Origin of the sequence: Natronincola peptidivorans, from assembly GCF_900111615.1 — a bacterium.
Taxonomy (GTDB): Bacteria; Bacillota; Clostridia; order Peptostreptococcales; family Natronincolaceae; genus Natronincola_A; species Natronincola_A peptidivorans.
In genome coordinates this window covers 115343-173013 of sequence record NZ_FOHU01000002.1, presented here as the reverse complement: position 1 = coordinate 173013, position 57671 = coordinate 115343, and the positions used below count along the sequence as shown (strand labels likewise).

Annotated in this window: 51 protein-coding genes and 1 riboswitch (2 of these 52 running past the window's edge); of the genes, 1 reads left to right on the top strand and 50 read right to left on the bottom strand. The window is 35.4% G+C overall.

The features are described 5' to 3' along the window. The 36 genes from BMX10_RS03530 to BMX10_RS03355 form a co-directional block, all read right to left on the bottom strand. Positions 1–451, bottom strand: the 5' portion of a protein-coding gene (locus BMX10_RS03530) for a phosphocholine cytidylyltransferase family protein (protein WP_090439435.1). It extends 317 nt beyond the left edge of the window; the window shows 451 of its 768 coding nt (coding positions 1–451); the start codon lies at positions 449–451; the stop codon falls past the left edge of the window. A gap of 99 nt (positions 452–550) precedes the next feature. Further along, entirely contained in the window at positions 551–814 is a 264-nt protein-coding gene (locus BMX10_RS03525; RefSeq protein WP_090439431.1) for a hypothetical protein, read from the bottom strand. A 102-nt stretch (positions 815–916) separates the two neighbouring features. After that, positions 917–1774: a glucose-1-phosphate thymidylyltransferase RfbA gene (gene rfbA / locus BMX10_RS03520; RefSeq protein WP_090439428.1), complete on the bottom strand. Its 858-nt coding sequence runs from the start codon at positions 1772–1774 to the stop codon at positions 917–919. A 67-nt stretch (positions 1775–1841) separates the two neighbouring features. Then, positions 1842–2918, bottom strand: coding sequence for a dTDP-glucose 4,6-dehydratase (gene rfbB / locus BMX10_RS03515; protein WP_090439425.1), 1077 nt, complete (start codon positions 2916–2918; stop codon positions 1842–1844). 153 nt (positions 2919–3071) lie between these two features. Then, entirely contained in the window at positions 3072–3797 is a 726-nt protein-coding gene (locus BMX10_RS03510) for an SDR family NAD(P)-dependent oxidoreductase (RefSeq protein WP_090439423.1), read from the bottom strand. Further along, the gene (locus BMX10_RS03505; protein WP_090439420.1) at positions 3794–5038 is read right to left on the bottom strand and encodes an ANL family adenylate-forming protein; all 1245 of its coding nucleotides are present in this window, start codon (positions 5036–5038) and stop codon (positions 3794–3796) included. Before BMX10_RS03505 ends, BMX10_RS03510 begins: the two co-directional genes overlap by 4 nt. Positions 5039–5041: 3 nt before the next feature. Continuing rightward, the gene (locus BMX10_RS03500) at positions 5042–5272 is read right to left on the bottom strand and encodes an acyl carrier protein (RefSeq protein ID WP_090439417.1); all 231 of its coding nucleotides are present in this window, start codon (positions 5270–5272) and stop codon (positions 5042–5044) included. A gap of 213 nt (positions 5273–5485) precedes the next feature. Continuing rightward, on the bottom strand, positions 5486–7261 hold the full coding sequence (locus BMX10_RS03495; protein ID WP_090439413.1) for a sulfatase-like hydrolase/transferase: 1776 nt from the start codon (positions 7259–7261) through the stop codon (positions 5486–5488). Positions 7262–7340: 79 nt separating this feature from the next. Beyond that, a complete protein-coding gene (locus BMX10_RS03490; RefSeq protein WP_170834664.1) occupies positions 7341–8441 on the bottom strand; it encodes a glycosyltransferase family 2 protein in 1101 nt (366 codons plus the stop codon). 9 nt (positions 8442–8450) lie between these two features. After that, positions 8451–10121, bottom strand: coding sequence for a nucleoside-diphosphate sugar epimerase/dehydratase (locus BMX10_RS03485; protein ID WP_090439409.1), 1671 nt, complete (start codon positions 10119–10121; stop codon positions 8451–8453). Between the two features lie 32 nt (positions 10122–10153). Continuing rightward, on the bottom strand, positions 10154–11248 hold the full coding sequence (locus BMX10_RS03480) for a DegT/DnrJ/EryC1/StrS family aminotransferase (protein ID WP_090439405.1): 1095 nt from the start codon (positions 11246–11248) through the stop codon (positions 10154–10156). A 64-nt stretch (positions 11249–11312) separates the two neighbouring features. Beyond that, positions 11313–11993 carry a DapH/DapD/GlmU-related protein gene (locus BMX10_RS03475; protein ID WP_090439402.1) on the bottom strand — a complete coding sequence of 227 codons (681 nt, stop codon included), beginning with the start codon at positions 11991–11993 and terminating at the stop codon, positions 11313–11315. Positions 11994–12044: 51 nt separating this feature from the next. Next, a complete protein-coding gene (locus BMX10_RS03470; RefSeq protein WP_090439399.1) occupies positions 12045–12482 on the bottom strand; it encodes a sugar 3,4-ketoisomerase in 438 nt (145 codons plus the stop codon). Between the two features lie 32 nt (positions 12483–12514). Further along, complete coding sequence (locus BMX10_RS03465) at positions 12515–13687, bottom strand: glycosyltransferase (RefSeq protein WP_170834663.1); 1173 nt, start codon at positions 13685–13687, stop codon at positions 12515–12517. Between the two features lie 27 nt (positions 13688–13714). After that, positions 13715–14428 carry an acylneuraminate cytidylyltransferase family protein gene (locus BMX10_RS03460; protein WP_090439390.1) on the bottom strand — a complete coding sequence of 238 codons (714 nt, stop codon included), beginning with the start codon at positions 14426–14428 and terminating at the stop codon, positions 13715–13717. Between the two features lie 12 nt (positions 14429–14440). Next, positions 14441–15460 carry an N-acetylneuraminate synthase gene (gene neuB / locus BMX10_RS03455; RefSeq protein WP_090439386.1) on the bottom strand — a complete coding sequence of 340 codons (1020 nt, stop codon included), beginning with the start codon at positions 15458–15460 and terminating at the stop codon, positions 14441–14443. Positions 15461–15462: 2 nt separating this feature from the next. Further along, a complete protein-coding gene (neuC, locus tag BMX10_RS03450; RefSeq protein ID WP_090439383.1) occupies positions 15463–16647 on the bottom strand; it encodes a UDP-N-acetylglucosamine 2-epimerase in 1185 nt (394 codons plus the stop codon). Positions 16648–16665: 18 nt separating this feature from the next. Further along, positions 16666–17388 (bottom strand): LbetaH domain-containing protein, encoded by a 723-nt coding sequence (locus BMX10_RS03445; protein WP_090439380.1) that lies wholly within the window; start codon positions 17386–17388, stop codon positions 16666–16668. Beyond that, entirely contained in the window at positions 17385–18539 is a 1155-nt protein-coding gene (locus BMX10_RS03440; RefSeq protein WP_090439377.1) for an aminotransferase class I/II-fold pyridoxal phosphate-dependent enzyme, read from the bottom strand. Before BMX10_RS03440 ends, BMX10_RS03445 begins: the two co-directional genes overlap by 4 nt. Before the next feature lie 24 nt (positions 18540–18563). Beyond that, the gene (locus BMX10_RS03435) at positions 18564–19556 is read right to left on the bottom strand and encodes an NAD-dependent 4,6-dehydratase LegB (protein ID WP_090439374.1); all 993 of its coding nucleotides are present in this window, start codon (positions 19554–19556) and stop codon (positions 18564–18566) included. After that, entirely contained in the window at positions 19540–22641 is a 3102-nt protein-coding gene (locus tag BMX10_RS03430) for a sugar phosphate nucleotidyltransferase (protein ID WP_170834662.1), read from the bottom strand. Before BMX10_RS03430 ends, BMX10_RS03435 begins: the two co-directional genes overlap by 17 nt. Next, positions 22631–23257 (bottom strand): hypothetical protein, encoded by a 627-nt coding sequence (locus tag BMX10_RS03425; RefSeq protein WP_090439369.1) that lies wholly within the window; start codon positions 23255–23257, stop codon positions 22631–22633. The genes BMX10_RS03430 and BMX10_RS03425 overlap by 11 nt, the downstream gene beginning before the upstream one ends. 158 nt (positions 23258–23415) lie before the next feature. Beyond that, the gene (locus tag BMX10_RS03420; protein WP_090439366.1) at positions 23416–24639 is read right to left on the bottom strand and encodes a flagellin N-terminal helical domain-containing protein; all 1224 of its coding nucleotides are present in this window, start codon (positions 24637–24639) and stop codon (positions 23416–23418) included. Between the two features lie 269 nt (positions 24640–24908). Next, the gene (gene csrA / locus BMX10_RS03415; protein ID WP_090439363.1) at positions 24909–25133 is read right to left on the bottom strand and encodes a carbon storage regulator CsrA; all 225 of its coding nucleotides are present in this window, start codon (positions 25131–25133) and stop codon (positions 24909–24911) included. Then, positions 25134–25604, bottom strand: coding sequence for a flagellar assembly protein FliW (fliW, locus tag BMX10_RS03410; protein ID WP_090439360.1), 471 nt, complete (start codon positions 25602–25604; stop codon positions 25134–25136). Positions 25605–25649: 45 nt separating this feature from the next. Further along, on the bottom strand, positions 25650–26213 hold the full coding sequence (locus BMX10_RS03405) for a DUF6470 family protein (protein WP_090439357.1): 564 nt from the start codon (positions 26211–26213) through the stop codon (positions 25650–25652). A 52-nt stretch (positions 26214–26265) separates the two neighbouring features. Then, positions 26266–28059 carry a flagellar hook-associated protein FlgL gene (flgL, locus tag BMX10_RS03400; RefSeq protein WP_090439355.1) on the bottom strand — a complete coding sequence of 598 codons (1794 nt, stop codon included), beginning with the start codon at positions 28057–28059 and terminating at the stop codon, positions 26266–26268. A 12-nt stretch (positions 28060–28071) separates the two neighbouring features. Next, positions 28072–29601, bottom strand: a complete 1530-nt coding sequence (flgK, locus tag BMX10_RS03395; RefSeq protein WP_090439352.1) for a flagellar hook-associated protein FlgK — start codon at positions 29599–29601, stop codon at positions 28072–28074. Between the two features lie 39 nt (positions 29602–29640). After that, on the bottom strand, positions 29641–30135 hold the full coding sequence (locus BMX10_RS03390) for a flagellar protein FlgN (RefSeq protein WP_090439349.1): 495 nt from the start codon (positions 30133–30135) through the stop codon (positions 29641–29643). Positions 30136–30168: 33 nt separating this feature from the next. Further along, positions 30169–30459 carry a flagellar biosynthesis anti-sigma factor FlgM gene (gene flgM / locus BMX10_RS03385; protein WP_090439346.1) on the bottom strand — a complete coding sequence of 97 codons (291 nt, stop codon included), beginning with the start codon at positions 30457–30459 and terminating at the stop codon, positions 30169–30171. A 75-nt stretch (positions 30460–30534) separates the two neighbouring features. Beyond that, positions 30535–30951 carry a TIGR03826 family flagellar region protein gene (locus BMX10_RS03380; protein ID WP_090439344.1) on the bottom strand — a complete coding sequence of 139 codons (417 nt, stop codon included), beginning with the start codon at positions 30949–30951 and terminating at the stop codon, positions 30535–30537. 59 nt (positions 30952–31010) lie between these two features. Continuing rightward, positions 31011–31754 carry a ComF family protein gene (locus BMX10_RS03375; protein ID WP_090439342.1) on the bottom strand — a complete coding sequence of 248 codons (744 nt, stop codon included), beginning with the start codon at positions 31752–31754 and terminating at the stop codon, positions 31011–31013. Between the two features lie 52 nt (positions 31755–31806). Next, positions 31807–31971, bottom strand: coding sequence for an aspartyl-phosphate phosphatase Spo0E family protein (locus BMX10_RS03370; protein WP_090439339.1), 165 nt, complete (start codon positions 31969–31971; stop codon positions 31807–31809). A gap of 34 nt (positions 31972–32005) precedes the next feature. Next, a complete protein-coding gene (gene recD2 / locus BMX10_RS03365) occupies positions 32006–34228 on the bottom strand; it encodes an SF1B family DNA helicase RecD2 (protein WP_330387805.1) in 2223 nt (740 codons plus the stop codon). Positions 34229–34500: 272 nt separating this feature from the next. Next, positions 34501–35694 carry a methionine adenosyltransferase gene (gene metK / locus BMX10_RS03360; protein ID WP_090439332.1) on the bottom strand — a complete coding sequence of 398 codons (1194 nt, stop codon included), beginning with the start codon at positions 35692–35694 and terminating at the stop codon, positions 34501–34503. Positions 35695–35879: 185 nt separating this feature from the next. Next, positions 35880–35979: riboswitch (SAM riboswitch) on the bottom strand. A 165-nt stretch (positions 35980–36144) separates the two neighbouring features. Continuing rightward, complete coding sequence (locus tag BMX10_RS03355) at positions 36145–36612, bottom strand: COG2426 family protein (RefSeq protein ID WP_090439329.1); 468 nt, start codon at positions 36610–36612, stop codon at positions 36145–36147. Between the two features lie 303 nt (positions 36613–36915). Between BMX10_RS03355 and BMX10_RS17715 the strand changes: the two genes are divergently transcribed. Continuing rightward, positions 36916–37083 (top strand): aspartyl-phosphate phosphatase Spo0E family protein, encoded by a 168-nt coding sequence (locus BMX10_RS17715; protein ID WP_139176370.1) that lies wholly within the window; start codon positions 36916–36918, stop codon positions 37081–37083. Between the two features lie 42 nt (positions 37084–37125). Here BMX10_RS17715 and BMX10_RS03350 read toward each other — a convergent pair whose 3' ends face one another. The 14 genes from BMX10_RS03350 to spoIIID all read right to left on the bottom strand — a co-directional run. Continuing rightward, positions 37126–38052 (bottom strand): AEC family transporter, encoded by a 927-nt coding sequence (locus tag BMX10_RS03350; protein WP_090439326.1) that lies wholly within the window; start codon positions 38050–38052, stop codon positions 37126–37128. A gap of 128 nt (positions 38053–38180) precedes the next feature. Further along, positions 38181–38768 (bottom strand): GerMN domain-containing protein, encoded by a 588-nt coding sequence (locus tag BMX10_RS03345; protein WP_170834661.1) that lies wholly within the window; start codon positions 38766–38768, stop codon positions 38181–38183. Positions 38769–38855: 87 nt separating this feature from the next. Beyond that, positions 38856–40271, bottom strand: coding sequence for a sensor histidine kinase (locus BMX10_RS03340; RefSeq protein WP_090439320.1), 1416 nt, complete (start codon positions 40269–40271; stop codon positions 38856–38858). After that, positions 40271–40954, bottom strand: a complete 684-nt coding sequence (locus BMX10_RS03335) for a response regulator transcription factor (protein WP_090439318.1) — start codon at positions 40952–40954, stop codon at positions 40271–40273. The genes BMX10_RS03340 and BMX10_RS03335 overlap by 1 nt, the downstream gene beginning before the upstream one ends. Before the next feature lie 93 nt (positions 40955–41047). Next, the gene (locus BMX10_RS03330; protein WP_090439316.1) at positions 41048–42742 is read right to left on the bottom strand and encodes a phospho-sugar mutase; all 1695 of its coding nucleotides are present in this window, start codon (positions 42740–42742) and stop codon (positions 41048–41050) included. Between the two features lie 286 nt (positions 42743–43028). Beyond that, complete coding sequence (locus tag BMX10_RS03325; RefSeq protein WP_090439314.1) at positions 43029–50810, bottom strand: S-layer homology domain-containing protein; 7782 nt, start codon at positions 50808–50810, stop codon at positions 43029–43031. A gap of 152 nt (positions 50811–50962) precedes the next feature. Then, a complete protein-coding gene (locus tag BMX10_RS03320; RefSeq protein WP_090439311.1) occupies positions 50963–51400 on the bottom strand; it encodes a hypothetical protein in 438 nt (145 codons plus the stop codon). Positions 51401–51614: 214 nt separating this feature from the next. Then, positions 51615–53096 carry an S-layer homology domain-containing protein gene (locus BMX10_RS03315; RefSeq protein WP_090439308.1) on the bottom strand — a complete coding sequence of 494 codons (1482 nt, stop codon included), beginning with the start codon at positions 53094–53096 and terminating at the stop codon, positions 51615–51617. A 162-nt stretch (positions 53097–53258) separates the two neighbouring features. Further along, complete coding sequence (gene fabZ / locus BMX10_RS03310) at positions 53259–53693, bottom strand: 3-hydroxyacyl-ACP dehydratase FabZ (protein WP_090439305.1); 435 nt, start codon at positions 53691–53693, stop codon at positions 53259–53261. A gap of 14 nt (positions 53694–53707) precedes the next feature. Continuing rightward, positions 53708–54031 carry a rod-binding protein gene (locus BMX10_RS03305; RefSeq protein ID WP_090439302.1) on the bottom strand — a complete coding sequence of 108 codons (324 nt, stop codon included), beginning with the start codon at positions 54029–54031 and terminating at the stop codon, positions 53708–53710. 186 nt (positions 54032–54217) lie between these two features. Beyond that, positions 54218–55012, bottom strand: coding sequence for a flagellar basal-body rod protein FlgG (flgG, locus tag BMX10_RS03300; protein ID WP_090439299.1), 795 nt, complete (start codon positions 55010–55012; stop codon positions 54218–54220). 48 nt (positions 55013–55060) lie between these two features. Then, positions 55061–56149, bottom strand: coding sequence for a flagellar hook-basal body protein (locus tag BMX10_RS03295; protein ID WP_090439296.1), 1089 nt, complete (start codon positions 56147–56149; stop codon positions 55061–55063). Between the two features lie 179 nt (positions 56150–56328). Then, entirely contained in the window at positions 56329–57351 is a 1023-nt protein-coding gene (mreB, locus tag BMX10_RS03290; protein ID WP_090439293.1) for a rod shape-determining protein, read from the bottom strand. A gap of 181 nt (positions 57352–57532) precedes the next feature. Further along, positions 57533–57671 carry the 3' portion of a sporulation transcriptional regulator SpoIIID gene (gene spoIIID / locus BMX10_RS03285; protein WP_090439290.1) on the bottom strand. 131 nt of this gene lie beyond the right edge of the window, so the window shows 139 of its 270 coding nt (coding positions 132–270); its start codon lies off the right edge, out of view; the stop codon is at positions 57533–57535.

Here is a 57671-nt window from a genome sequence, read left to right as displayed (position 1 = left end):
CAGCATCATCTAGAGGATTGTCCATTCTTAATTGCCATAATTTTTCCCAATCTTTATCTACTACTATAGCTATATTATCTTCTGCTTTCATTAATTGATTTAGTATCTCTTTATTGTAAATAATATCTGCATAGGAAATAATGACGTCACTCGTTCCATCTAGTAAATCCTCAGCACAAAATAAAGTGTACACCATGTTTGTGTTTTTATAATGAGAATTATGATGTAGCGATATTTTTTTGTCTTCATGCTTTTCTTTTATATATTTTCTAAGCACATCTTCTTTGTATCCAGAGATTATGCTTATATCCCTTAAGTCATTATCATCCGTAGTATTTATTATATAGTCTATAATTGGTTTTTCTTGGAATAAAACCATACACTTTGGTTTGTTCTCTGTAAATGGTCGAAGACGTCTGCCTTCTCCTGCTGCTAAAATGATTGTTTTCATTTTAAAAATCCTTTCTACACTATAATCTTTTTAAAACCTTGCATTGTAACTTCTAGTACAAAATCTAGTTAGATATACCCTATCATTTTCTCATTATAGTCATTGTCTTCTTATGATGTTCTTCTTAGTGAACTTACCATATTGGTTTGTTGCTCTTAACATATCTACTTGTTTTCCTATTGCCTTTACTTGTTTATTTATTAATGAGATTTCTTTTTGTTCTAAATCATTTTCTATTACTCTGTTTATCAATCTCTTCATTTTTATTAGTTTTTCTTCTTTCATGTTAAGAACTTCTATTTCCCTTTTTATTTTTAGTAGCTGTTGTTCTAACTGCTTTCTAACCATTATGTCTTCCAACATTTTATCAACCCATTTTTGATATATAATTTTGAATCTATTTTAGCTGACATTGACATTTTCTTGTGAAGAACTTGATAAAATTTTAAGTTTACCATATTCTTGTTATATTCTCATTAGATATTGACCATACTCTGTCTTTAATAATGGCTCTGCCAATGCATGCAATTGCTCTTTTGTAATATATCCATTTCTATAAGCAATCTCTTCAATGCATGAAATATAGAGCCCTTGCCTTTTTTGTACAGCTTGCACAAAATTACTTGCCTCCAATAAAGCTTCGTGGGTTCCTGTGTCTAGCCAAGCAAATCCCCTTCCTAATATCTTTACCTTTAATTCTTTGTTCTTTAAATAGACCCGGTTGACATCCGTAATCTCTAGTTCACCTCTTGCAGATGGCTGTAATTCTTTAGCAATTTTTACTGCTTTATTGTCATAAAAATATAGTCCAGGTACTGCATAGTTGGATTTCGGTTGTTGGGGTTTTTCCTCTAAAGACTTTACAAGATTGTCCTCTCCTATTTCTATAATGCCATAGTCTTTAGGGTTGTTCACATAATAGGCAAAAATACATGCACCTTTTTTGATGTCTTTTGCTTTTTGTAGGATAGGAGAAAACCCTTGTCCATAAAAAACATTATCCCCCAAAACTAAAGAAACACTATCATCACCAATGAAATCCTCTGCAATAATAAAGGCCTCAGCAATTCCTTTTGGTTCTTGTTGAACGCAATACTGAAAAGATACCCCTATCTGCGACCCATTTCCTAATAATTCTTGATACATTGGTAAATCTCTCTCCGTAGAAATGATCATAATCTCTCTTATCCCTGCTAAAAGCAATACTGATAATGGATAATAGATCATAGGTTTATCATAAATAGGTATGATTTGCTTGCTGATAGCCTTTGTACAGGGATAAAGCCTAGTTCCGCTTCCTCCTGCTAATATGATTCCCTTCATTGAGATTCCCCCTTTAATATGAGTGCATTCTTACATTTGTTCTTTATCATTAATTGATAGATAGATTTTATGCCTCTTTATACATTTTTTTATAATATACGGCATACTCTCCACTTACAATGTTTTCTAGCCAATCTCTATTATCCAAATACCATTGTATTTTTTTCGCCATGCCTTCTTCAAAGCCTATAGTAGGAACCCAACCTAAATGATCCTTTATTTTTATACTATCTATAGCATATCTTCTATCATGACCCTTGCGATCCTCAACATAGGTAATTAGTTTTTTAGAAATTTTTCCTTTCCGCGGATCATCTGAAGGTAGCAACCTTTGTAATGTGCTTATTATGGTCTTTACTACTTCAATATTTTGCTTTTCATTGTTGCCTCCAATATTATAAATCTCTCCTATCTTTCCTTTCTCCAAAACTATATCTAATGCACTGCAATGATCTGTGACATATAACCAATCCCTAATGTTTTTGCCGTCACCATATAAAGGAATAGCTTTACCGGACAAACAGTTATGAATCACAAGAGGAATGAGCTTTTCTGGAAATTGATAAGGACCATAATTGTTGGAGCACCTAGTGATGACAACTGGCATCTTATAGGTATCATAGTAGGCTTTTACTAGTAGATCTCCCCCTGTTTTACTGGCAGAATAAGGGCTATGAGGGTCTAGAGGTGTAGTTTCTGTAAAATAACCTGTTTCCCCTAGAGATCCATACACCTCATCAGTGGAGACCTGCAAAAACTTCTTTCCTTTTATAAAGATGTCTCCATCAATCCAATATTTTTTTGTTGTATCTAATAATACTTGTACTCCTAGTACATTTGTTTTAACAAATATTGATGGGTCCTCAATACTTCTATCTACATGAGATTCCGCAGCAAAATTTGCCACATAGTCAATATCATATTGCTTAAATATACTTTCTACCACTTCTCTATCACAAATGTCGCCTTTAACAAAATGGTAATTATCATATTTTGAAACAACTTCTAAGTTTTGAAGATTTCCTGCATAGGTTAAAGAATCTAGGTTAATAATAAAGACTTTCTTATCATATTTTTTGAAAAGATACTGTATGAAGTTAGAACCAATAAAACCTGCACCGCCTGTTATTAGGTATGTTTTCATTTTTATCTTGACTTACTTCATTAAAGATTAATATATTTTAATAATCTAAAATAAGTCAACTCTTTCCCCCTTATTTGTTATTTCTGAACTACTAATATATTTAGTTAACTATATGTCAATTATCTATTTGGTTTTGGTCAGGAGACCACTTATTCATATCGTTCCATTATCGACATGCAACACTTGACCAGTTATTGATGATGATTTTTCTGAGATTAGAAATCTTACTGTTTCACCTACGCTTTTGGGATCAGTTGCTAATTTTAATGATGTTCTTCTATAAATTCTATCCTTTTGTTCTCGACTCAAGGTAGTACTCATATTGGTTTCCATAAAGCCCGGAGCGACACAGTTTGATCTAATACCTATTTCTCCCCATTCTCTAGCTGTAGTTTTAGAAAAAGCTTCTAATGCGCCTTTGGTAGCAGCATACATACTAAGACCCTTGTATCCTGTATGTGCACATACAGATGTTATGTGTACTATAGAGCCTTTCGTTTGATACAATAGCATGTCTCTTATAGCACATTTTGTTAACATAATAGGGGAATATACATTTATTTTAAACATAGTTTCTAATGCATCTATTTTAGCATTTGTTATTATATCATCATACGCATAAGCAGAATTATTTACTAATCCATATATTTTACCAACTTTTTTAATTTTTTCTAAATACAGTTTTTTGATTTCATTAGGATTTTCTAGATCAAAATTAATATGAATATACCTTTCTGCATATACCTTTTTCAATGCTTTTGTAACCTCATTCTCTTTTCTGCTAATTCCTATAATACCATATTCTTTATCTTCTAAAATAGTTTGGGCTATTTCACTGCCCAAGCCTCCTGTATCTCCAGTAACAATAATCCATTTCATTTTCTAACCTTCTTTCCTGTTCTGGTCTTTTGTATTTCATTAACAAATTTAAAAATTCTAGGTACCTTCCAGTTTTGCAGGTTGTTTTTTAAATGCTTTTGTATATAAATCTCCAAATCATCTACATTTGCACCTTTCACTGCTACTATTTCAGCTTCTAAAATATTACCCGTTATTCTATTTGCTCTGGATTTTATCAGGACATCCTGCACACCAGGTATTTTCATTATTTCTTCTTCCACTTCATGGGGGTTTACTTTATAGCCGCCGATATTAATCATTTCAGTCTTTCTAGATATAAACCTGAACACACTTTCTTCTACTACTTCTACGATATCTCCTGTCCTATACCAGTTTTCTTCTAAAGGTAATTCACCGGTATTTCCCATCAGAACTTTGTGAATAAGCAATTCTCCTTCTGTAGATATCTTTACTTTATTTCTATGCTCTTCCTTTATTTTAAAACTCTCCTCATTGGATGAAAATAAGCTGCCACATTCAGTAGAAGCATAAATATTATTAATTTTTGCCTCAGGAAATATTTCCTTTAATAATTTTGCTATGCTGGCATCGTACTTCTCTCCTCCTAAGGTCATTCTTTTGATAGTAGAGTTCTTGTTTTTTAGCTTAGGAATGATACTTCTGTAGAATGTTGGTGTTGCAGAAATGTTAGTTACCTTATATTCTTCAAAAATTTGTTGAATATCACTTTTATCTAAATCAAAAATATACACTATAGTGTTTCTATTAAAAAATGATTGTAAAAACACCTGTAATCCTGCAAAATGGGTAGGATTGTAAGCAAATGCCCATATGTTTTTTTCATATTTCTCACCATATAAAACGCTTCTACCTAAGGTTTCCAATTGATGAACTACTTTCTTAGGTCTGCCCGTAGTTCCAGAGGTGTAAAGAGTTAAGCTCCAATTCTTCTTGTTTCTATCAATTGCAGTAAATACCTCATGAATGTCTTTTATATTCACCCTATCTACTCCAATCTCTGTGAAAACTTCTTCATATGCTAAACCAAAATTTTCAATTTCTGTTTTTGACATATCATTATCTAGCAGTTCAATTTTATAACCTATAAGCATGCTATGAATTAGGGCTAAAATAATCTCATAGGGATTCGCAAAATAAATATATTTTACAATCTTACTTCTTTCATTTAGATCATTTACTAGATCTTTATATGTTTTTTTTATGTTCCTTTTGGGGTCTATCCAGAACATCTTCTCCATTTATTATTCACTTCCATTTATTTTATTGATTATTTCTGATAGTTTATCAACTATGTCATCTTCAAATATATCTACTCCAAATTCATCTTCTATTCTTACAGTAAGCTCTGCTAAATTTAAAGAATCAAATCCTAAGTCATCTCTTAATGATAAGTCTTCCTCTAAGTTGTTTAACTCAGTTCTTCCTTCCTTTTTAAGGATGGTATTTATTATTTTTATTAGTTTTTCTTCCATATTCTCCTGCCTCCTAATTCTATAATGATTTCTCTACCCCAATACCTAATTTCCATCTTCTGTACATAATCAAAACCATATTTTTTATTAAATACTAAACATAAATTTTAGTTTCGCCTGCGTAAATATTTGCACACAACTATCTTGTCAAGTAGTTAATACACGTCCTTTTATTTTTTTAAGCTTCTCATTAAAGTCTAAATATTGTTCTCCTTAATTATTAACTCTGGGAAAAGCTTTACTTCTCAACTTTTCACTTAAATATTTAATTCTTTCTTTATTTTTTTCATCATTAATATGGTTGTTTTTTTCATCTGGTAAAATATAGTACTCCTCTGTACCATCTCCAAATAGTACATACTTATCGTTTTCACCTCTTATAACTCTAAAGCCTGTTATATATCTTTCAGCTCCAACAGAAATATAAAACTCCTTAAGCATTTTGTTATAAATAGGCTCAAGTTGAACTTCAATATAATCTCTATCTTTCACTTTTATATCAATATCTTTTGCTATGCTTAAAACAATACTGCCTAAATCTATCATGCTAAATAGCTGTCTTTTTTCCTCAATAGGAATATCTTTGCCAACTATTATCAATGGTACATGTATCATAGATTCTTGATATCGATTTTCATCTGCTCCATCTATAAAATTCCCATTTCCATGATCACTAAAAAATGTCATCTTATGCTTCTCTGATAAGAATTCCATATAAAACTGCAATTGTTTATCTAAGTATTTTAAACTTTCTTTTCTTTGATAATAAAAAGTACTCTTTTCATCTTCATTAAAAATCTTAGCACTGCTTGGTCTGTAATAAAAAGGTTTGTTTCTATGGTCACCACAATAATAGGGTTTATGACTTTCTATTATAAAATGATCCAAAGAGAAAATATTGTTGTTATTATTATCATCATATAGATTGCAAATAAAGTCCCAAAGAATTTGTGGCGCAGGCTTGAATCTTGAATTTTTTATTTCTATGTTTTTTATAGATTCATTAGTTCTTACTATGTTTTTATTCACATTGATAAGTATTTTGTAATTCATTTTGTTAAGTTCCTGTATCCACCTACTGTTTTTTAAATCTACTTCGTTAATTTTTAAATTGCTATCTAAAATATTTTTTTCATTAAATATGGCAGTTATGCTTTCTCTTGTAAATGTAGAAGGGCTGAATGCGTTTGTAAAAAAAGTCCCTTTTTTAGACAAAGTCTTTAGATAAGGCATATCTGAAGTCTTATCTTTGCCTTCTCTGCTTAATATATCTATAGCTCTTAATGCATCTATTATAAATAGTGATATATCATTTTTAACCGCTCTTTCTTTTATTGACTTTTTAGCTCGAAATAAAAAATTTCTAAGTTCATATGCAACTTCTTGTAATAACAAATAATCTTTAAATTTATATTCTATATATTCATTTATGTATTTATCTGCAAAAATAAAATCTCTTAAATATAAATATTGAACAATTAGTTCTTTTAGATAATATCCTTTTTTTTCTTTGTCTTTTCCGTTTATATAGAATTCTTTTAAGGCGTATGCGGTAGTATACTCTGTAATAGAATTATGAAAGTTATGCATTAACTCTGGTATAATTGCATCATCAATTTTTTTTAATTCTTCGTAAATATCTATTGCTTTAATATTTGTATTTTCCAGTTCTTTTTTTATTTCATCTCTGTAATCATGATGAGCAATGATTACTGCATCTAATTGGAATTTATGTATTTCCTCTGATGAGAATACAGTATAGCCTTCAATTTTTTGCCCAACAAAGTTTAAATCTTTATCAAATAACCCTATAATGTTTTTACTTTTAGGTATATACTCTAACATTTTTCCCATTCTAGGTGTTGAACCTCTTAGTCCTAATTTGTAGTGATTTGGTATTTTATCTATTATAGAAGAAGTAAGATTTTTTGTTGGCGAATACAAAAGGTCATATTTTTTTAATAAACTATTTAGTTTCTCATTTAACATAATACTTTGCCTGCCCCCCTGCTTATCAACTAAAACTCTATTTTTTCAATTGTTAATTATTAATAAGTATACTTTAAAACTAAAAAAAATGAGTCAAGTATTCAAAACCATATTCCTCTAAACAAGAATATACTTCTTTATATCGCTGTGTCATAACCAATATGAAAATATCTTCTTTTGACTCTTCTAATAATTTTTTAGGTGCATATATTCTTTTGCCATCTATTTGAGTATTCTGCTTTTTTGTATCAATATCTATTAAATAAGAACAATTTAAATTATATATATCTTTAAACTTTAAATAAGCATCTCCAGCACCCCATCCGACAACCCTTTTATTTAATGTCATACTATTTATGCGGTTTTTATCAAAAACTCCCCTTAAAAACAGTAGCTTAGTTAATTTGGTAATCATGACCTTATTATCTGATGGCTTTTTAAATTTGTAATTTGTATATTTCTCTATTAGCTGCTCAGTATTGAGTTTAAAAAGATTATGATCCCATCCTGTATTATTTTCGTGCACTCGATGGTATACTAATGCTTCCTTAATTAATCCAAACTTAAAGTGCATTGATAACCTTACGCTCATATCAAAGGATTCAGCAGCTAGTTTTTCGTCAAATCCTCCAATGAAGTCTAAGCATTCTTTACGAATCATGAATGTGCAGGTCGGTATACCAAAGTAGCTATGCATAAAAAACTCATATAAATCTCCTTCAGGATACTTTACAATATTAGAAAACTTTCTTTTGGGGTCATAGATATCCTTCATTTGTGATAAATTATCAGTCTTCACATGATATCCATCTGAATATACTATGCCTATATCATCATTTGATTCTAAGTAATTTACTTGCTTTTCTATTGTTTGTGGTATCATTACATCATCTGAGGCAAACAGACGAATATATTTACCTTTTGCTATATTTAGTGCTTTATTTAAAGTAATAGGAATTCCTTCATTTTCTTTATTAATATATGCAAATCGAATAAACCTTTGTTCCAATTTATTTTTATACTCCAATATCTTGTTGTGGGTATTATCAATAGACCCATCATTCAAAATGATTAGTTCTATATTTTTATATGTTTGGGCAATTATACTTTCAAGATATTGACTTATATATTTTTCATGATTATATGCTGGAGTAATTAAGCTTACTAATGGTTTATACAAAACTAACACCTACTTTCTTTTGCTTAGAATTATTTTTTTTGAATCAGTGACGCTTATTATCTGATGCAGGTTAAAATATTTATTATGGGCTTTAAGTAATTCTTCATATGTATACCATTCATATTCATTTTGCTCAATCCCACTATATAAAATGACATTACATTTATCGTCAAAATCAAATATTAAATATTTATCAGTTAGCCTAGAATATTTTTCAAATATTTCTTCAAAACTAAATTGCTGACAAAACACTAACTCTTGAATTGTATTCAATGCTAGTAATGTACTCGTTCTATATCTGTCACAAAAATCTTGGTGATTATTAGGTGCATGAATACTTTGATGTTTAAATAATTGAGCTTGAATAGGCAAAATATTATAAATGCTATTTTTTTGTAAAATTGTGTATATGCAATCATTAAAAACGCTAGAATTACTTGTTACGATAATTTTTTTTATTTTATCATCTAATTTTTTAAAGAGCTTAACTGATTTCTTATTATATAATCTCCCTAAATCAATAAGTACCATAGTATCACTACAAATTTTATCAATCATATCTAATACAATATAATCCTCTTTGGTTAAATTGGGGTAATGAAACATTTCTTCATAATAGCTTATTAGGTTTAAATCAACTTCTATAGTAAATTCATTAAAATAATCTTTAATTATCGCAAATGCCTCAGCAAATTTATTCTCAATACATTTATTAAATATTCTTTGTCTAATATTTATATACTTTTTCCGTTCTGCCTCGCTTAAAAAACCGAAAATATTATTATTAATTTTATTCTTATCAAAGGATTCTTTGTTTTTTTTGCAATTAATTACTATCTCTTCAAAAAATGTGCTTATAGGATGTTCACAATAAAAAAACTGATCAACATTCCAAAATACTGGTTCTTTTGTATTAGTAATTTTATCTATATTCCATATTGAACCAAAGTCTAACCATTTATATGTATTATCATAGATAATATTAGGAGGAAGCGGATCATGTATTGTAAGATTCCTTTTAGATAATAGAATTTGTAAATCAATTGTTCTATTTGCTGCATCAATCATCATTAAAGGAGACCATTCATTTGAATCAGTTATAGGTCTTATATAGTCTTGTTCAAATACAATGCCAAATGGATGAATATTTTCTATATTTGAAATATTGAGATTTACTAAGTAATCGTTAAATAACTTAAGCTCTAAGCAATTATCAAACACCTCTTTATATTCGGCAGCTGCATTTTTATAAAAGCCTCTATATACTTTTAATTCTTTTTTGTCAATCATTACTCTACCATCAGAAACACTCTTCAGTAATACTATGTTTTCATTTTGTAGCAATTCTGGGTGATGTGCAGCTCTAGTTTTTCCTATTGGATATATTTCATCAATGGAAAAGTAATTTTCATACCTTTTAAATCCCATTTCACTTAATTGATTTCTTATTTCTTCATCATAGAAAAAACTTGTAATTATTATCACTAGTTCATTTTTATCCTCTGTTTTTAAAACATCAGGATTGAATATTTTGATTCCTGATAATTTTTTCCCCCATTTCCTAGGATCATTATCAATAATGTATTGTATTTGCAGATTAACAGAATCTAATAGCTTATCAACTATGGGTCCTGCACCAAAGATAATTATTTTTTTATATTTAGAAAAAAATTCATTCATTTAAAACACCCTTTATGTTAATATAGTTCAGACTAAGCAAATGTCAATATATGCTGGCATATATAGTCTACATCTTCCTCTTTCATCCCCACCCATATAGGCAGACTCAATACTTCATTGGATAGTATTTCGGTTAAGGGAAAATCTCCATCTCTTAATTCTCTGTATGCTTCTTGTAAATGTATTGGTATAGGATAATGAATCATAGTACCAATACCTTGATTGGCTAAATACTTTTTTAACTGATCTCTTTTTTTACACCTTATTACAAACAAATGCCATGCAGAATCTATCCATTCTGGAACATATGGTGTAATGATTTTTGTATCCTTTAATTTTTTCATATATTCTTCTGCAATTGATCTTCTTTCTCTAGTCCATTGATCCATATAACTAAGCTTTATATTTAAAAAAACTGCTTGTACTTCATCCAGTCTAGAGTTAAAACCTTTTAATTGATGGTGATACTTTTTACTGGATCCATAATTTCTTAATAGATTCAATTTTTCAGCCAGATCATCATCATTCGTTGTAATAGCACCCCCATCACCCAATGCCCCTAAATTTTTCCCAGGATAAAAACTAAAACCGGCTGCATCGCCTAATGTGCCTGTTTGTCTTCCTTTATATAAAGCCCCATGGGCTTGAGCAGCATCTTCGATAACCTTAAGTTTATATGTTTTTGCGATGTTATTAATAGCATCCATATCTGCTGGCTGACCATATAAATGTACTGCAATTATTGCCTTGGTTTTTTTTGTTATAGCATTTTCTATTAAGCTAGGATTAATATTATAGGCATTCTCATCAGGTTCAACTAAAACTGGCACTGCCCCTGCATAGCTTACAGCTAAGGCTGTAGCAATAAATGTATTGGCTGGGATAATTACTTCATCTCCTTCTCCTATCCCATAGCCCCTTAGAATTAAGTGAAGAGCATCTAATCCATTTCCTACCCCTATACAATGCTTTACTTGACAGTACTGTGCAAAAGACTTCTCAAAATTAGCTAATTCCTTCCCCATAATAAACCAATTAGAATCATAAGCTTTATTTAAGGCAGAAAAAATCTCTTTTTTAATTGACTGATGCATTGATTCCATATCTAAAAACTTTACTTCCTTCATATGCTACCCCCACTCTAGATAATATAGGAATGATCTATGTTATTGTCCATTGATGTTTAGCCTATCATCTTCTAAGATGCTTAGGTACTCTTGTTACCACACTTGCAGGATTTCCTGCTGCAATTACATTTTCTGGTATATTGTCCTTCACTACACTACCTGCGGCTATGATGCTTCCCTTTCCTATTTTAATACTAGGTAACAATATCGCCCCAACTCCTATTGCCACATTATCTTCAATAGTAGGTCCCTTTACATCATCATTGAAACCGAACTTTCCAAAGGAGTTATCATTGGCCATTATCACCCCAACACTAATAAACACATTTTTTCCTATTTTTACCCTTCCAGTAACGTGAGAATTATCCATTATTCTAGTACTATCACCTATTTCTACCTCTGAATTAATGGTTACATTCCTACTAATCAAGACCTTATTGCCTATCTTAACTTCAGGCATTATAGAGACATTATCCCCTAATAAAACTTCTTCTCCTATGGTAACACCTGTATAAATAGTTACATTGCAACATATAGCAGTGTTGCTGCCAATAAAAACTTTCTCTTTTTCATTATATGCTCTTACTACTGCAGCAGTTGTAGTTGTTTGTCTTCCAATAACACAATGCTCTCCAATTGTAACATCATCCATTATGAAGGTATTCTCATATATTATAGAATAATCTTTTACTACTAAATTTTCCCCTAAATTTTTGGTATACAGCCTTGCAGTTTCATATATCATCTATGCCAGTCCTTTCTCTGAGAGAATATCAAAGATTTGTATGCTTACTTCTTAGAGAAGCTTGTCTCTTACATCAATAAAATCAGAATAATTTCTTATGTAATCACTCTCATCATATGTTTGTGATGCCAACACCACTAGCACTGTACTTGCATCAAAACTAAGCATTTCCCGCCAAGTATGGGGTCCAATGTATAAGCCTTTAGCAGGGTCATTTAATCTTATTATTTCCTGCTCATATCCATTATCCACCTTTATATCTACACTTCCATTCATGCAGATCAGTACTTGTTCTAATTTTCTATGGGCATGAAAGCCTCGTTCTATCTCTTCTGGAACATTATAAATGTAATAGACTCTTTTTATTAGAAATGGTATTTCTTTATTCTCTTCCACAGGTGTTAAATATCCTATTTCATTGTCTCCTATTCTATTGAAGCTAAGTACCTTCCAGTTTTTTGTTTTCTCTATGCCTTTATTCTGCCCCATTTAGGAGACCACCTCGTTTTCTTTACAATTATTTAATTTGTCTTTGCTTCCATTCTCTTTAAATTGCTTTTATCTAGAATTTTCTCTGTTACTTTAAATGAGTTTTTTCCCTGCATCATATTATCCAAATTATTTCTAGCATCTATGTATATAGGCTTATTTTCTAAGCTTTTATGTAGTAGCTCTTTTGCTAATTCTTTATTTCTATTAAATAAGATATTTATTACTGCATAATTATTTAAAACGGTAGGTTCATTATTGTCTAAATTGATTGCTTGCTGAAAGTTTTTATAGCTTTCTTCCAATGAATCTAGTTTGTAATTCACTACCCCTAAATAAAATTTATTTTCAAAAGTAAGCACTTTATCTTTGTCCTTTAGTATATCTGCTTTTTCTAAAAATTTTTTGCTGGAAGTATATTGCTGTAAAAAATTTTTAACAATACCTAATGTAAGATAAACGTTTTTGGGAGAGTGCCCCCTTTTTATTAAATTTTCAATAATCTCATCATCTTCATATTTTTTTAAAACATTCCTGATTTTTTCCCACATAAGCCGGCGATTATTTGATATATTAGCTTCATGCAAACGATATTTTACTAGAGCTTCCCTGCATATACCTATGTCATATCCATTCATAATGTACTCAATTGCTATTTCATAGTCATCAATATACTTTAACATGCCTTCCTTTAGCAATACTTTTTTATCATTTACTACTGCCATCATAGCTCCTAAGCAATAGTTCCCTTTAAATTGATTAATAGAAATATTCTTGCTGTTTATATCTTGAGGCACTTCCCAGCAATCATCCGTTTCTATGCTTCTTTTATCTATTGTAATTCCGTTTGCAATAACAATCCCTATATTACTATTTGATTTAAATATCTCTAAGCACCTTTCAATTCTGGGTGGTAGGGAAATATCATCTGCTGCTGCAAAAAAAATATAGTTTCCTTTAGTATGTTTAATGGCTGTTCTTAATGCTTCAACGGTTCCCCTATTATACTCATGCTTAAATAATCTAATTCTAGAGTCCATCTCAGCGTGTTTTTTTGCTATATCTAATGAATGATCTTTGCTTCCGTCATCCACCATAATGATTTCTATATTTCTATAGTTTAAGTTTAGTACACTTTCAATGGCTTCCTGTAAAAACAGTGCATTATTATAAATAGGCATCACTACCGAAACCAAATCCATCATCATTTCCTCCTTACCTGCTTTCATTTTCTACCTATCTAGTAAACGGGCGTATAGTTCTGCTAATTGAAAATCTTCTTTTGTATCAATATCTATGGAGGATTTAGCATCCATTGTGTATGCCATAGTTTTATCCGTAATAAAGCTTCTTTTGCTATACAGTTCTTCTGTCTTAATGATATAAATTGCTCCATTTAAACGATAAACATCGGGAAAATCCTGTCTTCTTGTGAATATGTTTTCTTTATCCTCTAAAAAATCTATCAAATATCCTTTTTCATCTACTCTTTTCATCCACCATGGTGGATGCTCCTCTCTTGTAATAGAAGCGATCCCGTCTGTGTTATTAATGTTCTGTATCAATATAGAAAAGGCTTCATCTATATGCTCTACTTTTCTCAGGGGTGATGTGCATTGTAATAGGACTACCAAATCTGGCTTATATCCAGCTGTCTTTAATTCATTCAATACATGTAGTACTACATCAATAGATGGAGTGTGGTCTTGTGCCAATACCCTTGGTCTTATAAACACTTCCACCTCCAATGCTTCGCTTACCCTTTGAATTTCTTCATCCTCTGTGGACACAATAATCCTATCAATATATGTAGATTTCTTTGCTTCATCAATCGTCCACTGAATTAGAGGTTTTCCTCCTAAGTGCCTTATATTTTTCCTTTTTACACCCTTAGAACCCCCTCGAGCTGGTATCATGCATAGTATTTTTCTTGCTGTTTTTTCCATATTTCCTCCCATTTATTCCTTATGAAAAGTAATATCTTCTATTGAAATCAATGTATCCTCTTCAATATCCTTGATAGCTTTTTGCCCTACTATTTGTCCCATATATTTAGGTGGGATACCATTGCCGGGTCTTTTTATACAAAGCATCTCCTCAGCAATCACTTCTCCCCTGGTTATTTTCTGTCTCGCTACAATGCTTTTTCTTGCTACAATTCTAGTGTCTTTTTCTCCTTCTGCCACCTTTTTTATGCCACTTCCTAATGCACTTTCAATATTCCGTATTGAATCCACCATCTGCCTTAATTCATGAGGCTCTAAGGAAGCTTTGTGATCTGGCCCCTCCATCTCTTTATCTAGAGTTAAGTGTTTTTCTATTACTTTAGCACCTAATGCTGCAGCTGCTATAGGCACTTCTATGCCAAGGGTGTGATCAGAATATCCTACATCTACTTGAAAAGCCTTCTTTAGGGTTTCCATTGCTCTTAGATTAACATCTTTCATATCCGTTGGATAGTTTGAAGTGCAGTGCAGCAGTGTTACTTGCGTATTATCTTCTTCATAAATCCATGTTAAAGCTTCTTCTACCTCTCCTAGTGTTGACATGCCTGTTGATAGAATCATTGGTTTTTGTTTTTTAGCTATATATTTAAGCAGTGGTTTATTAGTAATCTCTCCTGACGCAATCTTAAACATGGATATATGCAATCTATGTAATAAATCTACCGACTCCCTATCAAAGGGGGTGGAAAGGAATATTATCTTCTTTGTTGTACAGTATGCTATTAATTCTCTATGATCCTGTTCGCTTAATTCTAGCTTTTTAACCATTTCATATTGTGTTTCTTCCTGCCCTGTATTCTTTACTTGATATGCTGCTTTTTTTGCAGACTTTATTAAACCCCATTTTGCTTTAAAGGTTTGAAATTTTACAGCATCGCACTTTGCTTCCGCCGCAGCATCTACTAGTTTTTTTGCTAATTTTAAATCTCCATTATGATTTACTCCCGCTTCTGCAATAATAAAGCAACCCATATTCAACACATCCTTATTGAAGTCAAATCATAAAATCCTTTTTTAAGCAATTCATCTTTATCCTTGAAATTAACTTGCTTTAATACATTTGCTATTTTTTTTGCCGTTGTCCCATCACCATAAGGATTATTCATGCTTTGTATTTTGCTTTTAAAGTCTTCCGATAGTGCTTGATGAATTGCTTGTAGAACTTTTTCTTTCCTTCCTTCACAATCAATAATATTAGGAGTCCTTAATCTGCCTTTTTGTCTTTCTCCTACATTCACCACTGGAAGCTTGAAATATGGACTCTCACTAATTCCACTAGATGAATTTCCTATCATCATAGCAGCATACTTCATGGAACTTAAATATGCTTTTTGCCCTAGATTTTTCCTTAATTGAAATTTATCAGGATAACGATTCATGTATTCTAGTATAACACTATATACCTCCTGGCTGCCCATATCAGCATTGGGCATGGTAATCAATACAATTAAATTTGTATCTACTAATGCCTTCATGATTTCTTTTATCTCAACAGATATGTGGTTAAAGCAATTAAGTGTAACAGGATGATAAGTCATTAAAGCAATCTTTTCTTTGAAATTTATTCCAGTATATTGAGAAATTTCTTCTTTATTCATCAGCTTTATCTCTCTCATATTATCTATTGCTAATGACCCTACTGAATACACCCGTTCTGGATTCTCTCCCATCTGTATAATCCTATCTCTATAAATATCTAAAGAAGGAAAATGAATGGATGTCATTTTAGTTATAGCATGTCTTATGGTATCATCAATGGCCCCTTCAGTGACCTCACCTCCATGGATATGCACAATAGGCACTCTATGGATGACGGCTGCCGTACATACTGACAATAATTCATAGCGATCACCAAGTATAATAACTCCGTCAAAGGCTGCATTAGAAAATAATGAAGAAAACTTTTTAAGCCCTATTGCCATAGAATGACAAATCTCTGTTTCTTTATCGCCTTTTAATTCCATATCCACAACAAAATCTATCTTAAAGCCATCTTCCTTTATGAAGTCTATGGTTTTGCCATAAAAATCAGAAAGATGTGCTCCTGTCACGATTAGAGCTGTCTCTATATGCATGTCTTTGTTTATCTCTTTGATCAATGGACGTAACAAACCGTATTCAGCTCTTGTTCCAGTTACTACTGCAAATTTCTTTTTCATGATAATCCCAATTCCTTTTTATTTATTGGTTTGTCTTTTTAATTTTTTCTCCATATATTTCTTCAAATTATTTCTATGGTCAGTTGCAAAGTTTCCACTAACTTGTTCTCCCTTTTCTACATTCTCAATGACTGCAGATCCCATTGCAATAAAAGCTTTTTCTCCTATTTTGATTCCTTGTGCAATACTACTTCCTGTTCCTATACTTATCTCATTTTCTAATAGAACATTGCCTGAAATAGCTGTTACAGGGTTAATCACATTATAATTACCTATTTTAACATCATGACCAATGGTAACATTCATATTGATGGTGTTAAAATTGCCTATATGAATATCGCTTGTGCAAACTACTCCAGGATAAATAATGTTTCCAATGCCAATATGTACTCTATCCTTATTAAGGATTGCTTTAGGGTGTATGATGTTAGGAAATACTATGTTATTAGATAATTGAATTTTTTTTAGTATATTCATCTTAATCTCTACTTTACCAAAAGGAATAATTACACCCAATAAAGGGAAGTTTTTTGCAAAGGATTTAAAGGTTTCATCCCATGTAATTATTTCTTTTTTATTTAATACAGTGCCAATTTCTTTTTTGCTTTCGGAAACATATCCTAACACATCAAAAACATTTTCATGATTCTGATTGTTAATATCATCAATAAAATCTACAACCTCTTTAGATGTACTCCCAGTCCCAAAAATAACTGTTGGTAAGCCCTTCCACAGCTTCATTTTTTTTCACCTGCTTTTTTGTTATTTACCAGTTCTTTTTTGTATTTTTTTATGTAACCACATATATATTCTATCTCTTCGTTTTTTAATGAAACAGAACTTGGAAGGTTAACACCTTTGTGGCTAATCTCGCAAGTAACCTCCATCCTCCCTTTTTTACATTCCATATACGGAGTCATAGCATGAATGGGCTGAAAAAAAGGTCTGCTTTCAATACCGCTTTTATTTAACCTTTCTAACAGTCCATCCCGATTAATGCCATAATCTTTATTTATTAAAACACTATACAGCCAATGCACATGCTTCACATTTCCCTTTTCTGTAGGAAGTTGGATCCCTTCTATGCCTTGTAAATACTCCTTATATAGGCTGACATTCCTTGTTTTTGCCTTTATATACTCTTTAATTTTCTCTAACTGTGCTACTCCCATGGCAGCCAGTAGATTAGGCATCCGATAGTTGTAGCCTATTTCTTCATGGATCATACTTCCATTGGATAGGATCGTCTTTGCTTGATTAGACAAATATTTTGCTTTTTCTCCTGCCTTTCCATTGTTGGTAACCAGCATGCCTCCTGCCCCTGTGGTAATCAATTTGTTTCCATTAAAGCTGAAGGTGCCAAAATCCCCTAATGTTCCCGCCTTATGCCATACACCATTCTTTGTCCTATATTCTGAGCCTAGAGCCTCTGTCGCATCTTCTATCACAAACAAGTTATACTTTTTAGCTATTTCTAATAGAGGTTCCATATCCACTACATTCCCATAGGTATGTACAGGAATAATTGCTTTTGTATTTTTTGTAATTAATTCCTCTACCTTCTCAACATCCATCACCCATGTATCCTTAGTGATATCTACAAAAACAGGCTCTGCTCCTACATATTTAATAGGATTCACGCTAGCAATAAAGGTCATAGAGGGAACTATCACTTCATCTCTTGGTCCTATCCCTAGTGTTTGTAAAGCTAAGGTGATGGCAGCAGTTCCATTCATAGTAACTACTGAAGTCTCTATCTTTAGATATTCATTAAATCTTTCTTCAAAAAGATCTACATAGCTGCCTGCAGAAGATACCCAATTGGTATCTAAGCATTCTTTAATGTATTTCCATTCGTTGCCCTCAATATTTGGTATGCATAATGGAATCATTTTCTACCTCTCTTTACTTTTAGCCTATACATTATATATATCAGACTTAAAATAGTGAATATTTTTCTCTATCCAATCTATTGTCTCTTTCAACCCTTCATCTAATGTGTACTTTGGTTTCCAGTTAGTGATTTCAGAAACCTTTTTATTGCAGGCACAAAGTCTGTTCACTTCACTTTTTTCTGGCCTAAGTCTTTCTTCTTGACAGCTTATTTTTACATCTCTGCCGATGAGTCCAATGATTTTTTCTGTTAGATGACCTATAGATATTTCCTTCCCTGTGCCAATATTCATTATGGTGCCTATTGTTTTATCATTTTCTGCTACCTGAATAAAGCCTTCAACTGTATCCTTTACATAATTAAAATCTCTAGTAGGTAAAAGACTACCTAACTGGATTTCTTTGGCTCCTGATAGGATTTGAGATATAATGGTAGGAATCACGGCTCTCGCAGACTGTCTTGGTCCATAAGTGTTAAAAGGCCTCATAATAGCTACTGGTGTTTTAAAGGAACGATAGTAGCTTTCCGCCATCATATCTGCTGCTATTTTGCTGGCAGAATAAGGAGACTGTCCTTGTAATGGATGTTCTTCATCTATGGGTACGTACTTAGCAGTACCATATACTTCACTAGTAGAAGTATGAATCATTTTTTCTATCATGAAATCCCTGCATGCCTGCAGTACATTTAATGTTCCCTTTACATTTGTATCAACATAAGATGCAGGGGCATAATAGGAATAAGGTATCGCTATTAATGCCGCTAGATGAAAAACAATATCCTTGTCTTCTACAGCTTTTCTGACACTGTTTTCATCCCGAGCATCTCCTGTAAATACCTCCATATGCTTTTTATATTTTTCATCTAAGGTGTCTAGCCATCCCCAGCTATTAAAGGAGTTATACAGTGTAAATGCTGTTACCTCAGCCCCTAGTTCTACAAGCCTTTCCACCAAATGACTCCCAATAAAACCCTCAGCGCCTGTTACTAGTACCTTCTTATTCTTTAGTTGCACTGGCTTCCCTCCTAAATAATTCTTGATAGTCCGTATTGGCTTGATGATAGTCCTCCACCTGACCAATATCCATCCAATACTCTGTGATAGGAAAGCTCCCTACTTTTTCATTTTTATCTATTGCTTTTTGAATAAGTTCAGTAATATTAAAATATTGGTTTTCAGGAATATCATTTATTGTCTCAGGACTGAGACAGTAAATGCCTCCATTGATAAACATACTGGTAGAAGGCTTTTCCTTTAAGGAAGCAACCTTTTCATTTTCTATAGCCAAAACCCCGTAGGGTATTTCAAACTCGTGCCTTCTAGCCGCTATGGTTATTTTATTCTGATGCTTTTCATGATAATTCATGAATTCATCAAAGTTCAGCTTAGTCAAAATGTCTCCATTAATCACTAGAAATGGTTCTTGTAAATAGCTTTGTGCCAGCTTTATTGCTCCAGCTGTGCCTAAAGGTTTTTCCTCTTTGATATACTGTATATTGACATCAAAGGCTTTTCCATCCTGAAAATAGTTTTCTATAATATGAGATTTGTAATTAAGACATAATAGGATATTCTCATAACCATAAGTCTTTAGTTGCTCTATGATGGTTTCCAATATAGGCTTTGATCCCACTGAAAGCATAGGCTTAGGGGTATCCATAGTCAAAGGCATTAGTCTTCTTCCTATTCCTCCTGCCATAATTACTGCCCAGTTTTCCTTTGTAGGCTTCTTTATAAAGTCTTGATAAAATATGATATCTATTACCTTCATTTCTTCATCTAACACAGGAATTTGGAAGATGGATTTTTGGTCAAATATGTTTCTAATAAACTTTTCACTATAATTTTCGTTAACAAATATAAAATTCTTGTTCATTACATTCTCAACATATTCCTCTAGGCATATACCTTTTATAATAGCTCTTCTTATATCCCCGTCTGTTACAGTTCCTTCTAGTCTTCCATTATCATCTATCACTAGAGCTATGCCTTTAGCATTTTGATCTATCACTTCCATTGTGTATTTTAAAGTATCATTTTTTTCCACTGAAAGTTTTTCTACTATCATACTATCCTGTTTCTTTATTTGATTGAACATCTCTTTAACAGTGTCATGGCATTCCGTTGTTTTTTTTTCTTCTGTAAGAGATAGTTTTTCTGGTTCTTCTTTTGTTTTTATCTTAGGAAGTTCTTGCATTATATCACTATTAGTTCCCTTAATGGTAACTTCCTCATCATCGATATATATTTTAATTTCTTCGTGTATCTTCTGAAATGCTTTTTCTACATATGTCATATCTCTTTCACAGGCAAATATTAACTTTCCTACAGCATTAATTACTCCTTCTGCTCTTTTTATTTTGCTATTTTCCCTCTGAATATCTGTCATTTCACTAATAAAAATCTGGTAGGATACTCTATTTCTAGGTAATATAAAGGTGTTTAAGTAGTGGTTCTTTTGAATCTTCGGGAAAACTATATCTAATTTTTGATACATTTTTTCCAACTGTTGAAAATTCCTGCTTTTAGCTAGTTTTTCTATCTTGTTTAATATTTCTTTAGCTTCTTTGAATAATAGTTTAGCTTTTTTATAAGCAATATCCATTTTTTTCATCTGCTGCTTCATATGTTCTGTATCGTAATTTTTATTATCTATTATGTACCAGTTCTTATTTACAACTGGTTTTCTAAGATCATTCTCTATTACTTCATTGAGAGGGATAAATATAGTTCCTTGAATATGAGCTCCTCCCTTTGTAGCATTAATTACCTCTATTCCCTTAAACTCTTCTAGATATGCCTCCATTTGTTGACGCATTCTATTGTAACTATCATTTGTCATTATTTCTCTTCCATAAACATCTTTAACTTTAATGGAGTTTCCAAATTCCCCATTGGTTACTAGCTTCTTATGATAATCAATTCCATCTGCATAATTTTTTTCATTTAAGTATGCTAAATTTTGCCCCACTAATATGATTTTTCCAAACCCTAATTCATATAAGAGCTGTAGCGTTATAACGGCAATACTGGGAGCATCCATAACCCCTTGTATCATTTCTCCAGATCTTGCTTTTAAATAATAGGCCGCAGTAACATCCTGACTAGTAATCATGTGGAGTTTTTTCCCAGGGTATTTTTGTAATATTTCAAAGGCTACACTGCTACCAAAAACCAGTGGTATTTCTTTAATATCTTTTTCCACTATATTTTGAAAAACCTTTTGATTCTCTTTACTTGGATCATAGGTGCAAGCAGCATGGGGATAAATATTGTGATGAATCAAGGTGTTAATGGCTGACCCAACTGTAAATATATAGGCTAAATCCTTTTCCTTGATATATCTTAGATGTTCAATCTCATCATCCAAGGATGGTCCTGCTGCTACTAATACAGCTGGTTTTCCTTCAAATTGACCTTTCTTATTTAGTAAAATATTTGGGCTTCTTAATACCTCTTTAAAATTTCTCATGCTATTAGAAACCCATCTTTTTTGAAAAGCATAATTGGTTCCCCATGAACTTCTTTCATCGATTACCATTTCTTTAAAGGTCTGTAGAAAGACTTCATAGTTTTTTGGAAAGTTCTTTTCATAGCTTGGTAATGGGAAAACAATAATTCTCTTGTCTTTATTTTTTAGCATTTCTCTAAAAAAAATTTCCCTATCCTCTTCTCTATTTTCAGCAGCTATACAGTTGATATTCTTTAATGCTAGTTTTTGTAGGTTCTTATTAGATAGAAAATGATACATAATTTCCTCTATGGGTTCATATATGGAAAAGGATATATTGTTATACTTATGTACAAACAAATCTATATGATAGCCTAGACCAACACCATAAAATATTACATAGACATCTTCATCAATAACCTCTGTTTTTTCATATTGATCGAGGATCGTACTAGCTTCCCTAACAGGGTCATATTTGCTATGGAGATAGATTCCCTTCCCTTCTTTTTGTATTTTTAAGGTTTTTTCGCCATTTCTTGTGTCCTCTAGCTTTATGAATCCTTCATCTATAGTACTCTCTATTTCTTTCATTCGTTGATATAAAGAGGGATATTCCATCCTAAGGAAATTTATATTATCAGTTAGCATGGCTATTATACACCTCCTCTGGTAGCATTTCTTGTAATTTTTGAAACATTTCTTCAAATATTGGATTGATTTCATAGGTTAGCATATCAGCGATTAAAACCATATCTTGATTTTCTACTGCACTATGCAAATCTAGTATGTTGTCGTTCAGCTTCAAAAGATGCTGTACATACTCATTCCACAGCTCATAGCTGGGTACTATTTCTTCTAGGTGCTTATTTTGATCTATATTAACAAAGGATTGCAATATCCACTGTATCCCCCCTAAAAGATCCGCTAAGCTCTGCCATGATTCTTCCTTAGGAGTTTGATAAAAGGCTTCTCCTAAATCTTTAACTAAGGGAACAGCTCTTTGGAGGTAATCTTTAGTGGATAGCAGCACTTCCTCTACCAGCTCCTTTAAAATCTTTACCTCCACTCTTATCTCTTCAATCGACGCTATATTCTCTAAAAGATACTCCTCATAATCCTGGTATATTTCTACTCCATCCACAACAAAATGACTAAGAAAATAATGCCTATCCTGCAACACTTTATCAATTTCATTAAATAGATCCTCAACTACTTCTTCTTTATTAGGAAATTCTAAAACGTTATCCAATATCAATAATTTCATAAGGCACCTCCAAATTAATACATCATATAACCATTATCGGCTTTTTGCGACAATTTTTGAAGAGGTTTGTGAGATTTTCCAAAAAATACTTAAAAGAGTCAGAGGAATCCCCTGACTCTTTCTGTTTGATTTCATATTAAAAGCATTTACTTTATTGACTATCCTAACAATTGAAGTACTGACTGAGGAGCCATATTGGCTTGAGCCAGCATTGCTGTAGCTGCTTGAGAAAGGATGTTTTGCTTTGTGAACTCCATCATTTCTCTCGCCATGTCTACGTCTCTAATTCTTGATTCAGATGCTTGTAGGTTTTCACTAGCTGCATCTAAGTTTTTAATAGAATGATCTAGACGATTTTGCATAGCACCTAGAGAACTTCTTTGTGCAGATACTCTTTCAATAGCTGCATTGATTTTCTCTATAGCTGCTTCTGCTGTTCTTCTTTCGGAAATGTCGATCTTATCTACATTGAGTGCCTCTGACCGCATATCCCTGATGGCCATAAAGCTCACCTGACCAGTATTGGCACCGATCTGTGAAGAGAAAGACTCATCTAAGTCTATGTCCTCTGCTTTTTTGTACTCATTAAATACAAAAGTCATACTTTGTCCAATTTTGAAGTTCTTGCCATCTCCAGTGCCAGAGTCTACCGCAAACAAACTTTGACCAGTTTCGAAGGATAAAGTTGCTGCTGTCCCAAATGTAGCACTAGCAAATGTTATACTACCAGATGCTAAAGTAATTACACCATCAGCAGCATCCTTGCCATCAGGGCCAGTTATTTTAAAATCAGCAGCAGTAACAGTACCACTTGAAGCCTTGATTCTTGTGATTGTATAAGCACCTACTTCTTTACCAGTTGTTTTTATACCTGATGCAAAAGCTTTCATGCCGTTGGAAATATTTAATGTAGAGTTATTGCTTAGTCGTACACTACCCTCTATTTTAGATGCACCCTTCTCAAGGTCACCATTCAATAGATTCTTTGTATTGAACTCAGTGGTATTACCGATTCTGTCTAACTCAGAGATTAGTTGCTTTACCTCATTTTGAAGCTCATTTCTATCAGCATCTGTGTTGGTATCATTGGATGCTTGTACTGCTAGCTCTCTCATTCTCTGTAGGATTGCATGGGACTCTGTTAAAGCACCCTCTGCTGTTTGGATTAGAGAAATAGTATCCTGAGCATTTCTAGAAGCTTGATTTAAGCCTCTGATTTGGCCTCTCATTTTTTCGGAGATTGCCAGGCCTGCTGCATCATCTCCAGCTCTGTTGATTCTAAAGCCTGAAGATAATTTTTCCATAGATTTAGAAGTAGCCGCATTTGTAAGTCCCAGCTGTCTATGGGTGTTCATTGACATAAGATTGTTGTTAATTCTCATAGTTAATTCCTCCTTGAATTTTTTTGTTTTTTGGCATCCTTGCCTTCTCCACCTGTGGTGGAATGTAAAATAGTAAATCTTCCTTTTCCTTGGCCAAGGTTTTTAGGTAAGATTTATTTATAGCTTATTATATATATCGGCTAGAAATTTAAGGACTTTAGAAGAAAATGTGAAATTTTGATGAAAAAAATATATTTTTGTGTTCTGTTAAGATCCTTTTGAAAAGATCCTTCAGTGCCTTCAGATGACAGGCTGAAAAATCTTTTCTACTATTTTTTGAAAAAATCCTTCAGTTCCCCAAGATTGGTTTTCTGTAGGCTGGCGGCTTTGTTTTCCTCTTGGATTTCTATATAGACTTCTTTTCTAAAAATCTCTATATCCTTTGGAGCAGAAATGCCTATCTTTACTCGATCTTCATCAATGCTGAGGATTTTTATTTCGATGTCCTTTCCCAGCATGATACTTTCCTCTTGTTTTCTTGATAGTACCAGCATTTATTTTGCCTCCTCTACTATTTTTTCTTGGGAGGCTTTTTTTAGTTCTTCTATGATATAATGCTTGGCATGGTATTTGTCATCATCCAGTACAATTTGTTTGGCTTTGTTGTTTTTTGTATTGATGATAATGGGAGCCCGCAGGTTCGCCGTCATCTTATTGATATCCTCTGGTACGATGACGATAGTAAAGATGCTGACATCCTCTGGGGTTTGGATATCCAGCTTTTCTATCGTCCTTTGAGAGATTTCAAAGTCATAGTCTGCTATAAAAATAAATGGGTTTACTATGACAAAGGCTAGTTCTCCTTCCTCTGTTGATTGTAACCAGTGGAAGGGCACTCCTTCATCAGGATTCTGAAGAATGATGAATTTTGTCAGTTTTTCAAAGCCTGGTAGCCCATCAGGGAAATGCAGGGTTTTTTCTTCCTCTATGTTGATTTCTCCAAAATGCTTCGTATTCAATAGCATGCTTTTTCCGCTCCTTTTCCTGTTTGTTTTGTCTTTATTATCTCATTATCCGCCATAAAGGTCTACACGTTTTCCGATATAATCTATGTTGATATAATTTTTTTGTTTTAAGTAGATGTTGGTATTTCCTCTGTTATAATCGATACTTGGTGGTGTATATGGAGCATTTACCTGAACCTCTCCCTTTTGAAAGCTAAATCGAGTTTCCCCTCGTCTTACCTGAATCTCTGGCCTAGATTTAGGTATCATGTCGAAATTGAATTGTCTTTCCTTTGGCTCCGACTTACTTTTTGCTAACCTGTTTAAAATAAAGCCATTTTGAATATTGGCCATTTGTCGACCTTCATTGGCAGTACTATAAGCTGATTGCAGGGCTGCTTGTTTTCCCTTATGGGCATATATTCTAGAAATCTCTCTACTGCTCTTTAGTCCTGCCTCTGAAAAGCATTGACTTTGATCTATCAGTAGTACTGGATTGTCTTGTTGCATAGATATTTTAGGATCTCTGATGTTGGTTTGAAGGGTCTGGGAATTATTTGATATCATCATTTGTCCCATGCTTTGCTGTATGCCGATTTCTGCATTTTGTGCGGTAATACGCAAATCCATTCTACATCACCCCATCAAAAGAAATAAATAAAGGTTTGGACTCTTTAAGGGGTTACCTTAAAAAGTCCAATAAAGTCGGTTGTATAATCCTAGCTCCTACTGATAATGAAGAACGATAAACATTTTCTTCATTAATCAGCTCCATAATAACCTCTGCCATGTCTGCATCCTCTAGCTGGGATAATAGATTTTTGAAGTTAATGGTATCATCGGCTATACGATTTTTTACTAAGTCCATTCGATTTGATTTTGCTCCAATTTCTGAGCTTGCCTTCAATAATTGTTGATGGAAAGCATCGATTTGTCCTAAAAGCTCTCCTATTTCTTCGGTGTTACCCTTCAGAAGCTCTCTTTCAAGCTTATCTATCAGTTGGATAATCCCTGCTTTTTGTCCTGCAGCAGTGGTTCTTTTTTCACCTTCACCTATTACTACTAATTGCATTGTATCTGGAGAACTATTTTTATTCTCTATCCCTAATGTTCCTAATGTTCCTCCAAAGATTTCTTTGTTATAGGCAGGACCAGTGTTAACAGGGGCAATTATTCTTAAGCTATTTGGTGAATCAGCTGGATCTGGAGGATCTGAAAGTGGATATGGTTGAAAGCTAAAACCTGCAATTTTCGAGCCTGTTTGTTTAGAGATATCTTCAAGCGCTTTGCTAATGGCTTTGCTGATGGCTTCATTAACTGCTTCAGCATAAACTGCAGGATCTGCAGGATCTGCTATAAGCTCATTTATTACTATAGTTCCACCAGTTCTGTCTATATCCTTGATATCAAAATCCTCTGTACCTGAAACAAATCCTAAAGAAATATTAAGTTTTACTCCCATAAAAGTAAATGTTTCAGTATCTCCTCCTATTAGATTTAGCTCTGTTACATCAATTGCTCCAGTCTCCCAAACAGCTGGCATTTGTCTGGTGTCAAATGCTGTGGCGTCTTTAGGAACGGCTTTTATTCTTAGTACACCATCCTCCACATTAGTACCATTCCACTCATTAGCTTCATGTTTTTCAAAATCATAACCCTTTAGTGGAGATCCATATATTTTTCCCATTTCTTTTAATCCATTAATAATAACATCTCTTTGAACTTCTGCATCAGCAGAATTCACTGTGATGGTTGCTGCTGTACCTTCTTGGTTTGTTACTGTCTCTTCTGGAGTTCCTATGATTAAAGTAACTGTAACTGGAGGCTCTCCCTCTTTCATCTGAAGAGATATAACATCTCCGTTAGCTAGAGGAAATTCCCGCGAATAAACCACTGGCCTCTCAAACCCCTCAAACAACTCGAAACCCAGGGTATTCACTCCGATAGATTCATGATTTCCCACCTGAATATCCTTTTTATCATCAATAAAGGTTGGATTTTTATATGCCTGTAAATCTACTAAATAGTTTCCTTCTATATCAAATAAAGGCTGGTTTACTTTTTTCCCAGAAAAAATATAGCTACTCCCATAGGAGGTATTTCCTAGGCTGATGATTTGTGCCTTTAGTTCCTTTACTTCCTCCTGTATCTTGGTGGTTTCCTCTGCTGTCAGTACGCCATTTGCTGCTTGTACAGATAATTCCCTCAGACGATGAACAGCTTCATTGGTATTTTTTATTGCCAGCTCAGTGGTTTCCAGCCAAGATATAGCATCATCCACATTTTTATTGTATTGCGCCAGCTGACTAATATCTGCCCTTACCTTTAAGCTTCTGGATATACCCACAGGATCATCGGAGGGTTTATGAATCCTTTTTCCAGTTGCCACCTGCATTTGTCTTTTGTCCATCTGATACAGATTGCGATTTAGGTTTCGCATCATGTTACTAATCATCATATTATTGGTAATCCTCATATCCTACCCTCCCTACCTTCCTACTAAGCCAATTCTATTGATAACAACATCCAGCATTTCATCCATGGTGGTGATCATCCTGGCTGAGGCATTGTAGGCGTGTTGGAATTTTACCATGTTTGATAGTTCTTCATCCATGGATACCCCTGAGATTCTCTGTCGTTCTATATCCACCTGCTCTGTTAAAGCCAGTTGATTTGTGGCATTTCTAATGGCCTCCAATGTATCTACCCCTAGGTTGGAAATCAAGGTTTTTAGAAAATCTTCAGGTTTTCCTTCTCTAAACATACCGGTATCGTCCCTCAGCTTAGATATCCTCAAGGCATTAGAACCATCACCTGGAAGCAAATCTTCCTCGCTGGCAGCAGCGATTTTGTTTAAATCATCCATGTCTAAAGAAACTCTGATGTTTTTTGCATTGATTTGTGGAGCTCCATCCATTTTAGCATCTGTTGTTGTTAGTCCATTGGCAGTAAAAAAATGGTAGCCTGTTTTTCCATCTAAGCCATAGCCGCTGCTATGAATTTTGTTTACTTCCTCAGCAAATACCTGTGTAAAACGGTTCAATTGTTCTATGTAATAAGGAACTCCTTTGGTATTTCCTCCTGTACCATCCCTCAAGTCCAATAGGGCTTTTAGCTCTCCCTTAAGTCCTGAAACATTTAAAGTGCTTCCGTTTGCCCATTTTACTGTATTGATCTCAAGATCCACGCCTATATCTTCAAAAAAGTCACTTTTCCCCTTGGTGTCGGCATCCAGTTTATAAGCTGTACCATGATATACCAATGGTTGTCCATTGATCTGCAGCACCATTTTTTTCCCTACATGCTCCTTACTGCTGACAACAGTATCATTGATATCTACCACTTCTACTACCTCTAGATTCACCAGCTTCGATAATTCATCGATAAGATGGTTTCTTTGATCTCTTAGGTCGTTGGCATTACCGCCATCTACTTCAAAGCGAAAAATCTGCTCATTTAGCTGTGCGATTTGGTCTGCATAGCTGTTGATAGAGTTAACTGTGGTAACAATATCAAAGTTTAGGTCCCTAACCATTTTCTCCATCTGATCATACATATGATTGATAGAGTTGGTAAAGGCAATGGCGTTTTCTCTCACTAAGTTTCTAGTAGAAAGATTGTTGGCATTCTCCGGCTTACTCAGCTGTTGAAAGGAAGCAAATAATTCATCGATAACAGTGGTAATCCCTGTATCAGAGGGTTCATTTAAGATAGCTTCTAAGTAATACAGACCATCTCTTTTAGCCTCCCAATAGCCTAGAGAGTTAACCTCTCCTCTATATCTAAAATCTAAAAACTCATTTCTAAGCTGTTTTATGGCTAAGGTGTCTACCCCCGTCCCCAGCATTCCTTGCCCTCCTGGCAGTGACATGGGTGTGCTTTGAACCTGCTCTAGTCGTTGTCTAGTATATCCTTTGGTATTGACATTGGCAATATTATGTCCTGTTATGTCTAAAGCTCTTTGAGCTGCAAAAAGTCCAGACCGGACTGTGTTAAATCCTAAGAATGTTGAACGCATTGTGGAACACCACCTTTTTTCTATATTGGGGTTTATGGGTTAAACCTTTATATCTAAAATGCTTGATATAGATTTCTTTTTACCTGTATCTTGCTCTCCATAGTTGTTACCAGTATCTGTTGAGGAGGTCATTAGCTCTAAATTAAAATTGACATACTCAAGGTTTTGTTCTATAAGCTTTTCATTTAACTGATTTACCTCCGTCAATCTCTTAATAGACGCCAAAAGTTCATCTCTGATAGCATCTAGCTCCTCTGCTTCTTCATCCTCTAAGTGCAGCAGCAGCTCTGATAGGCTGGCGGGCTCAGGAATCTCCATCTCCTCTGCTATATTAACAAAAATGGAACGACGGATTTTTTCAAAGGTCCCCATCGTTCGAATATATTGCTGTTCTTTTTGGGTTGTTTCTTCTAGCTCCTTCAGTTTCCCCAGCTTTATGATGACTGTTTTCTCTTTTGACATCTCTAATATATCCTTATACATTTTTAATTCCTTTTGAAGGGCATCTCTCAATTGCTCTATGGATTTCACCATGTTTTCACCACCCATTAATAATCCTAGATAGACTTACACCTTTTTATCTATTAATATACTCTCTATTAGCTGATCAGCAACTTCTTTTCCAGATACATTATAGCTGTTGGTTTGAACTTGCTCTTTTAATATCTCCACCTTTTCCTGTCTTATCTCTGGAAGATTTTTATAAGCCTTTAATGCCACTTGGAACTCCTGAGCTTTTTGAGAAATCTCCAGTTTATCTTGAGAGGTAGCAACCTCTCCTGTTTTCTCTGTAGGCTTCACTGTTTTATTGTATAATTTCATCACCTGTGTAATATTTGGGTTGTTAAATATTTTCATAAAAAAACACCTCATACTTTCCGATTCTTTTCTTAATAGTATTATCGGTAGTTATGAGGTATTTCTTTACATCTATTAATTATTTTTCTTTCTTTCTGCTATAAACATTTTATGGCTTTTATTGGTTTTCTTGGGCGCTTCCTTTTCATTTTCATTGGTTTTCAATGCTTTGCTTAACTCTTTTTTCAGATCACCTGCGCAGGAATCACAGAATCTACCGGAACGAATAGATGCTCCGCACCGCTCACAATCCAATAGCATGTTGTCTTCTTCTTTGATTTCTATTCTGTTCTCTCTTAAAAACCTAAGAATTTTCTTTTCACTAACATCTGTAGCCTCTGAAACCTCTATTATGCTGGCTCCTGGGTTGTCATATAGGTATTCCTTTACTTTTTTAAAATCATCTTCATCTGTATTGCCACATCGGGAACATAGATCGGAACCATTATACGCAAAGGTTCGATTACAGCTAACGCAGTTTCTTAATTCCATACATTTTCCCCCTTCAACTTTTTCAATAATGAAAATATATTCATAGACCTAGGCCCTTCTTAAACACCTCTTGCAAAGGTTACTACATTTACTTCTTTTGCTCCTGCTTCTAGCAACAGCCTGCTGCAAGCATCTACTGTGGTTCCTGTTGTAAATATATCATCGATCAATATAATTTCTTTTCCAATAATCCCCATAGGCTTTATTATCTTAAATGCATTTTCCACATTGAGTTTTCTTTGTTTTTTAGAGAGATTATGCATTACCTTTGTATCCTCTACCCGAGTCAAATTAGCTTTTTCATAAGGAATTTCCATATGCTTGCTAATATACTTTGCCAAGAGATGCGATTGATTGTATCCTCTCTCTTTTTCTTTTCTATGATATAGAGGAACTGCCATCAGCTTGTCCCCTTTTATTTTTTCTTTTTTCATGATATCAGCCATCATATACGCCATATATCGTGATAAGTAAGTAGCATCATGGTATTTAAAGCGAAAGACCAATCCCTTGATCCTGCCTTCATAGGCCACTGCAGAGACAGCCCTTTTGAAGTGATGTTTGGCTTCTTCACATTCTATGCAGATGTCATTCCTCCATGGGTCACTCAGTGGCTTCCAGCATTTTTTACAGCAGTTCTCTTTAATAAAAGAAATATTACTTATACATTCGCTGCAAAGACCACATTCTCCTTTTAGGTTTGAGTAACAATTACAACTGATACATTTGATACTAGGGGGATAAATCAAATCTAGCAATGCTTCTATATAGCTATCAGCAATTTGTTTTATTTCCCCTATCATCTTCTTACCCCCTTTAAAATTTAGGGCTTATTATTTATTTCGGTATAATTGCCTAGTTTCTTAACATCTCTGAATAATTCACCATGAAAACATCTAACTCTTGACTAGCCTCCACCACCTCAGGGTCTAAAAGATTTCCATCCTTGTCCTTTATTAATTGATGCAGTTTTTTCCTTGTTTTTCTTATTTTCTTTTCTAGCTTCAATAATTGATTCATCTTCTCTCTATTTAGTCCTCCATTATATTTATTTTTAATCTTTCATAAAATGAAATTCATAAAACTTGTTTAATCGATAAGCTAGTCCTGAATAACGCTGAATTATTTTATCATTATTTACCATCATTTGCAAATAATTTTCAGCTCCTACTAATACCACCAGCTGTTTTGCTCGAGTGATGGCGGTATAGAGTAAATTTCTTGTCAATAGCATTGGCGGTCCCCAAGCGATGGGCATGACTACAACTGGAAACTCCGAGCCTTGACTTTTATGAATAGTGACACTATAAGCCAGCTCAAGCTCCTCTAGTTGAGAAAAGTTATAGGATACCAACCGATAGTCATCAAATAGCACAACTAACTCCTGGTCCTCCTGATCAATAGATTGAATATATCCTATATCTCCGTTAAATATCCCCTCTCCTTTTTCTTCCTCAGCATCAGGATCTAAACTCTCCCATTTTAATGTATAGTTATTTTTAATCTGCATTACCTTATCTCCCACACGAAAGGCTTTTCCCTTAATTTCTTTTTCTTGTTTCCTTTGACTAGGGGGATTTAAAGCATGCTGCAGCTCCTTATTAAAATTGATGGTGCCTACTTCACCTTTTTTCATAGGGGTTAGCACCTGGATATCCTTTACAGGATGATATTGATAATGCTTAGGCAGTCTATCCTTTACTAAATCTAAAATAGTTTTCACAATGTTGCCCTTTTGTTTTTTTGCAATAAAATAAAAGTCCTTATCCTTAACATTGAGTAGTGGGTATTGACCTCTGTTTATTTTATGGGCATTGACAATAATCATGCTTTCCTCTGCCTGTCTAAAGATTTCCTGGAGCCTTACTACCTTGATGATTTTGCTTTCTATGATATCCTTTAGCACATTCCCTGCTCCTACTGACGGCAGTTGATCTACATCTCCCACTATGATAACCCTGGTTCCTAAGGCTATAGCCTTCATCAGACTATGCATAAGGAGGATATCCACCATAGAAGCTTCGTCAATGATGATGACATCCCCTTCTATAGGGTTCTCTTCATTCCTGAGGAACATCATGGTGTCTTCCTCTTCTGCAAAACCCAGCTCCAGCATTCGATGAATGGTTTTAGCCTCCTTACCAGTGGCCTCCTTCATTCTTTTTGAAGCTCTGCCTGTAGGTGCACCTAATACCACTTTTTTTTCCAATTTCTCAAAAATTTTTATTAATGTGTTGATGGTTGTGGTCTTCCCTGTTCCCGGACCTCCTGTGATGACTAAAATGCCATTTTCTATGGCTTCCTTTACAGCTTCTTTTTGCTTTGTTGCAAGAAAGATTCCATCCTCCTGCTGCAGATGCTGGATTTCTGCTTCTATTTCTATTCTCAGCTTGTCCATCTTCACTCTAGAAAGCTCTATCAGTTTTTTGCATGCATTTGTTTCTGCATAATAATAGGGCATAGAATAAACAGCTATTTCTTCCCCTTGTCTTTCCATCTGAATCTTTTGGTCCAACGCTAGGTTTTGTACTGCCTCCTGCACCATTTCTTCTGGTACCTTCAATAAAGCACTAGCTTTTTGTATCAATAGATCCTTTGGTGCATAGGTATGTCCTTCTAAATGGAAAGTGTTTAACATATACTTTGTTCCGGCATATATTCTGTATGGGGAGTTGACTGCGATGCCCATTGTATTTGCAATTTTATCAGCAGTAATAAAGCCGATACCTACTATATCCTCTGCCAAACGATAAGGATTTTCCTGAATCATGGCAATGGTATTTTCTCCATAGGTTTTGTATATTTTCACTGCATAGTTTGGAGTTATCCCATATTGGGAAAGAAAAAGGATAATTTCTCTTAGTTCTCGCTGCTCTTGAAAGGCTTCTGCAATGGTAGCAGCTTTAGCAGTTCCTATGCCAGAGACCTCCGTCAGTCTATGGGGATGGTATTCAATAATCTCCAAGGTTTCTTTGCCAAAATGATCCACCAATCGTTTTGCCATCTTTTTGCCGATACCGATAATGATACCAGAAGACAAATAGTGTATGATTCCTTCTTCTGTAGAGGGTAGAATAGGTCTATACTCCAGTACCTCTAACTGATGTCCATACACTGGATGAAGAATCCAGTTTCCCTTCACCAGTAGATGGTCTCCTTCTCTTAAGGCAGGCAGATACCCTACTGCAGTTATTTCTTCCTCATGGGTCTCCAGTATGGCCACCATATAGCCATTGGATTCATTTTTAAAGATAATCTCTGTCAATCTGCCTTCCACTTCCAACAACTTATCGTCCTCCTAATACCATACATTTACACTCTATCATCATATTTTTGTCATTTTCTTCATATACATGTATATATTATAGCATATTGTAAAAAACCTGTAAGTAATAATTATACAAATATGACAATTTATCTCCATTTATATCCCTTTGAATAAATATACTTATTATTTTCAAAGGGAATTTTTGTAATCAAAAACCAGCCCCCTTGTATAATTTATTCATACACTGAGGTGACTGGTTTTCTGTAATAACTAAAAGACTTTTATCCCTTTATAATCGCGTCATTTTTTAAAACTTCAGCTTTATCAGTTCTCTCCCATGGAAGATCTATATCTGTTCTTCCTAGATGACCATAGGCTGCTATTTGTCTATAGATTGGTCTTCTTAGGTCCAAATCTCTGATGATGGCCGCTGGCCTTAGATCAAAGTGCTTTCTTATTAGCTGTACCATTTTTTCCTCTTCTACCTTACCTGTACCAAAGGTTTCAACCATGATAGATACTGGTTGTGCTACACCTATGGCGTAGGCCAATTCGATTTCACATTTATCTGCTAATCCAGCTGCCACGATGTTTTTTGCTACATATCTAGCAGCATAAGCAGCAGAACGATCTACCTTTGTTGGATCTTTCCCAGAGAAGGCCCCGCCGCCATGTCGGGCATATCCACCATAGGTGTCTACGATGATCTTTCTACCGGTTAATCCAGCATCACCCTGCGGTCCACCAATAACAAATCTTCCTGTAGGATTGATATAATATTTGGTATTTTCATCCAATAGCTCTGATGGAACAATTTTGTCAATAACATGTTCTCTTATGTCGATTTCAATGGTTTTTCTGTCTACCTCAGGACTATGCTGTGTAGAAACCACAATAGCGTCTATTCTCACTGGCTTGTCTCCATCATATTCAACAGTTACCTGTGTTTTTCCATCAGGTCGTAAATAGGATAGGGTTCCATTTTTTCTAACCTCTGATAATCGTTTTGCTAGTTTATGAGCTAGAGCAATGGGTAGAGGCATCAGCTCAGGAGTTTCGTTGCAGGCAAAACCAAACATGATTCCTTGGTCACCAGCGCCGATAGCTTCTAGTTCATCCTGCATCTCTCCTGTTTTGCTTTCAAGGGCTTCATTCACCCCCATAGCTATATCAGGAGATTGCTCATCAATCGCTGTTAATACTGCACAGGTATCAGCATCAAAGCCATATTTAGCTCTTGTATAACCAATTTCTTCAATAGTTTTTCTAACCACTTTTGGGATGTCTACATAGCATTCTGTTGTGATCTCCCCAGCCACCAATACAAGACCTGTTGTTACAGATGTTTCACAAGCCACCCTTGCATTTGGGTCCTTTGCAAAGATAGCATCTAGTATTGCATCTGAAATTTGATCACAGATTTTATCTGGATGTCCTTCTGTTACAGACTCAGAAGTAAATAGTCTTCTTGCCATAATATATTTTCCTCCTTTGTAATAATAATTTTTTATGTATGCATATAGGTTTTCTAAATTAACGATGAATTATTATTGTTATTCTTATTCTTTCTCTAAATAATATCCTTTAAACAATTGGTGGTGAATGAAAAAATAAAAAACCTCTTCTCAAAAAGAAGAGGCATAGTTCACCATATTGTGTTTCCTCATCTTTCAGAATTAAAATTCTGTAGGATTTAGCACCATACTTTCTATGGTTGCCGGGTTTCCTCGGGCCCTTCCCTCCACCGCTCTTGATAAGGTATCAAGATTTTATTTAATTTACCAAGGACTATCATATCACCACTGGTTTTATCTGTCAACAGGTTTTTTCTCAATTCTTGTCCCATTTTGTCAAGCCTATTGATGCTTTGTGAAGCTGGGTAAATCAATCACTCTATCATTTTATTCACCCTGCTTTTTTTCATTTTATATCGCCATTACCACATAGCTTAATAAAAACATAATCACCCCTGCAATAGTAGCTCCTACAGCAATAGCTGGAAAAGCATATCGAAAGGGAATATTGAAGAGAATAGCTGCTAAGCAACCACTCCATATACCAGTGGTGGGTAGTGGTATTGCCACAAATAGTATTAACCCCACAATACTGTACTTTCTTATTTTTTCACTATTTTTTAGGGTCCTTCTAATCGTTCTTTCTGTAAATTTATAAAAAAGCTTTGTCCTTTTTAGGTAAGAAAATACTGGCTCTATTAGTATAAGCAAAAAGGGTACTGGGATTAAACTGCCTATTATTCCCAATAGGGTAGCGTGTAGTGGATGCATTCCCAAAGAGACTCCTATGGGTATTGCTCCCCTTAGCTCCACCAATGGCATAGCAGCTATCAGCAGTACCATGAATTCCTGTGTAATGATTTCCATGATCTTTGCCATTGCTTCACCTCTATTCACTATTTATTATATAGCTGTGAAATAGAGAATAGAACTATTGGGGCTCCAGTTTATTCTATGAATAACCTTTTATTCTTATATGTTAATGTATTAACATATTTAAAAAACATGGCAAAATATTCATATTTTTTTATGACATATTATGTTATAATTAGATAATCATAATGATATTTAGCTGTAAATAATACAATGTTTTTGCTTACTTTTAGATTTTTTGCAAATTTTGACAAGATAATAAATAGACCTCTTAAAAAAAAACTGGTTTTTGATTAGGGGGAATGATGAATGACTAGATTGGAAGAGTTAAAGGTAGAAATAAACAGCCTGAGAAACAAATTAGGCAATTATCTAGATAGTAATGAAGACTACGAAAAAATATTTAGCTTAAATATAAAGATTGATCAATTGATTGTAGAGTACCATCGATTGTTTGATAGAAAAGAAGCTCAATAGGAGAGAAAATAATCTCTCCTATTTTTTATTTTTTGGTAAAACCTATAGGATAAAAGTAAGTAAAGGAATGGTGATCAAGGACAGCAGGGTTGTGATAAATACACTTTTTGATGCCAAATAGTGATCAGAGTTATATAGGGTGGCAAAAACCGCTGTATTTGCAGCAGCAGGCATTGCTGTAATCACTACAGGGATTCCTAAGGCTAATCCTCTAAATCCAAAAGTATAAAGGATTGCCATTATAATTGCTGGTAAAAGAATCAATCGGGCAATAGCCAAGGAAAAAAGCTTTTCTTCTCTAAATACCTTCTTTATGGGTATATCCGCCAATAAGGAACCAATAATCAGCATAGATAGGGGTGTAGTAGTATTCCCTAGACTATCTAGTGTTTGAAAAATAGTGGGTGGCAGCTCAATTGATAGTAGGAACAAAGTAAAGCCCGTAACTACTGCAATAATTCCTGGACTTAATAATACCTTTCTATATTGAATTTTGGTTTTTTCTTTATCATTGCTTCTGGACATGACATGAACACCAAAGGTTAAAAGGAAAAAGTTAAACGGAATATTATATAAAGCCGTATAAAAAACCCCTAGCTCTCCGTAAATAGCATTCACAATAGGGTATCCCATGTATCCTACATTTGAGAAAATTAGGATAAATTGAAAAATATCCCTTTTCTTTCCCTCTACTCCTAGAAGCTTCGGAAATCCATAGGAGGTACCAATAGCAATGGCATAAACAAAAATGGATACCAGGATCATTTGCATGCTGTCAAACAGCAAATCCCTTGAAAATTCAAATTGCATGGACTTAATGATCATAGCTGGAAGAGTTACCTTCATTACTAAGTTGCTTAACCCTTCATTTAAGGTATTGCTGATATATTTTAGCTTCTTTGCTCCATAGCCAATCAACATGGTTAAAAATAAAATCAAAATCTGATTAAAGGTTGCATAAAACGTCAAGATGTTGTCCCCCCAATATCAATACTTTATAGTTATTATTATATAATAACAAAAACTATAAAGTATCACAATGAGGGAAAAAACTCAGAAGCGACAAAAAAGGTAAAACGAAGGATAAAAATCCTTCGTTAAAATCCTATGTCTTCTCTTATCAGTGGTTCCTCAATAAAGATATGTCCCATTAATGTTTCTCTTTTGCTGCCATCTACTAAAATCTGTACTGCCTCTATCTCTGGCAGTTCTGTCAGAGAGTATACCACCTGTTGTAGTACCAATGATTCCTGCAGGGTTCCTCCACTTAGTTGCTCACTTGAGAAATTAACGTAAACTATTTTTTCTGCTGTATCCACGCTGAGTACTTTTAGGGTATCTAGGGTAGTGGATAATTCTTCTTCCTCAGGCTGGCTTTGCAGCTCTGCAATAATAATTTCCTCTATTCCTCGTTCACCTACTGTAATGGTTTTTTCTACAGGGATTGTACTTTCAAGACCCTGATCCCCTGTCATGATGTAGTCATAGTTGGCGAAATACAAGGTTACTACTATTTCTTCTCCCTCTGGTGCCGGGTCTATTACAACATCTTCTCCATTCTGAGGATTTTCTGTTTCTGTTAGAGGTGCTGGAGCCTCCTGCGGTGCTCTATTGCATCCAACAAATGTAAGTATTAAAGAAACTGCTAATAGGATTAACCCTAGTTTTAAACCGATTTTTTTCATCTCCATCTTCCTCTCTCTATTATAATCCTTTACTTAATTCTATTATAAACGTAGATTATGAAATCACAATAAACAAGTGTAAAGAAATTATGAAGAAAGCCTGAAAGAATTATTAGGAATATAAATGGTAATAACAGTTCCCTGATTTTCTTTGCTTTCTGCAGCAATATCCCATTGGTGCAGCTGTAGGATTCTGCTGACAATAGAGAGGCCGATTCCAGCTCCACCCGTATCTCTAGAGCGGGATGCATCTGCTCTATAAAATTTCTCAAAAATAGACTTTATTTCTTTTTCTTTGATGCCTATTCCATTATCTCGAAGCTTAATAACATAATGATTTTTTTCTCTTTTTCCAGTAACAACTAAGGTTCTTTTCTCTTTTTCTGTATCTCTATATTTCAATGCATTATCAATCAGATTGATAAATACTTCCTTTATTCTATTGCTATCACAGATGATATTGGGTGGAGATTGTAAATCAACAGAAATCTCTACCTCATACTTTTCCGCTAATGGATTTAAGATTTTTACTGCATCCTCTAAAATGGACTTAATGGAGTGAACATCAGTTTTAATCCCCTGCTCCTCGATTTTTGTCAAAGATAATAAGGAATGAACCAAATCCGATAGCCTATCAATTTCTCCATCCATATCCCTGAGGTATTCTCGATATACTTCAATATCATCTTCTCCATAGAGCAAAGAATCAATCAAGGCTTTGATAGAAGCTAAAGGAGTTTTCAGCTCATGGGATACATTGCCTATGAATTCTGTCCTTCCTTTATCTATACGATACAGTTCCCGGCTCATATGATTGAAATTTTCTGCCAGCCTGCCAATCTCATCCTTGCTTTTTATTTCTACCTCTTCCCCTAGATGCCCTGCACCTATCCGTTTTGCTTTTTCAGACAATGCTACGATGGGCTCTGTCATCCTTTGACTAGCAAATATGGCAACAACAACACCAAGAATAGCAGCTGCAATAGAAATCATCATTAACTGCTGTCTAAAGTCAGAGATAGCTGCAAAAGCTTCATCTACACTGACAGATATCAATACAGCCCCCAGTACCGTTCTGCCTGCCTCCGTTGTCTGTAGTATGGGTACCGCCGCCTGTAATATATATTTGTCCGTTTGATAATAACCAAATCTCTCCTGCTTCTCAAAGGCATATCTGATTTCCTGATTTTCTATGACTGTGCCTTCTAGTAAATGAAAGCTGTCCAATATCACTCGTCCTTGTTGATTTAGCACCAGTATCCGACCCTCTACTGTTGGCATATACTGTTGGATACTTTTCTTTAGCTCTAGGTGATTGTTTATATGTCCTCGACTTACATTGGATAGAATATTAGCAGTTTTCAAAGCATTTACCTCAATTTCTCGCAGAACTGATTGTCTCATGTTTTCTACTGATAAGTAATTGATTACAAGTAAGGGAAGGATAATCAGCATAATGTAAATGCCCGCCAGCTTCTGTCTTATGGAGGAAAACATATCCATCAATCCCTTCTAAAGTAGTACCCTACACCCCATTTGGTCTGAATCATAGGCATATTTTCCTCGTGGTCCTTAAGTTTTTCTCTAAGATTTTTGATATGCACATCAATGGTTCGGGTATCCAAGCAGGGCTCCTGCCATACCAATGTGAAAATTTCCTCCCTTGGAAAAACCCTGCCTTTATTTCTTATCAATAGCTCCAATATATCAAATTCCTTTGGTGTTAATTCAATTTCTCTAGCACCTTTTTTTACAATCCTATAGTTAGAATCCACTACTAGATCTCCAGAGGTATAAAGACTCTCTTTCTTTTCATGGACTTCCTGCTTCTCCAGTCTTCGTAGTATAGCTCTTATCCTGGCAATAACCTCTCTTGTATTAAAGGGCTTGGTCATATAGTCATCTGCCCCCAGCTCTAGGCCCAATATTTTATCAATATCACTATCCTTTGCTGTCAGCATAATAATCGGTATATCACTGGTTTGACGTATCATCCTACAGAGGCTGATTCCATCAATCTTGGGTAACATCAAATCTAAAATGATCACATTATAATCATTGGTCTCAAATGCTTTAAATCCCTCCTCACCATCATGTGCAGCAGCCACCTGAAACCCTTCCTGTTCTAGGCTCTTTTTTAACCCTTTTACTAATAATTTTTCATCATCAATGATTAATACCTTCATACACTCAGCTCCTCTCAGAGAGGGACAAGGGACGGTTCTGCGTCCCTATGCTGGCGTAGGGACGCAGAACCGTCCCCTGTCCCTTTTTTGTCCTTATAGTTGATTGGTGATGTGGCTCATTAGTTGTTGTATTTTTTCTTTGCAGGTATCTAGAGCGTCCTCTACTACTCCGCAGTAGATTTTTAGCTTTGGTTCTGTTCCCGAAGGTCTAAGGGCTACCCAAGCATCCTTTTCTAATAAGAATTTTAAGACATTTTCCTTTGGCAGCTTATCCTGCTTTAGATAGTCCTCTACGGTCTTTACTTGATAGCCTCCTATTTCTGTAGGAGGATTATCTCGAAAGGCTTGTAAAGTACCTTGAATCTTTTCCATTCCTTCTTTTCCTTCTAGCGTGATGGATTTTAAATCCTCTAAGTGATACCCATATTTCTCATATAGGCTTAGTAAACCTTCATAGAGACTTTGCCCCTTGCCATGATAGTAGGCTGCCATCTCACAAATCAGCATTGAGGCTACTACTGCATCCTTGTCCCTAGCATGGGTTCCTGCTAGATAGCCATAGCTTTCCTCAAATCCAAAGAGGAAGGTTTTTGCTCCCGATGCTTCGTATTCCTTGATTTTTTCTCCTATATATTTAAAGCCTGTTAAGGTGTTAAACACATCTACACCATAGCCCTCGGCAATAGTTGCTCCCATTTCACTGGTGACAATCGTCTTAATTATAACAGCATTAGAAGGCAGCTCCTGCTTTTCTTTTAGGGTAGATAAAATATAATCCACCAATAGTGCGCCTGTTTGATTCCCTGTTAAAACAACGTATTCACCTTCTTGATTTTTCACTACCGCTCCTACCCGATCACAATCAGGGTCCGTACCAATAATCAGATGTGCATTTTCCTTTTTAGCTAAATCAATTGCCAGCTGAAAGGCTGCTCTCTCTTCAGGGTTTGGATAGCTGACAGTAGTAAAATTGGGATCCGGCAGTTCCTGTTGAGGTACCACCAAGACATTTTCAAATCCTACTTTCTTTAGAACACTTCTTATAGGAAGATTGCCCGTACCATGGAGAGGGGTAAAGACAATTTTAAAGTCTTGGCTTACCTGATGTATTGCATCACCTCTAAGAGATTGGGCTATCACGGCTTTTTCATAGACTTCGTCCACTTCTTCTCCTATGTATATTAGTAAACCTGCCCTTAATGCCTCTTCCTTATCCATAGGAATACTGGTATAGTAGTCATAAATCAGCTGAATTTCCTTCGTAATCTCCTCAGCAATTTTTGTTGCAACCTGAGCACCATCCTCCCAATACACCTTGTAGCCATTATAGGCAGGAGGATTATGACTGGCAGTTACAACAATCCCTGCAACAGCCTTCAGATGCCTTACAGCAAAGGAAAGCTCTGGGGTTGATCTCAAATCCTCAAATACATAGGCTTTTATCCCATTGTTAGCCAGCACAAGGGCAGCCTCTTGAGAAAACTCCCTAGACATATGTCTACAATCGTAAGCAATGACTACTCCTTTGCTTATAGCTTCTATCCCTTTATTTTTTATATAGTTTGCCAGCCCTTGGGTAGCCTTTCTCACAGTATACTTATTCATTCTATTGGTGCCGGCTCCAATAATGCCCCTTAGTCCTCCCGTTCCGAAGGATAATTCTTTATAAAACCGATCCTCGATTTCCTTTTCCTGCCCCATAATCCCCTTTAATTCTTCTCTAGTATCTTCATCAAAATGCGGATCAAACATCCAGGCTTCGTAGTTTTTGATGGTATGTATATCCATTTTAACGCCTCCAACATCATTCAATAATTTTCCATTAATTGTGAATCCTTAAATGGAATAAAATATCCTCTCAGCTAAACTATACTTTAATCTTTCCATATTCTATATCTATTATTAATACCTGCACTACTATTATAATATTTTTTTCACAATTTACCAACTTTTTGTCATTTTTCTCTTAGAATGATGTAGGATTCAGTTGTTGCAATATCATAGTAGCAAAACAGAAACCCCCTAGAGTTTTTTTCTAAGGGGCTTCATGGTGTCTAATTAACAATTAGCTAGTCTACTTCTTGGTTGCAAGAGCTTTTACGATAACAGTTGCTGCTTCTGCTCTCTTTGCATTTGCTTGTGGTCTAAAGCTATTATCTGTATATCCACTGAAGATTCCGTAACTGCTGGCAATCTCTATATAGCTCCTAGCCCAAGAAGATATGTCCTCGTTATCTGCAAATATCTTCTTATCTACATTTGCTAATTTCTCCAATTTCATAGCCTTTACTATCATTACTGCCATTTGTTCTCTAGTAATCAAATCATTGGCACCAAAGGTGGTATCATCGTAACCGCTGGCAATACCATGAGCTAATGCTGCCGCTACATATTTTTTTGCCCAATGATTTTGTGTGTCATTGAATACTTTTTCTCCCCTCAGTTCCAGATCAAGAGCTTTGATTAGTATTGTCACAAATTCAGCTCTTGTGATATTGTTTTCTGGTCTGAAGGTACCATCCCCATATCCGCTGATAGAGCCAAGTACTACTAGCTCTTTAATATACTTTTCTGCCCAATGTCCTACTATATCTTTAAATTCTATCACTGTTTCCACTGCTTGCATTTCTTCTTGTTCATCCTCTTCTGTACCTTGGCTGTCACTGCTACTGCCGCCTCTATCTCTACTAGGCCTAGCACCTGTGGTGATAGATAAGCTATTGGAAACGTCTGACTGATAGCTGTCCTTTATTGCTCTTACTTCATAGTGATAAGTAGTACTGTAATTGACAGTATCAGTATAACTGGTGTCATTTACAGAAATAATGGTTTCTTCTAAGTTGCTTCCTTCTCTCCGTATGAGCTCATAGGTTGCCCCATCCACAGCACTCCAACTTATAGTTGTCTTGTTACCTGTAGCAGAAGTATCCATCAGCTGTGGTACATCCACTTTTTCTGCAATGGCTACTGCACTTAAATCTGTCTCAAAGTATACATCGTCTCCGTTTACAGTAGCTTCTCTATATTCCCAAATGCTTCCGTTGAAATGGAAAGCTCCTACTCTATCAGTTGGAATATTTATAGGTTTTGGTAGAACTAACATGACTCTTCGGTTATCTAAACCAACTACTGTTATTACCAACTCTAACTTTTCTTCTGTTTCTTCTACCACCCTGATATGCAAGTTTGTGCTTCCTGGAGGCACTACGATTACCATTTCTATGGACTCATGGGTGATACTTATTGCAGTATCTTCTGTCACGCTCCCTAGCTCAGCTGATGCTACATGATCCACTGTTACCAGCGTTACTTGTCTTACTGGTATAACTTTTAAAGTTATTGTTTTATTAACCCCTATTTCTTCTATAGTGATAGAAAGTTCTTGTGTTCCTACTGTATTTAATGTTAATGGAATTTCAGCTCTACCATTATTGAAGTTGATATCTCCATGTAATACTTCCATATCATTCTTAGTTATTTTTACTATAGAAGGCCCATTTACTCTTATTCCTTTTTCATCTCTAGCATTTTCTATTTTTATTCTAAATTCTTTATCTTGAATCGCTTTATCAATGGTAACAGCTTTAAAATCAGCCTCCATATCATCTGTTAATACCATATCCTCAAAGAATCTAACACGGATTCTTGGTCCTACTGAACCAACAGAAGCATTACCTGTAACCGTCACATTGTCTCCTAGCTTAAAGCGTTCCATAGCAGCTCCTACATAGCCGTCTACATGGATATGGGCGATTCCGCTGCCATCATTAATTCTGAAGTAGCTTTCTGTTTGATTGTATTCTACGATTTCACCGCTTGTAGTAATCAACATACCAGAATATGCTGGTTTCATAGCATCGACTGTGGAAAGGACTGTAGGCTCTATTTCCTCTCCTGGTCCAACATAGAGGACCTGATAATTATAAGTGCGGTAAACAATTTCTAGTTCTCCTTCAAAGTACTCTACTTGACCCACAACAATAACCTCTGTTCCTACTGGTAGGTTATTTTTCGTTTGAGTCCCATAAACATTAACACCAGATGTTTCGTCCTGAATATAAATTACATCAAAGAAATGATCGGTTGGTGCTGTCACCATTCCCCTTACTGATACAATATCACCTTCTGCTGCATTGTCTCTTACATCCTTGATGGTTCTAATCCTATCATAACCAGCCAACCAGTCGATTGTCTGAACGGTTAGAGCTGTATTGCTGACATCATTGCCTATTTCAAAATCCGAGTAAAAATGTCTTCCAGCAGCTACAAGTCTACCTTGACCTACATTTTCTTTGGCTATGATTGGTATCATTTCTCCATTTAAACTTCCTTTTTGGTTGTAGACATAGGCACCACTTCCTGGATTAGCATTATAAGAGGTAGCATTTCCTCCTAGTATGATCTCTAAGCCTGGGGCCGAATTATTTGCTAATGGCGCAAGAGATCCTCCACTGCCAGCCGCTGCTAGAGAGCTTCCGCTAAATATCCTAATAGCCTCCATATTTTTATTCAGGCCGCTTTCAGTTTCTGGCATATTATAGGCCATTACCGACCAAAACATCTCTCCTTGATATTTTCCAGATCCCTCTAGCTCATAGATATTATCATGGTTAAATCGTATGTTTGTTCCAATTCTTTGCATCAATGGATTTAACATAGTAGGATTATGCCCATGGTTAGATTTATTTGCCAGCAAAATAGCACCGCCATTAGTTACCCATGCTGCAATAGCATTCTGTTCTGCCTCTGTATAATTATTGGATGTGCCATGTGGAGTATTGATAATCAATACATCTACATCCTGAAGCATAGCAGATGTTATAGGCTTTTGAGTATTAATAACAGCTTCATAGCCATATAATCTAAGCATTTCTATGATTTCTACCACAGTATCTGGTACATCCGTGTTATTATGTGACCCATCAAAAACAACTTTTTTCCCAATTGGTTTTACAATAGTAATTCCCCTAGAAATCTCACGAACTGTTGTAACATTTGGAATTTCTGTCATCACTGCAAAAACTCGGTGCCCTCCATCTAAGTTAGGCGGTATCCATGTGGTAGTCAGTTCTACACTGCTGCCGGCAGGAATTCTATCTGTGGTTTTAGCTGTTCCTATAAGATTATTTGCCTTTGTAGGATCATTTAAGTAGAACTTAACCTCTGCCCCTTCTTCTACGGCACGAATACCCATGTTGCTGACTGTAGCCTCTAGTGTTGTCTCTAATCCCGGCAATGTAGGATTGGGACTAATTTTTAATCCAGTAATTTTCAAATCATTTTCTCCACCTACTGTAAAGATAGGAGAAGAATGTCCCCATTTGTTATTTTGCTGGATTACCTTCACTACAAACCATTCAGCTCCGCCCTTTGTGATAATGGATGGATTCCATACTACTTCATTAGTACCTCCATGGAAGGATTTCTCCATCAGTACATTACCACCATTGGTGATAAGCTGTACTTTTTCAATAGGTACTGCACTATCTTCTACTCTGATTTCAAAATCTATAGTATCTCCAGCCTGGGTATTTAATACGCTTCCCATCCACTGTTCGTTGCCTTTAAAGGTTAAGTAGAGACTTCTTGTCTCTGTAGAATACATCCTTCTAGCGTTCATAGCATCAATTAAAGTATCCGTCTCTAGATTTTCTGCAATAATCACTGTTAAAGTATTGGGATCTCCCCAATTCTCTGCATGATTATCCTGTGCATTCATGGCACCCACTCGCCAGCCATTGTCTAGTGCTCTCCAGTAGTGGGCTTCTGCTCTAGAATAGCTGTAAGGTGGCGCTCCATTAGCTACCTCTATACCATTTACATAGGCATCTAGATGTGGTACATAGGCAAGATCATTAAAGGAATCATCTGGCCAGTTTGGATGATTAAACATGTTAAATATTTTTGCTCCCGGTCTTGTGGATACATCAACGATCCAATCATAGTATTCACTTAAAGGCACCATCTGGCTTTTAGCCTCTACATAGGTATCGCTATTGATGGTATTCATATGTCCCCAAATGCTGGAGGTCATTTCAAAGCCTCTCATTGCTAGAAAATCATCATATTTTTGGTTTATTGCTTCTGCTTCTAATCTTGTCTTCCACCATTGTGATGCTTCTCCTGTAGTAGGATTCACTTTTTCTACGAATTCATTGCTACCAGCATCAAATTCAAATCTTCCGTTGTTTACACCATCAAGCCAGTTAGAGTGATCTGTAATAATAAGATAGTCTAATCCAGTATTTCTTGCGTGCTCAAAAGCCTGAGCAGGTGTCCCTGCTCCATCGGAATAGGCAGTATGAGCGTGAGGAACACCAAAATAGAAGTTATATTGAGTATCCCTGTTGACGATGGTAAACTTCCAGCTAAGCATCTTTTTCTTGCCTGTTATATCTGGGACATGAATGGTGACACCATGATCTCCATAAGCTAATGGTTCAACTACTTGATAAGATACAAGATCATTTACACTATCTATTTGAGGCATTACTTCTACACCATTTATAAATAGTTTTATATTATCATAATCGATAGCGGCAGGATTTATTTCTGCCTCCTCTATCCTAGCAGAAATTAAAGGCTTTGTATCAAAGATAGTGGTGAAATCTGCCGGTCTTGTATCTAAAACCAACGGCAGTCTTGGATCCTGCTGTCCTGGAGGAACAGCAAAGGCTAAATACTCTCCATCAATTAATTTTATTTGAGATCGATTATGATAGGCAGCTATACCTGTTACAGTATACCAATCTCCTACCTTAATCTCATCTAATTCAAAATTAGTCGCTCTAGCAGTATAGATATATACTATCCCTTCAGCGTCCTTTGCTGTAAACCCAAAGTTGTCTTTTCCAGTTACTTCAAAGGGGAGCTTTGTATTTACAGGCATGCCCTCTACATCATAGCTGACATAGTATGGAGTGTTTATCACCGTTTCATTAACATTATCCCAGCCCGTTACATGCCTTATGGCTGGCTTGCTAAGATAATTTTTTTCTTGTCCCGTTACCAGTACCATTCTCCCTACTGCATCAGGGTTATGATGGGGATTAAACTCTGTACGGTATCCTGCTGGTAATGCTACATCAATGGTTTTGCCAGGATTTGCTCTATCTGCTATCTGCATAGCAAATTCATTGTTTGGTAAAACATCTGTAATTATGCCTCTTACTGTAGTGGTTCTGTCGTTACCTGCATAGTTATCTAGGGCTTGACTTACACTAATAGCATTTTGGGTATGGCCTACATCCTTTAATGTCACTTTTACTGCCTCAGGTAAAGTGTTATCTGAGGACTTGATTTCAATATTTTCTAGATTAGAAGGTCTGAATTGAAGTTCACCATTATATTCTCCTAAGATTCCGATTACTTCAATAAAATCTCCAACCTCTATTTTATCTTCAATATTAAAAATAAATAATTGTATTCCTGTGTTTTCGTCTTGAATATAAGCTTCGTTGCTGCCATGGATGGCTGTTACTAAGCCTTTTATAGTAGCACTTGTTTCTAGTGGTAATCGCTTTACTTGAGAAATCGTTAGTGGCCCTTCATCAATAGTATAAGTAAAGGTTCTAACTTGACTGTTCTCCATTCCTTCTTTAACTGCTATTGCTTTGATGGTGGTATTTTCTTCAATAACTATTGGATTTGTGTATTCTGTACTATTTGTATTTGGATTACTTCCATCTAGTGTATAATAGATTGCTGCTCCTTCCGTGTCAGTAGTTAGTACAATCTCTGTACCTTCTTCTATTATTCCAGATGATGGATTTGCAATTACTGGTTGTACAAAAGTAGATGGATCAATTTCCTGCAAATCCACAGTTCCTCTTATCATAAGCTGATAATCGTTATTAAATTGTCCTAAAGGCGCTGTAACGGTAACCATTTTTCCGGCTTCAAAGAAAGCTGCTTCTACTGTGTTTTCTACCCTCAGAATAATACTTCTACCTTGTGTGTCTTCAGCAGTTACACTGTAGCTTCCACTTTCTCCACCGGAAGTAAGTATTAAGTTTTCTACTCTTAACAGCTGTCCCTGAAGGCTTTTATCTACTTGGTCTATAGTTACTTCTCTATGTTGAGGTATTCCTACATTTTTTTGTAAATCTAGGATGTCATCTTGAGATCGAACATTAACCTGCACTAGATTAGCATAGGCTCCCATAGTACCTGTAACTTTTATCTTGTCACCAATCTCCCAACCATTGCTAAAACTACTGCTGCTTAATCTTGCTACCAATCCTGCTGTTTCATCCTGGTAGAAGATATTTTGTCCATTACCTAAGATACCGGTAATAACACCTTCTACTGTTGCTGGTTCTCCAGAGTCTAATGCTCTAGCCTCCGCTATAGATATAGCTTCCCCTGGGATAAATATAGTATATTCAAAGGTGCTAATATCACTTGGGTCTAATCCATCCTTGTAGGCGATCGCTTTGATGGTGGTTGCTTCAGCTATACTAATAGGTGCTTCATATTTGGTACTGTTTTGATCTGGGTCAGATCCATCTATTGTATAATAAATCTCTGCATCCTCTGTGATAGTTGATAAGGTCACTTCTGTATCTTCTTCTACTGCTCCTGCTGGTGGGTTAGCTGTAACATTGGCTGTTTTTGTTTCTTGGGTTTCTGCCCATTGAATGCTTATATTGGTGTTAGTAGTACTTCCAATGCTTTCTTGATTGCTATACAAACCTCTTGTCCCAGTAATAACCACTCTTTTCCCTATAGCATTAGAATTATTTACAGGACTAAAAGTAGATTTTTGATCAGCGGTATTCATTCTTACAACCAGTTTTTGATTATCTGACGGATTGTCCATGGTATCACTAATAGTTAATCCATGATTCTGATTAAAACCTTCTAGTATATAGGCTTCTACTATAACCTCAGTGCCATGGTTTTTCAGTTTACCCTGCGCTACAGTTAAAACAGTGTCTGGTTCATCATCATCTGGTGGTTCCTGGGGCTCTACTACAGTAACTGTATGTACTCCACTTTCAGGATGTCTAGCTGTAGTATTACTGTCTGCTGCTTCTATGTAATATTGAATATCCTCTGTAACTTTATTTGCTGGTATGGTTGCTGTGTAGGTGTCTCCAGAAAGCGATGGCGTGATAGATGTGAATGAAGATGTGCTGTGTTGTTTATAGTAGACTATCGATGTTACTGTTCCTTCATTGTTTGCTGTCGTAAAGCTGATGTTTATAGGGTCACCTGCCTCGATTGTAGTAGATGTAGTAGGAGTATGATTTATTGCGAGTGGTTGTGGTTCTGGGTCCTGAGGTCCTCCAGATGAATAGGAAGTCCAGGTGATGTTGTCGATGACTAACTGTCTATTTTGACTCCCTCCAGTAATATGCCGTATTTCAATTATAATATTTCCCTCTACATTAATATCCTTAACCGAAAAAGTATGTACAGTATCATCTTCTCCACTAGATGACCCAAAGGTAATAGATTTCCCCTTAGATTGTCCATTGATGAAAAGTTCTATTTGTCTATCTCCGGTTCCTGTAAATGCTTTCCTCATTTGTACAGAAAAGCTGCCTATTCCTCCTGTAATAGTATCAGAAACGATTTTGCTATTGTCTCCTGAGCGCCTTAACAAAATGCCTTTCCCATCTATAGGATAAGATTGTTCTCCTGTAACATGGGTGTGATTCCATTTTATTCCATTGTTTCCTTCAAAACTGCCTTCAGTATATTGATTTCCACTTAAATTATGATTATCAAAAGTCTCCACAAAAGTCTGCTGAGATTGAGCAAATGCCGGTGGTGTGAATCCAGCTATGCTTGTCAATACTAACGACAAAACTAATACTAAGCTAAAAGCTCTACGTATCTTTTCCTGCAAAACAATACCCCCTTTTCTCTTACATTTCTTCTAGTTCTCCTTGTGCTCCAAATTCTCTCGCTGCTCCCTATTTGCTTTTTGACCATCCATCACCATCCTTAAGTATTATTTCAATAAAGTCATTTAAAGGAATACCCATACAACAATTCCTGTCATATAACGTATTCCAGTACAAACTTCCTATAATGCCTAAAATCCTTAATAAATTCATCTAATAAATAATAAAGCTTTTCCTTATCCATCTGCAGCAGTAAATCTTCATTGTTTTTTAAAATACCATAGTTTATGTTTTTAGCTAAGCTTTTCGTGAGCCATGGTGGATATACTCTGTTTGTTCCTAGTATTTTTACTATTGCTTCTGGTTCATTGGAGTTAGAAAAGTCGTAATGTTCAAGCATTTCTTTTGATGCTTCAAGAATAAGCTTGTATCCTAGGATGATGTATCGTTCTGCTCCTCCATAGATCAATGGACTTTTTATAAAAACGATTTTTTCTGTTGTGGCTGCAACTGATAGGATTTCTGCATAGATATCTAGCTTGTCTAGTTTTTGTTTAAAGTTTATCATGTTTTTACCTCTCTTCTTCTTCATAATCACCTCTTCTTTGCCAACACTTGCTTATAATTATTTATATTTTATACTATATATACATCTTTTTCCATAGCTATATTTGAAAGAATAGGTGAAATTTTGTCAAATTTTCCTCATAATATTGTTGATTTTGTGAATAGGTGCTAAAAATAAAAAGCCAAAGCTTTTGCTCTGACTTTTTTAATATTCCTTTGATTTTTTATTTCTCTTAGAATTAGAAAATATCTAGATAGCCTATCAATATCATAGCCGCTTCAGCTCTGGTAATTATGTGATTTTCAGTAATCGTACTATATTGAAAGGTGCTATCCTCCTTTACTTTATTTAGAATTCCTATCATTTCTACTTCTATTATCATTTCATCGGCAGCAGCTAATGCTGTATCATAGTCAGGTATTATCCCCTCTGTTGCAGCCACAGCTATATATTTTTCTGCCCAATGCTTCAATGTTTCTTTTGCATCCCCTTTGACTTCAACTGACAAATCTAAAGCCTTCATCAGCATTGTAATAAACTCTCCATAGGTAATAGGATGATCAGGTTTAAAGCTGCCATCTTTATAGCCTCTGACAATACCTAGTTCAGCTAAGGCATTTATGTATTCCTGTGCCCAGTGGTTTTCTATATCTATAAATGCTATTACATCATTCTCCTGGGATATTTCCACTAATTCTGTCCCCAAAGCCATCTCAACTACTTCTTCTGTGCTCATGGGTTTCTGTTGCCCATCACTTGTATTCGTATTTCTACTGCTCTTTTTTCCCTCTTCCTTTTCCTCTGCTGTATCATCCTCTAGATTATCTTCTTTCTCTTTTTCTCCGTTCTTTTGATTTGCATCATCATCTTCTCTTTCTCCAGACTCTCCTTCATTAGGTCCTTCTCCATTAGGTGGTTCTTGATGAGAATCCCCATTATTTGTTCCTCCTTCGTCAGAATCTGGCTGCTGGGGCTCCGCTGGAAGAACTTCGATTCTATAGGTACCTTCCTCTGCCACTGGTACCCTTACCACTTCATCCTGGTCCTCCGCCATGATATAGTACTGAATGTTTTGCAGAACTTCCTCAGCAGGGATCACAGCCTCACCTTCTAGGAAACTAGCTATTCTAAAGGAGGCTTCCTCGTCATACTTATAGTAGACTGCAGCCGTCACTGTACCATTGCCTCCAGTTGTTGTTATTTGCAGTTTGATAGCCTTTTGAAATACAGCGGTCTCCTCCGGCGGTGTGTGCTGGATGGTTAAAGGTATCCAGCTATAGCTAGATGCTCTTATCAGCCCTGGCATAAAAAATGGATTGTTTAATGTACCAGTAACCTCCACCTGTCTTCCAAAGTTTTCAGGATTCGTCGCTAGATTTAAGGCTTCTTTAACCTCTTTATAAGTATCAACAAATCTTACTGGAAATAGTTTGCCATCCTCTATTTCATTCAGATTGTCCACTAGCACTATATTCTCTTGTGTAAAATCCCCTCCCTTCGTAATGAGGATCGGCCCCTTTGTAAGGTCTAGAGAATGTTGCATTGCACCCACAATATATCCCCTTACTGTTACCACAGCACCGGCATTATGATTTATAGCCTCCTGAACCGATATGCTGGTTGCAGCAAAAGAATACTGAAAGCTTATAGAGCTAACAATCATGCTTATAACAAGAAAGAATATCCATGTCTTAACCAAGTGCTTTCTTCCTTTACTCACAAATTAAACCTCCCTTAGCCAACCTAATAATAGTTTGGTTAGCGCTTTTTCATAACTATTCTCCCTTTCTCAATAAAATCCTCCAAATATGTAATATTTTGTATTTATCTGCATAAAAAAATCAGTAGGATCTTCTACTGATTTTATCTTATTTACTATTTATTATTCCTTATCAATCATGGCAAAGGTTATGTTGGCAGAGCAGGCCAGTTCGTCACCTACGTATGCTTTTCCTTCTGCCTTTACAATACCTCTCCTAAAGGCTGTAATAAGAATCTCTAGCCTCAATACATCCCCTGGTACCACCTGTCTTCTAAACTTGCAACTGTCGATCCCTGTAAAAACTCCTAGCTTTCCTTTGTTTTCTTCCATGCTGGAGCAGGCTATCCCTGCCACCTGAGCTAGGGCTTCGACCATCAACACTCCTGGCATAAGGGGTACCTCTGGAAAGTGCCCCTGAAAAAATGGTTCGTTTATGGTAACATTTTTAATGCCTATGGCTGATTTACCTGGCTCCATTTCTATGATTTTGTCTACCAATAAAAATGGATAGCGATGAGGAATTAATTTTTGTATTTCTTTTATATCTAATTCCATTAGGTCTCCTTTCTTTACTTTACAGGATTTCTGGTGGTTCTTGATAGCTGATTATATAGCTCTTGAGCAAGACCTATTCCTCCACCTTTTGCCATATCCTTTGCTATTTCTTCATCCTGCATTGATTCGTACATTTCACGGGCAAAGCTTTTTTCTACCAGACCGCCGTCTGGAACTGTTTTTCTCATTTGTTTTAGCATCATATCTAAAAACAAAGATTCAAATTCTCTACATACCTCCATTAGTTTTTCTGGGTCCTCTGGAGTCTTTGTATTTTCTATAGTATTACCGATTTTACTTGAATTATTTAAATGCAGCATTGCATCATTTATTTTCATCTCACTACACCAACCTCTATTGAAATTAAAAGTTTAGAATGAAAAATGTAAAATTTCAACCTAGAAATTTTTAAACCATCGATTCTGACTTTGATTGGATTTTACATAGCTTTTTTGACCTTCATTTTGCATTTTTCATTTTGCATTTTGCATTTTACATTTTTCATTTTTCATTGCTCTTATCTATTATCTCTTTAAGTTGTTAGCCATGCCCAGCATATCATCTGCTGTTTGTATGGTTTTTGAATTTATTTCATAGGCTCTTTGAGCTGTAATCATTCTCACCATTTCATCAATAATCTGTACATTGGAGGTTTCCAGGTATCCTTGTCTAAGGGTACTGGTTCGATTTTCATCCTCCATAGGAATCTCTTCTCCAGAAGCAACCGTCGCTCTATATAGGTTTTTCCCTATGGACTCTAAGCCTTCTGGGTTAATAAATTTCACCAGTTTGATGGCTCCTATCTCTTCTATTTCACCATCTTCATTCTCAGCTGTCACAATCCCCATCTCGGATATATTGATGTTTTGCATTCCCTCCATAAATACGATTTCATCATCAAAATCAGAAAGAATGGTATAGCCATCAGCGGTAACCAATCGCATTTCGTCCATATCCACACTAAGCTTAAAGTTTCCATCTCTCGTATATAAAAACTCTCCTGTGGGGGTCTCCACTACAAAGAAGCCTTCTCCTTCTATAGCTACATCAAGAGGATTTTCTGTATGCTCTAGGTTGCCGTTGGTAAAAATCCTTGATGTTGCCATAGGCATCACCCCATGACCTACCTGTAGGTTTACAGGACTACCGATTCCATCATTTAGATCAGTTTTCCTCATGGTGGTATATAATAAATCCTTAAATTCTACCTTTTGTCTTTTATAGCCTGTGGTATTTACATTTGCTAGATTGTTTGAAATGGTATCAAGATTCAACTGCTGTGACTTCATACCAGAAGCCGCTGTCCATAAAGCACGCATGGAAAATCCCCTCCTAATTATGTATATTTCCTGAATTATAAACCCTTATTATACTTTACCAATATCATTAACTGCTTTCTGAAGAATCTCATCATATGCTTGCACTACTTTCTGATTGGATTCATAAGCCCTCAAAACGCTAACCATGTTTACCATTTCCTGTATAGGATTGATATTGGAGCCTTCTAAAAATCCTTGTAGTATTTTGCCTTGAAAATCTTCTATCTGAAGCTCTGCTCCCTCTACTGTTTCATAATATCCTGCACCATATTTTCTAAGTTCATGTACATTCTGTATATCCACCATTTGGATTTGATCAACCAATTGGTTGTTTACTATCACTGCACCATCTTCTGCGATGCGAAAATCCTCTATCTGAAAATCTTCCTCCAAAAGAATAGAGCCAAATTGTCCTATTAAGAAGTATCCTTCCTTGGTAACAATTTCTCCGTTATTGTTTAAAGAAAAATTGCCGTTTCTTGTATACATATCTCCCATAGGTGTACTTACTCTAAAAAATCCGTTTCCTTCTATGGCTAAATCCAGTGGATTTGTAGTTTCTTCTAGGGTCCCTTGGTTAAAATAGGTTTGTACCTTTTCTAATCGTAAACCACTATTGAGGGTTCCAATGGTATTAGCTCCTGGTCTAGAGATTAAGTTGGCTGCCACTTGTCCGTTGGCAATCACTTGTCCTCTTTCATTGATCTCTATATTATTGTTTTCTACCTGTATTCTATTGCCAGTGTTATCTAAAATATAGTTACCTTCTGATGTGTCAATCATTCCATTGACATCTCTGTAAAAGGTTTTAAGATAGCCCTCTTCATCTACAGCAAAGTTGGTAAAAGAGCTGTGGCTTTTTCCTAGAGCGCCCTCTGCAGTAAAGTAACCGCCTTCTGTAGAAAGCCTGTAGGCTTCTCCATCTCTTTCTACCTCCACCACTAGATTTCTGCTATAAGGCTGGGACTGCTGCTGTCCATTTATTTTTTTAATCAGCACCTCTGGAAATGCCTCCGCCACCAATACATCCTTTTTAAATCCAGTTGTATTTACATTGGCTATATTGTTTGATGATACATCCAGCTTTTTTTGACTGGTCTGCATAGCTGAGGTAGCTGTATAAAGTCCTCTTAACATATTCTTTTCACCCCATTTGTAAGGTTGCACACTTTCATTATATCTATCGGCTGCATCCCGGTAAAACTTTAGTCCTATTTATGCCACAGCTATAGGTGGATGTGAACTCTATGCAAAAATGTACAATAATAGCAATAGCGGAGAATTCTCTCCGCTATCATTTTATTATCTTCCACTTATTATCTTCGACCTTTATTACCCTTCAATTGACTTTCTAATAAATGTAAGGATTCTAGTGCCTTTCCGGTGCCTTTGGCTACACAGGAAACGGCATTTTCTGCAACTCTAACAGGGATACCGCATCTTTTGGAAATCATTTTATCTAGTCCCCATAATAGTGCTCCTCCTCCTGTCATGATGATTCCTTGATCTGCGATGTCAGATGCCAGCTCCGGCGGTGTTTTTTCCAGTACAGAATGTACGGAGTCAGCAATGGTCATAATACTTTCCTCTAAAGCCTCCAGCATTTCTTCACTGGTTACTTCTATATTCACTGGTAAACCAGAAACAAGATTTCTTCCCCTTACATTCATGACCTCGTATTTTTCTCTAGGATATGCACCACCGATGGTGATTTTCATCTCCTCCGCTGTTCTTTCACCAATCATGATGTTATGCTTCTTTCTCATATAACGTATAATAGCTTCATCAAACTTATCTCCTGCTACTTTAATAGAATTGCTTACAACAATCCCACCTAAAGAAATAACCGCAACATCTGTCGTTCCTCCACCAATGTCTACAATCATATGGCCATTAGGCTGAGCAATATCTAGTCCCGCTCCTATGGCTGCAGCAATTGGCTCCTCTATCAGATATGTCATTTTTGCCCCTGCTTCATTAGTAGCATCAATAACAGCTCTTTTTTCTACTTCTGTAACGCCGCTAGGTACACACACAATAATCTTAGGCTTAAAAATCCATTTCTTTCCTACTGTTTTATTAATAAAATATTTTAGCATTTTTTCTGTAACCTCATAATCAGAGATAACACCATCTTTTAGAGGTCGGATAGCAACAATATTTCCTGGTGTTCTTCCCAGCATTCTTCGGGCTTCCTGCCCTACAGCCAAAATACTATTGGTATTTTTATCAATGGCTACCACCGACGGCTCCTGCAATACGATACCTTTATTTTTTACAAAAACTAACACACTAGCGGTACCTAAATCAATACCAATATCTGAGTTTAATCCGAACATTTTTTCCCCACCTTCATTTTTTTCAATTTATTATATGTATTTTAGTAAAAACTTAATAGTATTTTATGATTTTCTCAACAGTTACCATTCTAGAATTACAGCAAAAAATCCTTCTTTATTTTAAATTTTTTTAAAAAAATTGTCATAACGACAAAAATCTCCTGATACATCAGGAGATTTTTCAATCCTTCATTCCTACAGTTTTTTCACTTTTATATTTCATTTTCGTTGCTCTGCCACCTCTTATATGTCTTTCGGCCTTATTTACTTCAAGTATATTTTTTACTTGATTTGCCACTAGAGGGTTTATCTTAGGAAGC

Excerpts from the sequence above, each read along its gene's own strand:
- fabZ (WP_090439305.1), bottom strand. The coding sequence starts at position 53,693 with ATGGAATTAGATATAAAAGAAATACAAAAATTAATTCCTCATCGCTAT.
- BMX10_RS03445 (WP_090439380.1), bottom strand. The coding sequence starts at position 17,388 with ATGAAGCTGTGGAAGGGCTTACCAACAGTTATTTTTGGGACTGGGAGT.
- BMX10_RS03345 (WP_170834661.1), bottom strand. The coding sequence starts at position 38,768 with ATGAAAAAAATCGGTTTAAAACTAGGGTTAATCCTATTAGCAGTTTCT.
- rfbB (WP_090439425.1), bottom strand. The coding sequence starts at position 2,918 with ATGAAAACATACCTAATAACAGGCGGTGCAGGTTTTATTGGTTCTAAC.
- BMX10_RS03390 (WP_090439349.1), bottom strand. The coding sequence starts at position 30,135 with ATGGTGAAATCCATAGAGCAATTGAGAGATGCCCTTCAAAAGGAATTA.
- BMX10_RS03500 (WP_090439417.1), bottom strand. The coding sequence starts at position 5,272 with ATGGAAGAAAAACTAATAAAAATAATAAATACCATCCTTAAAAAGGAA.
- BMX10_RS03330 (WP_090439316.1), bottom strand. The coding sequence starts at position 42,742 with ATGGATATACATACCATCAAAAACTACGAAGCCTGGATGTTTGATCCG.
- BMX10_RS03505 (WP_090439420.1), bottom strand. The coding sequence starts at position 5,038 with ATGGAGAAGATGTTCTGGATAGACCCCAAAAGGAACATAAAAAAAACA.
- BMX10_RS03440 (WP_090439377.1), bottom strand. The coding sequence starts at position 18,539 with ATGATTCCATTATGCATACCAAATATTGAGGGCAACGAATGGAAATAC.
- BMX10_RS03510 (WP_090439423.1), bottom strand. The coding sequence starts at position 3,797 with ATGAAATGGATTATTGTTACTGGAGATACAGGAGGCTTGGGCAGTGAA.
- BMX10_RS03465 (WP_170834663.1), bottom strand. The coding sequence starts at position 13,687 with ATGATGGATTTGGTTTCGGTAGTGATGCCTATTTATAATAATGCACTG.
- BMX10_RS03485 (WP_090439409.1), bottom strand. The coding sequence starts at position 10,121 with ATGAATGAATTTTTTTCTAAATATAAAAAAATAATTATCTTTGGTGCA.
- BMX10_RS03425 (WP_090439369.1), bottom strand. The coding sequence starts at position 23,257 with ATGAAATTATTGATATTGGATAACGTTTTAGAATTTCCTAATAAAGAA.
- BMX10_RS17715 (WP_139176370.1), top strand. The coding sequence starts at position 36,916 with ATGACTAGATTGGAAGAGTTAAAGGTAGAAATAAACAGCCTGAGAAAC.
- flgL (WP_090439355.1), bottom strand. The coding sequence starts at position 28,059 with ATGAGGATTACCAATAATATGATGATTAGTAACATGATGCGAAACCTA.
- fliW (WP_090439360.1), bottom strand. The coding sequence starts at position 25,604 with ATGCTATTGAATACGAAGCATTTTGGAGAAATCAACATAGAGGAAGAA.
- neuC (WP_090439383.1), bottom strand. The coding sequence starts at position 16,647 with ATGAAAAAGAAATTTGCAGTAGTAACTGGAACAAGAGCTGAATACGGT.
- mreB (WP_090439293.1), bottom strand. The coding sequence starts at position 57,351 with ATGTTCGGATTAAACTCAGATATTGGTATTGATTTAGGTACCGCTAGT.
- BMX10_RS03475 (WP_090439402.1), bottom strand. The coding sequence starts at position 11,993 with ATGATATATGAAACTGCAAGGCTGTATACCAAAAATTTAGGGGAAAAT.
- BMX10_RS03370 (WP_090439339.1), bottom strand. The coding sequence starts at position 31,971 with ATGAATCAATTATTGAAGCTAGAAAAGAAAATAAGAAAAACAAGGAAA.
- BMX10_RS03320 (WP_090439311.1), bottom strand. The coding sequence starts at position 51,400 with ATGAAGAAGAAGAGAGGTAAAAACATGATAAACTTTAAACAAAAACTA.
- BMX10_RS03525 (WP_090439431.1), bottom strand. The coding sequence starts at position 814 with ATGTTGGAAGACATAATGGTTAGAAAGCAGTTAGAACAACAGCTACTA.
- BMX10_RS03480 (WP_090439405.1), bottom strand. The coding sequence starts at position 11,248 with ATGAAGGAAGTAAAGTTTTTAGATATGGAATCAATGCATCAGTCAATT.
- metK (WP_090439332.1), bottom strand. The coding sequence starts at position 35,694 with ATGGCAAGAAGACTATTTACTTCTGAGTCTGTAACAGAAGGACATCCA.
- flgK (WP_090439352.1), bottom strand. The coding sequence starts at position 29,601 with ATGCGTTCAACATTCTTAGGATTTAACACAGTCCGGTCTGGACTTTTT.
- rfbA (WP_090439428.1), bottom strand. The coding sequence starts at position 1,774 with ATGAAGGGAATCATATTAGCAGGAGGAAGCGGAACTAGGCTTTATCCC.
- BMX10_RS03305 (WP_090439302.1), bottom strand. The coding sequence starts at position 54,031 with ATGAAAATAAATGATGCAATGCTGCATTTAAATAATTCAAGTAAAATC.
- BMX10_RS03460 (WP_090439390.1), bottom strand. The coding sequence starts at position 14,428 with ATGGAAAAAACAGCAAGAAAAATACTATGCATGATACCAGCTCGAGGG.
- BMX10_RS03495 (WP_090439413.1), bottom strand. The coding sequence starts at position 7,261 with ATGTTAAATGAGAAACTAAATAGTTTATTAAAAAAATATGACCTTTTG.
- neuB (WP_090439386.1), bottom strand. The coding sequence starts at position 15,460 with ATGGGTTGCTTTATTATTGCAGAAGCGGGAGTAAATCATAATGGAGAT.
- BMX10_RS03335 (WP_090439318.1), bottom strand. The coding sequence starts at position 40,954 with ATGAAGGTATTAATCATTGATGATGAAAAATTATTAGTAAAAGGGTTA.
- BMX10_RS03340 (WP_090439320.1), bottom strand. The coding sequence starts at position 40,271 with ATGGATATGTTTTCCTCCATAAGACAGAAGCTGGCGGGCATTTACATT.
- BMX10_RS03355 (WP_090439329.1), bottom strand. The coding sequence starts at position 36,612 with ATGGCAAAGATCATGGAAATCATTACACAGGAATTCATGGTACTGCTG.
- BMX10_RS03380 (WP_090439344.1), bottom strand. The coding sequence starts at position 30,951 with ATGGAATTAAGAAACTGCGTTAGCTGTAATCGAACCTTTGCGTATAAT.
- BMX10_RS03405 (WP_090439357.1), bottom strand. The coding sequence starts at position 26,213 with ATGGATTTGCGTATTACCGCACAAAATGCAGAAATCGGCATACAGCAA.
- flgM (WP_090439346.1), bottom strand. The coding sequence starts at position 30,459 with ATGAAAATATTTAACAACCCAAATATTACACAGGTGATGAAATTATAC.
- BMX10_RS03430 (WP_170834662.1), bottom strand. The coding sequence starts at position 22,641 with ATGCTAACTGATAATATAAATTTCCTTAGGATGGAATATCCCTCTTTA.
- BMX10_RS03470 (WP_090439399.1), bottom strand. The coding sequence starts at position 12,482 with ATGGGGCAGAATAAAGGCATAGAGAAAACAAAAAACTGGAAGGTACTT.
- BMX10_RS03375 (WP_090439342.1), bottom strand. The coding sequence starts at position 31,754 with ATGATAGGGGAAATAAAACAAATTGCTGATAGCTATATAGAAGCATTG.
- BMX10_RS03420 (WP_090439366.1), bottom strand. The coding sequence starts at position 24,639 with ATGAGAATTAACAACAATCTTATGTCAATGAACACCCATAGACAGCTG.
- flgG (WP_090439299.1), bottom strand. The coding sequence starts at position 55,012 with ATGCGTGCTTTATGGACAGCGGCTTCTGGTATGAAGTCACAGCAGTTG.
- csrA (WP_090439363.1), bottom strand. The coding sequence starts at position 25,133 with ATGCTGGTACTATCAAGAAAACAAGAGGAAAGTATCATGCTGGGAAAG.
- BMX10_RS03295 (WP_090439296.1), bottom strand. The coding sequence starts at position 56,149 with ATGTTAAGAGGACTTTATACAGCTACCTCAGCTATGCAGACCAGTCAA.